At 41.8% G+C, this 57,671-nt stretch carries 48 protein-coding genes, 1 tRNA gene and 1 pseudogene (2 of these 50 running past the window's edge); 7 read left to right on the top strand and 43 right to left on the bottom strand.

Annotated elements, in window-relative coordinates:
* Both CVV21_02820 and CVV21_02815 read right to left on the bottom strand, forming a co-directional pair.
* Nucleotides 1-545, bottom strand: partial view of a LemA family protein gene (locus tag CVV21_02820; protein PKL92706.1) — the 5' portion only. Its footprint begins 25 nt before the window's first position; only the first 545 of its 570 coding nucleotides appear in the window; its start codon is at nt 543-545; its stop codon lies off the left edge, out of view.
* Between the two features lie 22 nt (nt 546-567).
* Complete coding sequence (locus CVV21_02815; protein ID PKL92705.1) at nt 568-1,269, bottom strand: hypothetical protein; 702 nt, start codon at nt 1,267-1,269, stop codon at nt 568-570.
* 46 nt (nt 1,270-1,315) lie between these two features.
* Here CVV21_02815 and CVV21_02810 point away from each other — a divergent pair.
* Nucleotides 1,316-1,393: pseudogene (locus CVV21_02810) on the top strand (energy transducer TonB).
* Between the two features lie 738 nt (nt 1,394-2,131).
* Here the strand turns inward: CVV21_02810 and CVV21_02805 are convergent.
* The 8 genes from CVV21_02805 to CVV21_02770 all read right to left on the bottom strand — a co-directional run bounded on the left by CVV21_02805 (nt 2,132) and on the right by CVV21_02770 (nt 8,048).
* The gene (locus tag CVV21_02805) at nt 2,132-2,548 is read right to left on the bottom strand and encodes a hypothetical protein (protein ID PKL92704.1); all 417 of its coding nucleotides are present in this window, start codon (nt 2,546-2,548) and stop codon (nt 2,132-2,134) included.
* Nucleotides 2,549-2,704: 156 nt separating this feature from the next.
* Entirely contained in the window at nt 2,705-2,971 is a 267-nt protein-coding gene (locus CVV21_02800; protein PKL92703.1) for a hypothetical protein, read from the bottom strand.
* 115 nt (nt 2,972-3,086) lie between these two features.
* Complete coding sequence (locus CVV21_02795) at nt 3,087-4,685, bottom strand: DUF1957 domain-containing protein (GenBank protein PKL92702.1); 1,599 nt, start codon at nt 4,683-4,685, stop codon at nt 3,087-3,089.
* 3 nt (nt 4,686-4,688) lie between these two features.
* A complete protein-coding gene (locus CVV21_02790) occupies nt 4,689-5,900 on the bottom strand; it encodes a hypothetical protein (GenBank protein ID PKL92701.1) in 1,212 nt (403 codons plus the stop codon).
* A 123-nt stretch (nt 5,901-6,023) separates the two neighbouring features.
* The gene (locus tag CVV21_02785; GenBank protein ID PKL92700.1) at nt 6,024-6,317 is read right to left on the bottom strand and encodes a hypothetical protein; all 294 of its coding nucleotides are present in this window, start codon (nt 6,315-6,317) and stop codon (nt 6,024-6,026) included.
* Between the two features lie 140 nt (nt 6,318-6,457).
* A complete protein-coding gene (locus tag CVV21_02780) occupies nt 6,458-6,943 on the bottom strand; it encodes a pantetheine-phosphate adenylyltransferase (protein ID PKL92699.1) in 486 nt (161 codons plus the stop codon).
* Nucleotides 6,944-6,948: 5 nt separating this feature from the next.
* Nucleotides 6,949-7,794 carry a bifunctional methylenetetrahydrofolate dehydrogenase/methenyltetrahydrofolate cyclohydrolase FolD gene (locus CVV21_02775; GenBank protein ID PKL92698.1) on the bottom strand — a complete coding sequence of 282 codons (846 nt, stop codon included), beginning with the start codon at nt 7,792-7,794 and terminating at the stop codon, nt 6,949-6,951.
* Between the two features lie 178 nt (nt 7,795-7,972).
* A tRNA-Gln gene (locus CVV21_02770) sits at nt 7,973-8,048 on the bottom strand.
* Between the two features lie 166 nt (nt 8,049-8,214).
* Between CVV21_02770 and CVV21_02765 the strand changes: the two genes are divergently transcribed.
* The 6 genes from CVV21_02765 to CVV21_02740 all read left to right on the top strand — a co-directional run bounded on the left by CVV21_02765 (nt 8,215) and on the right by CVV21_02740 (nt 14,207).
* Entirely contained in the window at nt 8,215-8,991 is a 777-nt protein-coding gene (locus CVV21_02765; GenBank protein PKL92697.1) for a hypothetical protein, read from the top strand.
* 133 nt (nt 8,992-9,124) lie between these two features.
* Nucleotides 9,125-9,967, top strand: a complete 843-nt coding sequence (locus CVV21_02760) for a hypothetical protein (protein ID PKL92696.1) — start codon at nt 9,125-9,127, stop codon at nt 9,965-9,967.
* A gap of 24 nt (nt 9,968-9,991) precedes the next feature.
* A complete protein-coding gene (locus CVV21_02755) occupies nt 9,992-11,662 on the top strand; it encodes a hypothetical protein (GenBank protein PKL92695.1) in 1,671 nt (556 codons plus the stop codon).
* Nucleotides 11,663-11,748: 86 nt separating this feature from the next.
* Nucleotides 11,749-12,204, top strand: coding sequence for a cyclic nucleotide-binding domain-containing protein (locus CVV21_02750; protein PKL92694.1), 456 nt, complete (start codon nt 11,749-11,751; stop codon nt 12,202-12,204).
* 69 nt (nt 12,205-12,273) lie between these two features.
* Nucleotides 12,274-13,818, top strand: a complete 1,545-nt coding sequence (locus tag CVV21_02745) for a hypothetical protein (protein ID PKL92747.1) — start codon at nt 12,274-12,276, stop codon at nt 13,816-13,818.
* Nucleotides 13,819-13,820: 2 nt separating this feature from the next.
* Nucleotides 13,821-14,207 (top strand): four helix bundle protein, encoded by a 387-nt coding sequence (locus CVV21_02740; GenBank protein PKL92693.1) that lies wholly within the window; start codon nt 13,821-13,823, stop codon nt 14,205-14,207.
* Between the two features lie 104 nt (nt 14,208-14,311).
* Here the strand turns inward: CVV21_02740 and CVV21_02735 are convergent, their stop codons facing one another.
* The 33 genes from CVV21_02735 to CVV21_02575 all read right to left on the bottom strand — a co-directional run.
* A complete protein-coding gene (locus tag CVV21_02735) occupies nt 14,312-23,077 on the bottom strand; it encodes a cyclic beta 1-2 glucan synthetase (protein PKL92692.1) in 8,766 nt (2,921 codons plus the stop codon).
* A gap of 213 nt (nt 23,078-23,290) precedes the next feature.
* On the bottom strand, nt 23,291-24,325 hold the full coding sequence (locus CVV21_02730) for a hypothetical protein (GenBank protein PKL92691.1): 1,035 nt from the start codon (nt 24,323-24,325) through the stop codon (nt 23,291-23,293).
* A gap of 5 nt (nt 24,326-24,330) precedes the next feature.
* Nucleotides 24,331-25,752, bottom strand: a complete 1,422-nt coding sequence (locus CVV21_02725) for a [FeFe] hydrogenase H-cluster radical SAM maturase HydG (protein PKL92690.1) — start codon at nt 25,750-25,752, stop codon at nt 24,331-24,333.
* A gap of 36 nt (nt 25,753-25,788) precedes the next feature.
* A complete protein-coding gene (locus CVV21_02720) occupies nt 25,789-26,058 on the bottom strand; it encodes an iron-only hydrogenase system regulator (GenBank protein PKL92689.1) in 270 nt (89 codons plus the stop codon).
* Between the two features lie 247 nt (nt 26,059-26,305).
* Nucleotides 26,306-26,950, bottom strand: coding sequence for a hypothetical protein (locus tag CVV21_02715; protein PKL92688.1), 645 nt, complete (start codon nt 26,948-26,950; stop codon nt 26,306-26,308).
* A gap of 17 nt (nt 26,951-26,967) precedes the next feature.
* Entirely contained in the window at nt 26,968-27,321 is a 354-nt protein-coding gene (locus tag CVV21_02710; protein PKL92687.1) for a hypothetical protein, read from the bottom strand.
* Nucleotides 27,312-27,863 carry a hypothetical protein gene (locus CVV21_02705; GenBank protein ID PKL92686.1) on the bottom strand — a complete coding sequence of 184 codons (552 nt, stop codon included), beginning with the start codon at nt 27,861-27,863 and terminating at the stop codon, nt 27,312-27,314. The genes CVV21_02710 and CVV21_02705 overlap by 10 nt, the downstream gene beginning before the upstream one ends.
* A gap of 14 nt (nt 27,864-27,877) precedes the next feature.
* A complete protein-coding gene (locus CVV21_02700; protein PKL92685.1) occupies nt 27,878-29,308 on the bottom strand; it encodes a hypothetical protein in 1,431 nt (476 codons plus the stop codon).
* A 17-nt stretch (nt 29,309-29,325) separates the two neighbouring features.
* Nucleotides 29,326-30,324 carry a hypothetical protein gene (locus CVV21_02695; protein PKL92684.1) on the bottom strand — a complete coding sequence of 333 codons (999 nt, stop codon included), beginning with the start codon at nt 30,322-30,324 and terminating at the stop codon, nt 29,326-29,328.
* Between the two features lie 220 nt (nt 30,325-30,544).
* Complete coding sequence (locus CVV21_02690) at nt 30,545-30,838, bottom strand: hypothetical protein (GenBank protein PKL92683.1); 294 nt, start codon at nt 30,836-30,838, stop codon at nt 30,545-30,547.
* 18 nt (nt 30,839-30,856) lie between these two features.
* A complete protein-coding gene (locus CVV21_02685) occupies nt 30,857-32,347 on the bottom strand; it encodes a hypothetical protein (GenBank protein ID PKL92682.1) in 1,491 nt (496 codons plus the stop codon).
* An 86-nt stretch (nt 32,348-32,433) separates the two neighbouring features.
* Nucleotides 32,434-35,217 carry a pyruvate, phosphate dikinase gene (locus CVV21_02680; protein ID PKL92681.1) on the bottom strand — a complete coding sequence of 928 codons (2,784 nt, stop codon included), beginning with the start codon at nt 35,215-35,217 and terminating at the stop codon, nt 32,434-32,436.
* A 258-nt stretch (nt 35,218-35,475) separates the two neighbouring features.
* Entirely contained in the window at nt 35,476-36,117 is a 642-nt protein-coding gene (locus CVV21_02675) for a methyltransferase (protein PKL92680.1), read from the bottom strand.
* A gap of 106 nt (nt 36,118-36,223) precedes the next feature.
* Nucleotides 36,224-37,105, bottom strand: coding sequence for a hypothetical protein (locus tag CVV21_02670; protein ID PKL92679.1), 882 nt, complete (start codon nt 37,103-37,105; stop codon nt 36,224-36,226).
* 110 nt (nt 37,106-37,215) lie between these two features.
* Nucleotides 37,216-39,276, bottom strand: coding sequence for a hypothetical protein (locus CVV21_02665; protein PKL92678.1), 2,061 nt, complete (start codon nt 39,274-39,276; stop codon nt 37,216-37,218).
* Between the two features lie 85 nt (nt 39,277-39,361).
* A complete protein-coding gene (locus CVV21_02660) occupies nt 39,362-40,636 on the bottom strand; it encodes an MFS transporter (GenBank protein ID PKL92677.1) in 1,275 nt (424 codons plus the stop codon).
* 106 nt (nt 40,637-40,742) lie between these two features.
* Complete coding sequence (locus tag CVV21_02655) at nt 40,743-41,621, bottom strand: hypothetical protein (protein PKL92676.1); 879 nt, start codon at nt 41,619-41,621, stop codon at nt 40,743-40,745.
* Between the two features lie 140 nt (nt 41,622-41,761).
* Complete coding sequence (locus tag CVV21_02650; protein ID PKL92675.1) at nt 41,762-44,956, bottom strand: hypothetical protein; 3,195 nt, start codon at nt 44,954-44,956, stop codon at nt 41,762-41,764.
* Nucleotides 44,907-45,965 (bottom strand): hypothetical protein, encoded by a 1,059-nt coding sequence (locus CVV21_02645; GenBank protein PKL92674.1) that lies wholly within the window; start codon nt 45,963-45,965, stop codon nt 44,907-44,909. Before CVV21_02645 ends, CVV21_02650 begins: the two co-directional genes overlap by 50 nt.
* Nucleotides 45,958-46,992, bottom strand: a complete 1,035-nt coding sequence (rlmN, locus tag CVV21_02640) for a 23S rRNA (adenine(2503)-C(2))-methyltransferase RlmN (protein PKL92673.1) — start codon at nt 46,990-46,992, stop codon at nt 45,958-45,960. The genes CVV21_02645 and rlmN overlap by 8 nt, the downstream gene beginning before the upstream one ends.
* 187 nt (nt 46,993-47,179) lie before the next feature.
* Nucleotides 47,180-48,184 (bottom strand): electron transfer flavoprotein subunit alpha, encoded by a 1,005-nt coding sequence (locus CVV21_02635; protein ID PKL92672.1) that lies wholly within the window; start codon nt 48,182-48,184, stop codon nt 47,180-47,182.
* Nucleotides 48,185-48,197: 13 nt separating this feature from the next.
* Nucleotides 48,198-48,989 carry an electron transfer flavoprotein subunit beta gene (locus tag CVV21_02630; GenBank protein ID PKL92671.1) on the bottom strand — a complete coding sequence of 264 codons (792 nt, stop codon included), beginning with the start codon at nt 48,987-48,989 and terminating at the stop codon, nt 48,198-48,200.
* Between the two features lie 71 nt (nt 48,990-49,060).
* Complete coding sequence (locus CVV21_02625; protein PKL92670.1) at nt 49,061-50,236, bottom strand: acyl-CoA dehydrogenase; 1,176 nt, start codon at nt 50,234-50,236, stop codon at nt 49,061-49,063.
* Nucleotides 50,233-50,919, bottom strand: coding sequence for a ribonuclease III (gene rnc / locus CVV21_02620; protein PKL92669.1), 687 nt, complete (start codon nt 50,917-50,919; stop codon nt 50,233-50,235). Before rnc ends, CVV21_02625 begins: the two co-directional genes overlap by 4 nt.
* A 6-nt stretch (nt 50,920-50,925) precedes the next feature.
* A complete protein-coding gene (gene fabF / locus CVV21_02615) occupies nt 50,926-52,170 on the bottom strand; it encodes a beta-ketoacyl-[acyl-carrier-protein] synthase II (GenBank protein PKL92668.1) in 1,245 nt (414 codons plus the stop codon).
* Nucleotides 52,171-52,199: 29 nt separating this feature from the next.
* Nucleotides 52,200-52,445 (bottom strand): acyl carrier protein, encoded by a 246-nt coding sequence (locus CVV21_02610; GenBank protein PKL92667.1) that lies wholly within the window; start codon nt 52,443-52,445, stop codon nt 52,200-52,202.
* A gap of 125 nt (nt 52,446-52,570) precedes the next feature.
* A complete protein-coding gene (locus CVV21_02605; protein PKL92666.1) occupies nt 52,571-53,314 on the bottom strand; it encodes a 3-oxoacyl-ACP reductase in 744 nt (247 codons plus the stop codon).
* Nucleotides 53,315-53,342: 28 nt separating this feature from the next.
* Complete coding sequence (gene fabD, locus CVV21_02600) at nt 53,343-54,266, bottom strand: [acyl-carrier-protein] S-malonyltransferase (protein ID PKL92665.1); 924 nt, start codon at nt 54,264-54,266, stop codon at nt 53,343-53,345.
* 21 nt (nt 54,267-54,287) lie between these two features.
* Nucleotides 54,288-55,274, bottom strand: coding sequence for a 3-oxoacyl-ACP synthase (locus CVV21_02595; GenBank protein ID PKL92664.1), 987 nt, complete (start codon nt 55,272-55,274; stop codon nt 54,288-54,290).
* Nucleotides 55,267-56,283 carry a phosphate--acyl-ACP acyltransferase gene (locus CVV21_02590; protein ID PKL92663.1) on the bottom strand — a complete coding sequence of 339 codons (1,017 nt, stop codon included), beginning with the start codon at nt 56,281-56,283 and terminating at the stop codon, nt 55,267-55,269. The genes CVV21_02595 and CVV21_02590 overlap by 8 nt, the downstream gene beginning before the upstream one ends.
* Before the next feature lie 39 nt (nt 56,284-56,322).
* Nucleotides 56,323-56,508 (bottom strand): 50S ribosomal protein L32, encoded by a 186-nt coding sequence (locus CVV21_02585; GenBank protein ID PKL92662.1) that lies wholly within the window; start codon nt 56,506-56,508, stop codon nt 56,323-56,325.
* Nucleotides 56,509-56,568: 60 nt separating this feature from the next.
* Nucleotides 56,569-57,060, bottom strand: a complete 492-nt coding sequence (locus CVV21_02580; protein ID PKL92661.1) for a hypothetical protein — start codon at nt 57,058-57,060, stop codon at nt 56,569-56,571.
* Between the two features lie 268 nt (nt 57,061-57,328).
* On the bottom strand, nt 57,329-57,671 hold the 3' portion of the coding sequence (locus CVV21_02575) for a hypothetical protein (GenBank protein ID PKL92746.1). The gene runs 170 nt beyond the window's last position; only the last 343 of its 513 coding nucleotides appear in the window; the start codon falls outside the window, past its right edge; its stop codon occupies nt 57,329-57,331.

Genomic DNA, 57,671 nt, shown 5'->3' with positions numbered 1-57,671 from the left:
TCTTTTTTTGCTTCTTCCGCCTTAAAATAAACTTCTTTTTTCTGGAAACCAAACATGCCGGCTATGATATTTGCCGGAAACGTCCTGACAGTTGTGTTATACGCCTGAACAACATCATTGTACTTTTTTCTTTCAACGGCTATCCTGTTTTCAGATCCTGCAAGTTCATCCATTAATTTATTAAAACTTTCATTTGCTTTAAGCTGCGGATAATTTTCCGCGATAGCCAGAAGCCTTGAAATAGCCGTATCCATAACCCCTGCCGCTTTTGCCTTTTCATCAACTGTTCTTGCGCCGGCAAGCCCCGCCCTTGCAGCTGCCACGTTTTCAAAAATTTCTTTTTCGTGCTTCGCGTAGCCTTTAACTGTATTTACAAGGTTCGGAATTAAATCACCGCGCCTCTGCAGGACATTTTCCACCTGTGCCCATGCAGCTGTTATGCCTTCGTCAAACTTAACCAGTTTGTTGTAAACAGATCCAAAAAGCATAGCCACAAGCAACACCAGGCCAAGGACTACCGCCAGTACCTTCATTCCGCTTTTCATCTTAATATTCTCCTTATGTTTTTTATTTTTTAAACCTGTCTATTATCAGGTTTACTTTCTCTATTTCCGCCATGTATGTGCTGAAAAACATATTCGCGTCCGCCACGGTTTCCCGCCCTTCTTTTAAAGCCAGCGCGTCCGCGAAAATACTGTGGTTAAGTTTAAAGTTTTTGGGCATATTCATAATAATATCCCATTTCTTGGCAGGTACTTTTTTTCCGTACAGCCTTAATATGGCTTTAAAAATAACAACAAACGTGGAAACAGAACCCCTGATAAGTTTTATTACATCCCTGCTGTTTCCGCCCGTAAGAATATATGCCTGCCTTAACCGCAGAATACTGCCTTTCATTTCGCGCTCTATTTCAAGCCTTAGATGCTGCGTCCTTATCTTCATCTTTTTGAAGATGTCATCGCCAAAAAGCATTACATGGTTTTCTTTTATATCAAGAAACTCCATCGGAAAAATATCATCCGCGTATTTTATCCTGTCATACGTAAACAGAAGCGGAGCCGGATTTCCTGTTTTTATCCATTTCTTAAAAGGCGCGGAGAGCGATTTTAAAGTCACGGTATCACATTCCTTAACAACAATAAGGGTGTTTATATCTGATGTCTTGTAACTGTCATTAGATGCCGCCGAGCCATAAAGTATGAAAGACTTCAGGTTTTCTCCCAGCGCCGTCTTTACTTCTTTAATAAACTTTTCAATTTTTTTATCCATGTATCCTCCTGTATATTTCATCCATATACGGCATATTTACTACCATCCTCCCGACGCGCCGCCGCCGCCGGAACTTCCTCCTCCAAAACCGCCAAAGCCGCCGCCAAAACCGCCCCGTCCGCTGTAGCCGCCGCCGCGCCCGCTGCTTAACAGATATAATAATATCCAGGGATTTTTTATTATAACAGGAATCATTATTATCATAAAGATAACCATAAGTATTTTCTCGCCTTTAGTCAGCTGCCTTGTTGTGCCCTGAGAGGAATATGCTGTCGGCGCCTGTACGTTTAATTCAACGCCCGCTTCAGCCGCAGCAATTGCGGCAAGCTGATACACCGCAGCGTAAATTCCGCCGGAATAATCATTCTGCCGAAAAGCCGGCGCAATTGTCTCTCTTATTATTGTGCCTGCCCTGCTGTCAGGAATGGCGCCTTCAAGGCCGTAGCCGGTTTCAATGCGGACCTGCCTTTCGTTAAACGCCACCAAAAGCATTATACCGTTGTCTTTGCCTTTTTTGCCGACTCCCCACTGTTCAAAGAGCGTGTTTGTGAAGTCATTTAAATCATTGCCTTCAAGAGAACTAAGCGTGACCACAGCTATTTCCGCCCCGGACTGTGCCTGCACCAGGTTTATAAGCGCTTCTGTCTTCTGCTTACCCGCTTCATCCATTATGCCCGCGTAATCATTAACCCACGCTGACGGCTTAAGTTCTTTTGTAGTTAAGGCAAAAACCGCAGTAAACATGGCGGTTAATATAAATACTGTAATAAATAATATTTTTTTCATGAAAAGATTATATCATATATGGAAGGTTTTTCAATAGAACTGACCTTGATAGGACCTATAAGACCAATAGGTCCTATTAAAGTTCTTGATCTGAAGACGTTATAGTCCACAGCACTGCGTCAATAATACAACTTACCAAAAGGCCAAGTCCGGCGCCTATAACCCCAAATATATATGCCCCATTACGTACATGCGGTTCCGTCTCTTTATACGCCATTGTCGCGCCAATTATCGGACCTGCAATTATTACCGCAGTCATAATAATTGTCAGAACAGTATTTTCGGGGGTGCTTTTAGTTTTCGCTCTTTCTTTCAGTCCGGCAGCAACCGCTTTTACCGGTTTAGCTGCTATTTCATTAAACCCCGACATTGGGTTCAGATAATCAAAATAATTATCTTTTTCTTCAGGAACAAAATAGGAAGCAAGCGTGGCGCATCCCGTGCAATTAAACAGCATAATCAAGGCGCAGCTTATTATTATCAACTTTTTCATTTTTTACCCCTTACATTTATTTAAACCAAGTTGATATGATATAAGCATTTTTTATGCCGTAAATTTTTTAGATATATATATGATTATATGAGGGATTTTATGGTTATACCAGCGCATAGATATGCGCACCGGTTTTAAGATGCGCATTAAGGCAGTTTACTTGCCGTTCTTTTTAAATGCGGCTTCTATTCTTTTTTCAAGTTCTTCTTCCTGTTTAACTCCCTGCAAATCCACTTTTAAATGCATTAATGCCCTGACCATGGAACGTATGATTGTTGTCTTGGCCAGCTTGAAACCGCCTTTGGACTTTGCTTCGGACCCGAACTTTTCCAGATAGTCATCAAGTTCTTTTGGAAGTGTTAATGAAACCCTGAAATAATCCGCCTTCGTTTCGGTAGAATTACCGTTCTTTTTAGCCGCCATAGTATCCACCGCCCCCTGGTACCTGTCGATTGAAGTCCTGTTCTTGCTTAAATATTACATTAATAAGATACTCTTGTCAAGTTTTTTGTTAATTATATTTAACTTACAAAATTACTTACGCAAACGAAGTCCAATCAATATTAGGAAAGATATTATCCCTTAATTCTATTTCCATAAGGTATTCCGCGTCAATATTTTCAGACAACAGCATTTCGTTTATCTTATAAAAACGCATAATGTGGTTCTTTGTGCGCTTAACAGCGTATTCAACCATAGTCTGCGTTCTCATGATAAACGCCCAGTCGCTTGACTGCGCCAGAAGCACTTCCCTTGCCGCCTGTTTTAATAACCTCTCTGTCATCGGGTCTATTGGTTTGAATTTGTATTTTACAGCCAGTTCGTGCATTTTTTCATATGTCTTATGCAGATGCCTGTATATCCAGTCGTTGGTGGAATTTAGCCAGAATTCAGCATAACCTTTGGCGCCCCAGCTTGAAAAGGCCGGCGTTACCACCTGGTTTTCAGGATATTTTTCAAGGTATTCAGAAGGCGTTATAGTGTCAACGGTGTTCTGGTCATAATGCATTTTTCTTAAAAGGTAATCTATAAAATTAGGGCCTTCATACCACCAGTGCCCAAAAAGTTCCGCGTCATAGGGCGCCACAATTACAGGCTTGCGTTTCATTACCGACCTTAAATGTTCCACCTGTTTTTCCCTGTTGAACATAAAATTGCCAGCATGCGTGGCGGCAGCTTCAAGCGCATCATAATAATTATACGGCTGTTTCCCCGAAAGGTCCACGCCCCCGGTTATCTTGTGATATTTTATTCCTGTGTTAACCCTTATTCCGCTTTCATGTATATAAGGTTTTATATAATCATAATCCAGGTCATATCCTATATCGCGGTAAAATTCTCTGTACCGAAAATCCCCTGGATACCCCGATTTGGCGCTCCAGACCTGCCTGGATGATTCCATATCGCGCCCGAAGGCCGCAACCCCCGATTTGCAATAGACCGGTGCAAAGACGCCGTACTTGGGCCGTGGATTTCCGTGCAGAATTCCGTGCGTATCCACCATAAAATATCTTATGCCGTTATTTTTTAGAATTTCATCATCGCCGGGCGTATAACCGCATTCCGGCAGCCAAATTCCCTTTGGCCGTCTTCCAAAAGTTTCCGTATAATGGTCAACCGCCACTTTTACCTGCGCGTTAGCCGCGTGTTTCTGGGGGTCAAGCGGAAGAAAACCGTGCGTGGCTCCGCAGGTTATTATTTCAAGTTTGCCGGCTTCCTGCAGTTTTGCAAAAGCCGATACAAGGTCCATTTTGCATTTCTCTTCAAAGACAAACCTGGCATTATGAAATTTTTCCCTGTAAATTTTTGCAGTCTCGTTAAAGTGTGGTTCAAATTTCGTTCTGGTAACTTCTTTTTCTATAAGTTCTATAAGCCTGTTTATGTGTTTTAAATAACGCAGCTGAAGCATTTCATCGCGCATCATTGATATTAAAGGCGGGGTAAGTGACATTGTTATCCTGAAATCAACACCGTCGTCAATAAGTTTATTGAAGGTATTAATAAGAGGTATATAGGTTTCTGTTATTGCTTCAAAAAACCAGTTTTCTTCCAGGGGGTCATTGTATTCAGGATGCCTTACAAAAGGCAGGTGTGCGTGCAATATTAGGGCTAAGTATCCCGAAGGATCCTTTTTCATAAATTACTTTTTGCTTCTTTCAACGGTAAATGTTATTTTTAAATTATCAACACCGTCATAGGATGTCGCGTCTACGGGAAGAATCATCACGCCGTCCGGCAGGTGGTATCTTGCCGAAAACGAACCGTCACTTTCAAGTTTTACAAGTTCGCCCTTTATTGTAAGCTTTGCGTCGGGTTCTGTTGCGCCGTATAATATAAGTTCTGTGTCAGCCACAAGAAAAAACTTGCGTTTCTTTTCCCCGGGCACTCCCTGATTGCTGCCGTAAATTTCTGATCCGCCCTGCGATGAAAGTGTTTCGTTAAGATTTAACCCCGCCCTTTCAGACGCGCCAATTGTGTTCTTGCCTCCGCCTGACAGTTTAAAGATTTCATCAAAATCCTCGTCAACCGACATCCATTCCTCTTCAACAATTGTGGATACAGCATCAAGCGGCGTACCAACCTGATTGGATCTTGCTATTGAAATAAAATGGCCGTCAGTGGTTTTAAAACCAAGTTCTACAAGATATGTTTTTCCGGCTTCCCATACATTTAAATACCAGTTATTGGCGTCCCCGGTTACGGAAATATCTATATATTTGTTTGAATTCGTCCCGTCAAAACTGACCCCGGTAACATCATATACCCTTAATACAAGCCAGTGCCTTCCCCATTCATCTTGAACAGCACGGGTGTTCTGTGCCATCACTTCGGGTGAAATATCCCAGTACGCATAGCACCAATAAGGGTCTCGTGCCATTAATACAAGTTTATTGTCGTAGTAACGCTCCGGAAGTTCGCCTTCATGCATGCTGCCTTTGGCGATTGAAGCTTCGTATTTTTTTAGTTCATCACTTTTTGCCTGAGGAGCGTAAAATTTTGCGGCTTCCACTTCACTTTCTTCATCTTCTAACATTGTCTTGCCGGAAAGAATATCTGCTTTTGCTTTTTTAATTTTAATGACTTTCTTTTCTGTTAACTTTTCTTTATCCGCAGGTTTTGCCAAAAGCTTTTTTCCGGCAGGTTTTATTGCTTTTTCCGGTTTTTCCTCGGCTATATTTTTTACAGCCTCTTTCTTAATTGGCTTTTCGGTTTTTTTAACGGCGGCTTTTTCCTTGGCTTTTAAAACAGGCTTATCGGATTTTTTTGAAACCGCTTTTGAAGCAGTCTTTTTAACTGGTTTTTCTTCCGATTTTTTAACAGCTGTTTTTTTTACAACCTTTTTTGCCGCCACTTTTACATCTCCTTAAATATATTATGCATTTCATAAACTAACCCAACAGCGTGCGAAAATACTTTCCCGTCAGGCAAAACAAAAATTACAGCAAAATACTGCCGCCTATATTTATTAAATTATTTATTGTGCGGCCGGAGGTTTTCCCAGCATCACTTCAACAAGTTCTTTGCCGGGTTTAAACTTAACAACTTTCTTTGCCGGAACTTCAACCTTTTCCCCGGTTTTAGGATTTCTTGCAAGCCTGCCTTTTCTTTCTTTAACAGAAAAAGAACCAAGGCCGGTTACTGAAATTTTTGTGCCTTCCTGTAATGCGTCCTGAGCAATTTTCACAAACTGATCAAGTACTTTTTCAATGTCCTTTTTTGGAAGCGCAATGTTTTCACCGATTTTGTCAACAATCTCAATTTTAGTCATGTTTATGGTACCCTCCTTTTAAGCTTTTTTAAAGTATAATTTAAAACCCCTTAAAAGTCAAGGGTTTTATCGCATCGCAAGGCAATATCCAATAAAAAGCATAATAACATTTCTATTTAAAATATAAATATTCCTTAAATTTATGCCTTTTTAGTTTTAGATTTAAGGGCTTTTGAAACATGTGCAGGCACAAACAATTCTGTTTTTCCGCCATAAACCGCTATTTCTTTTACCGCAGACGATGAAATGTAAAGATATTTCTCGTCCGGCATCAGATATATCATTTCCGCGTCCGGATTAAGTTTTTTATTTAAAAGCGCCAGCTGAAACTCGTATTCAAAGTCAGAAATTACCCTTATACCCCTTATTACCACGTTTCTGCCGGTGGTTTTTAGATAATCCGCCAAAAGGCCTGAATAGGTCTCTACAGTTATACCCTTTATTCCTTTTACCGCGCTTTTTGTCATTTTCACCCTTTCTTCAAGGCTAAAAAGCGGTTTTTTATGCTTACTTTCAGAAACAGCAATTATTACACTGTCAAACATCTTAGAAGCCCTTTTTATTATATCTATATGCCCGTTAGTTACCGGATCAAAAGTCCCTGGATATACCGCTGTTTTTTTCATATTTATTACCCTCCCGTTAACTGCATTTTATATGCTTCAAGCGTGTTTTTCATTAACATCGCCCTTGTCATTAAACCAACCCCGCCCGGAACCGGAGTAATAAACGATGCTTTATCTTTTACATTTTCAAAATCCACGTCACCGCACAGTTTTCCGTTTTCATCCCTGTTCATGCCGACGTCAATTACAACCGCCCCCTGCTTTACCATATCCGATTTTACAAACTTTGTTTTGCCGATAGCGGCAACAAGAATATCCGCTTTGGAAGTAATTGAAGCCAGATCCTGTGTCCGTGAATGGCAGATGGTAACTGTTGCGTGTTCCTGCAGCAAAAGTATCGCCATTGGTTTGCCCACAATATTACTTCTGCCTATTACAACCGCATTTTTTCCTTTAATTTCGCAGCCCGCGCTTTTTATCATCTCTATACATCCGCTTGGCGTGCACGCGACAAGGCATTTACTTCCTGTAAACAGCCTGCCGGCGCTGTTATAAGTAAAACCGTCAACATCTTTCAGCGGGTCTATAGAATTTGTAATAAGTTCTTCATTAAGGTGCTTGGGAAGCGGCAGCTGAACAAGGATGCCGTTAATCTCTTTTTTTTCATTAAGATTCTTAACCAATTCTATAACTGTTTCCTGTTTTGAATCAGCAGGAAGCCTGTGAATTTCCGAATGAAATCCGACTTCAAGCGCGTCCTTTTCCTTGCCGCCCACATATACTTTTGAAGCAGGGTCATCCCCCACCTGTATTACCGCAAGTCCGGGCTTTGAATTTAAGCCTGATACCGCCTCTTTTATTTCCGCCTTTATCTTTGCCGCAAGTGCTTTTCCGTCAATAATATTACCCATTATATTACCTCCGATAAGTGATGAATAATTCTACAACAAATATGGATTAAAAGAAAATAGTAATTTTACCTCGCGCCTGACGCCCGCCCACTGCCCGCTTTTCTGACTTTTGTCAGCGGCGTTTTTGTTTCTCGCCCGTATAAAAACAAAAAGCCCCTTTACAGGGGCTTTTTGTTTTTGGCTGCCGGGGCTGGGCTCGAACCAACAATCTTCAGATTCAGAGACTGATGCCTTACCAATTTGGCTACCCGGCAACCTGAAAAACTTTTAAAATATACCACTTAAATAAAGGCAAGTCAATATCAAACATAAAATAAAGCTTTTAAATTTAGCCGTAAAATTTTAATTTTTGATGCCACTTGACTTATAAAATTATGATTGATATATTTATTCTATACAAAATAAAAACAGGAGGATTAAATGAAAAAACTTTTTCTTGCACTATTTGTTTTTACCGTTTTTGCCGTACCTTCTTTTTCTCTTATGAACGCGGGCGTAAGCGCCGGTTACGCGTATGCCAACATGGACCAGATGAATAACGGCTGGGAAATTGCCAAAACTGATGCACAGGAACAAAATCTTCCTTCTGACGTAAAGAGGTTCGGCGATTCCATATTTGTAAATGTGGATTTTGGAATGTCGCTTTTACCCGCCCTTAACGTCGGGCCGCGAGCAGGGCTTCAATATGTACTGCCGGTAACCAATACCATCAGTTATGTCTATGACCCGGACCCTTCATATTTTGTTACACAGAAGAATACCGTTTCTTCAATACTTGTGCCTGTTGAATTTGGCGCTTCAGCCAATGTGGACCTTGGCTTTATCCCCGTGTCCATAACCATAGGCGGTTACGCAGGTTACGGTTTTGCATTCGGGCTTGACCAGACAAAAATAACCAATAGCAGCACTTCAATTCCGGAAATCAGCTATGCCGTCCCATATGACGGCGGCGGTTTTATGGCAGACGCCGCGGCTGCAATTGAATGGAACATACTGCCCATGATAAACCTTACTGTAAACGCCGGATACAGGTACGCATTAATTGAAAATGTTAACGTAACAAATGAAGTTAAAGACCCTATTTCAGGAGACGTGCTTATAAGCGCCGATGAACAGCTTACATCCCTTGCCGGCGATAAATTAAAGGTTAACTATACCGGTTTTCTTGCAGGCGTTGGATTAAATATAAGGTTTTAACAGTTACATAAATTACCCTTCATATAAAAGCGGCAGAGCGTGATAAACACCCTGCCGCTTTTATATTTTTACTTTTGATTTTCACCTGTCTTTAATGTTATAATAATATAAATAAAAATTGTGGGGGTACAACATGAAAAGATATGCAATACTTTTAGCCGCCTTATTACTTTTTTTTATTCCTGCAGCGATTTTTGCCGCAGAAACACTTCCTGTTGACGCGGATATTCAATCCGGAAAAGTAAGTGTTGAAGATACAAAACCTTCCGCAGAAGAAGCCGAAGCCGCGGAAGAAGCGGAAGAACTTGATACAAAAGGAGCAGAACAGCCGGAAACATCCCCCGCCCTTCCTGACGAAGCAAGCAAGTCTATTTATTTTGGCGATGTCCGTTTTTTCGCGGGATATACAACCCTAAATATGGCTGACTATAATAAGTTTGCATCAAATTCCAATATTCAGCAGATTAAATCAGCGCTTTTAGTGGGCGTTGATTTTGGAATCAAAATTCTTCAGTGTTTGTCAGCCGGCCCAAGAGTTGAATTTATCAAAGCTTTCGCGGAAGGCACAGGTACTTTGAATAAAATTGATGTTTCACTGCTTCCGGTAATGGCCGGTTTAACTTACAGTTATTACCTGACTGACCTTGATTTTATAATTTCAGCGGGCGCTTACGCGGGCTACGCCTGGGCAAACGGTACGTTTGAAGAAAACGTGGGCGGAACAGCCAATGTTCCGAAAAGGTCAGAAATTTATGGTTCATGCTTTGCCGCTGACTTTGACCTTAGGCTTGACTACATGATAAATACCGCTATCTCTGCAGGAATAACAGCCGGTTATAGAATAGCTAACCTGCCTACGATGAAAGCAAAAGGTACATATATTGAAACTGATACTGTCATAAATGCATCCGAAAACGATATTGCTTTTGATTTCAGCGGGCTTGTAATAGGCGCCGGCGTTTTAATGAATTACTAATGCGTAACTTACAGGGTTATTTCAATGGCGCTCTTTAAATCAGAAGAAGAAAAGAAACAGGAATTTCTGAAAAAAGGCCTTGAATATGAAAACAAAAACGAAAACGACAAAGCAATAAAAGAGTTTGAAAAGATCCTGAAAATGGATCCGGCTGATGAAGACGCCCTTTTTAACCTGGGTTTCATATTTTCTGATATGCGCCAGTATAAAAACGCCTATGCGCTTTTTAAGAAACTTATAAACACCAATCCCAAACACACAGAGGCGTATAACAGCCTTGGACTTTTATTTGCCCGCCAGGGCAAGTACAGCGATTCCCTTTTCGTATATCAGAAAGGCGTTGAAAACAACCCCGATGCCGCCCTGTTATACAACAACATGGGCAACCTGCTTTACGATATGGGCCGTTACGCGGACGCGCTTATAAATTTCAAAAAAGCCGGCGACCTTAATCCCGCTTACAGCGAACGGCTTTATCACCTTGGAATTGACGCCTTTATTAAAGGCGGCGAAATGGATGATGCCATAAAGAAGCTTGAAGAAGCCGCAAAGAAAAATATGAATAAAGCAAAAACAATGCATGACCTTGGAATGGCTTATCTTGAACAGCATATGTACGACAAAGCTGTCGCTTCTTTTAACCAGGCGCTTTCAATTGATAACAACTATATAAGCGCGTATATAAACCTTGGTTATGCCTACCAGCACAAAGAAAATTACATGCTGGCAATTAAAGCCCTTGAACGCGCCGCGTATCTTAATCCCAAAAACGCCAAACTATATAACACTATCGGGCTTCTATATGACAAAATGGAAAATCCGGATACGGCTGTAAAAGCTTACAAAAAAGCAGTGGAACTTGACCCTGCTTATTCCAACGCGCATTATATGCTTGCCCAGATTTATCAGAACAGGGGCAATACAGATAAGGCAATTGCTGAATTCACCACGCAAATACGTATTCAGGAATCCGGGGCAATTGTGGACGACTGCATTTCGCGTATTGCCGATTTAAAAAAGATACCCTATGAAGAAGTGCAGAAATTATTCAGCAGATATATAAAACCACAGGAAGAAAAACACGAAATTAAAACACCGCCGGAGGTTAAGGCAGTTGTTGTGCCGCCTGTGGCTGCCCCGGTTATTAACACCACTGCCGAATCAGAAGATGATAGAAGTGAATATATGAAAAAACTTGGCGAGAAAATAAAACAGGAACAGGCTGCCCGTATGGCCGCAGAATCAGCCGCTGCAATGCAGGTCGCGCCTGTTATCCCGCCGCCTGTTATCCCCCCCACCGTGAACACGCATGATTTTCAGGTAATTGACAGCGGCCCGCAGGTTGTAGAACTTCCCACTTTTGAAGAGTCCGCACATGTTAATAACAGCTTTATGCTGGAACCATCCATACAGGTTATATCACTTGAAGGCCCTTCATTGTTTGAAACCCCGCAGCCCCCTTCAGCATCGCCCGCACAGAATAACACTTATTTTCCGCCGGAAGCATACCGGGAAACAATAATAAAAGCTGTGGGGTCAGACGCGCCTGTACCCACTGATTCCATGCCTGAATTCAATGAAGCCGCGGTTACAAACCGGCAGATAACTGTAAAACCGGAAGAACCCATAAAACCAATGGTGCCTAAAAAAGACGACAATCCCCCGCCGCCCAAAATCACACGCAGTTTCTACTGATATTTCTTTATATTTTGCAGTTGCCATTGTTTATACCGCGTGATATTCTATAAAAATTAAAGATTAATTATAGGAGGGTACTTTATATGGGAACAGCTGACTTTCTGTCAGGATCAAAAGGTTTTAAAGATTTAACCCCGCAGGATATAGAAGCTTTAAACAGCGTATGCGCTGAAGAAAATCTTAAACCAAATGAAACCATTTTTCCGGAAGAAGGGCCCGGAGATAAAATGTACATATTAAAATCCGGTTCGGTAAAAATAACAAAAAAAATTAAAGGCCAGGAAAACACCATAGCGGTGCTTAATCCCGGGGAATTTTTCGGCGAAATGGCGCTTTTAGACGGAATGCCCCGTTCTGCCGCTGCAAAAACCGCGGGCGATTCCGTGGTAATTTCAATTTCCCGCACCAACTACCTGATTTTAAGGCAGAAATATCCGCAGACAGCGTTAAAAGTAATTGACATACTTGTGCGTGTTTTATGCAACAGGCTGCGCCAGGCAAACAAAAATCTGGAAGTAATATCTTTCTGGATAGAATAATAATTTAAGATTCAGTTATAAAAACATAGAGGGGCTGGGCCGCATGCGGCGCAGTTACAGGTGATTATTGTGTTAAGCAAAGTTAAATCCGCATCTATTTTAGGCATTGACGCTTATGAAGTGGAAGTAGAAACAGACATGACCTTTGGAATTCCGGGTTTTTCAATTGTCGGCCTTCCCGATACTTCCGTCAAAGAAAGCAAAGACAGGGTGAAGTCGGCCATTACCAATTCCATGATAGAGTTTCCCCCCAACCAGAAAATTACCCTGAATTTATCCCCTGCTGACCGCAAAAAAGAAGGGCCTTCGTTTGACCTGCCCATAGCCATAGGCATTTTAGCCGCCTGCGGCACCTTAAACACCGCTAAACTTGAAAACTACATGATAACCGGCGAGTTGTCGCTTGACGGCTCTATTAACTCTGTCAAAGGCGCATTGTCAATGTCGCTGCTTGCAAAGAACCTTGGTTATAAAGGCATTATCGTCCCCTTTGCCAACGCCGATGAATCAGCTGTGGTGGAAGGAATTGATGTATTTGCGGTAAAACACTTCAGGCAGGTATTTGACTTTTTAAACGGGGAAATTACCCTTGACGCGCACGAAATAGACATCACAGAAGTTTTTTCCAGGGCTTCAGTTTATCACATTGATTTTTCAGAGGTTAAAGGCCAGCAGCACGTTAAGCGGTCAATGGAAATAGCCGCCGCCGGCGGACATAACATAATTTTAATAGGGCCTCCCGGTTCCGGCAAGACAATGCTTGCCCGCAGGTTCCCCACTATCCTGCCGGAAATGAATTTAACCGAAGCAATTGAAACAACTAAAATACACAGCGTATCCGGATACATGCGCGAAAAAACCGCGCTTATTGCCACACGCCCATTCCGCTCACCGCACCATACAATTTCTGACGCCGGGTTAATAGGCGGCGGCGCCGTACCTCGACCCGGCGAAGTGTCGCTTTCGCATAACGGCGTTTTATTCCTTGATGAGCTGCCTGAATTTAACAGAAACGTGCTGGAAGTTTTAAGGCAGCCGTTAGAGGACGGGCATGTGACAATTTCACGCGCGGCTGTTTCTATAACTTATCCGGCAAGGTTTGTATTGTTTGCCGCAATGAACCCCTGCCCCTGCGGATATTCCACGCACCCTACCAAAAGCTGTTCCTGCACGCCGGCTCAGCGTGAAAAATATATGTCCAAAATATCCGGCCCGCTTCTGGACAGAATTGACATTCATGTGGAAGTCCCGGTAGTGGAATATAACGAACTGGCGTCAAAAGCAGAGGCGGAAACTTCAGCGTCAATACGGCAGCGCGTAAACGCAGCGCGTAAAGCCCAGGAAAAAAGGTTTGAAAAATCCGGAGTTTTCTTTAACGCCCACATGGGCCCAAGGCACACAAGAAAGTTCTGCCAGCTGGATAACGAATCGCAGGCATTATTAAAAACAGCAATAGAGAATTTAGGGCTATCCGCCCGTGCCTACGACCGTGTCTTAAAAGTATCACGGACAATAGCGGATTTAGAAGGCGCGGAGGATATTACATCCACCCACATTGCGGAAGCCATTCAGTACAGAAGCCTGGACAGAGAGCATTGGAAAGTGGGGATATAAAGTTGCAAGTAACAGGTGACAAGTTACAACTTAATGAAAAAGATCAGTTAAAAAACAGGACAAAGAAATTTGCAGTTGATGTCATAAAACTTGTAAAAAACTTTCCTTATGATCATATTTATAAATCGTTAGGCAATCAACTTTTAAGAAGCGCAACGTCGGTGTCGGCTAATTACCGTGCCGCTAAAAAAGCACGTTCTACTGCTGAATTTATCGCAAAGCTGGGCATTGTTGCCGAAGAAATTGATGAAAGCAAGCATTGGTTTGAATTATTAGTTGAATCAGCTTTAGTAATAGAGTCTAGTGTAACAGTTCTATACAAAGAAGCTGACGAAATAGCAGCCATGATACACGCATCAATTAAAACAGCTAAACATAATCGCATATAACTTTAGTCATCTATTTTTTTAAGTTATTACTGTAACTTGTAACTTGCCACTTGTAACTTGTAACTTGTAACTTGTAACTTGTAACTTGTAACTTGTAACTAAGTTCACCCTATTACCACTTCCACCGTATGTTCTATTCTGTCATCAACAAGCGGGATGGATAAATCCTGATGCGCGTTGCCGTCAACAGTTACCGATATTACTTTATCTTCTGCCCCCGACCTTTGCAGTGATATGTGATAAAAAGTTTCCCGGAAACGGTAATGAACCTTAAATGACTGCCAGTCTTTCGGAAGGCACGGTTCAAAATATAACCGGTCAACTTTAAGCTGAATTCCCAGCAGATTCTTGACAATAAGCTGATACATCCACGAAGCAGAACCCGTGTACCAGGTCCAGCCGCCGCGGCCCGTGTTAGATTCAACACCGTACACATCAGCGGCCATAACAAATGGTTCCACCTTATATAAGGCGGATTTTTCTGCCGTATCGCTGTGCCTGATGGGGTTTATTAAATTCAACAGTTCCCACGCCCGTGATCTGTCTTTTAACGCGGCAAATGCCATTACAGACCACACAGCAGCGTGTGTATACTGCCCCCCATTTTCCCTTACGCCCGGCACATAGCCTTTTATATACCCCGGATTATTTAAAGTTTTATCAAAAGGCGGGGTAAAAAGTTTTATCAGCATGCCCTGCCTGTCAACAAGCAGTTTATCCACGCTGTCCATTGCTTCTTTTGCCCTTGCCGGATCTGCCGCACCGGAAATAACGGCCCATGACTGCGGAATAGAATCTATACGGCACTCTGTATTTAACGAAGAACCCAGCGGCTCTCCATTGTCAAAATAAGCCCGCAGATACCACTTTCCATCCCACGCGTTTTTATCTATATTTTTAGAAAGCTTTGCGGCTTCTTCAAGGCATTCATCGGAAAAAGTTTCATCCCCGTGCTGCTTTGCCATTTGCGACATAGACATAAGTACCTTATGCAGAAAGAATGCCAGCCAGACACTTTCGCCTTTTCCGTCTTTACCAACCAGATTCATGCCATCATTCCAGTCTCCGCTGCCAATAAGCGGAAGCCCGTGTATTCCGTATCTTAAAGCGTGCCTGACTGCCGCAACACAATGTTCATAAAGAGTTCCCCGGTTTTCTGATATCCCCGGCATGCCGTAATATGACTCGTCATCGGGATTTACCTGCGGCCCATACAGAAAACGCACTTTTTCATTTAATACTCCCGTATCTCCGATTTCCATAACATATACAGAAGCAACCAAAGGCAGCCATAAATAGTCATCAGAACACTTTGTTCTGACGCCCCTTCCTGACGGCGGATGCCACCAGTGCTGAACATCACCTTCTGTAAACTGATGAGAGGCAAAAGTAAGCAGCTGTTCCCTTATCATTTCCGGATGAGAATGCATAAGCGCCATAACATCCTGCAGCTGATCCCTGAAACCATAAGCGCCGCCTGACTGATAATAACCGCTGCGCCCCCACAAACGGCAGCTTATTACCTGATACTGAAGCCAGCCGTTCACAAGAAAATTAACGGAATTATCCGGTGTTTCAACATAAATTACGCCAAGGCTTCTTTTCCAGTGTTCCCATACATTTTCAAGTTCTTTATGCACCAATGCTGAACCGTTATAGCTCTGAAGTATTTCACGCGCCTCGTCAGGGCTTTTGCCTGAACCAAATAGAAATACTATTTCCTTTTCTTCATTATCATTTAATTCAAATTTAACCTGCGCGCTTACACAGGGGTCATATCCCGCGCCGGTTTTACCCGACAGCCTGTCTTTATACATTGCAGCCGGCGAACCCATAGACCCGTTTCTTCCCAAAAACTCGTGCCTGTCTCCTGTTACAAAACGGGCGGTCTCGCTTGTATCAAGAAATACAACCCTGTCCGGAAATTCCTTATTGTAATGGTTGTACGCAAGCATAGCGCCGCTTTTAGGGTCAACCTCTGTAATAATATGCATGTGATATTTATCCCTGTGCGTGCCCATTACCAGTTCATTGTATGATGTGGCTGACAAACTGCGCCTGCGCCCGGAATGATTTTTTATTTTTAAAACAGAAAACTTTACAGGATGTTCAAGAGAGACAAAAACAGTCAGTTCCGATTCTATCCCGTTTTCTCTATGTTCGAAAACACTGTAACCAAAACCATGGCGCGATACATATCCTGTTTTTCCCGACGCGGGAAGCGGTGTAGGCGACCAAAAACGCCCGGATTCCTCATCCCTGATGTACATTGCTTCTCCGCAGGTATCGGTAACAGGGTCATTTTTCCATGGGGTCAGGCGGAACTCGTGTGCATTCTCGCTCCAGGTATAGGCGCTTCCGCTTTCTGATATTACCGTTCCAAAGTTTTTATTTGCCAGCACATTTGCCCATGGCGCCGGCGTTCTTCTGCCGGGCGCTGTATTAATGACATACTCTCTGCCGTCGCGGGTAAACCCGCCCAGTCCGTTAAAATATTCAAGGTCTTTACGCTCGCTGATACCTTCATCTTCTTTTTCAATACCAAACCTTTTAGTTACGTTTAACTGCGGCCGCTGCGGCCTTATGTGCGACATGCGTTCTATCTGTTCAGCCAGTGTTCCGCCCCTGTCTGTAATTATTATCCGCGCCACGGCCTGCATAAGTATTTTGTCCTCTTCGGACATCTGATCGGCGCGCCTTAAAAATATTCCTCCGGGCTGGTTTGACATGCCCGGACCGTTCTTGGATATAAGGCTGTTTATCTTCTCGCTCATATCATCCCTATAGACTGAATGATCCTCGTTCCATATAATAAGATCCACCCTTAAACCTTTCATACGCCAATATGAATGCGCCTGAATAAGCCGGTCGATTATATCAAGATTTTCCGGGTCTTCCACGCGCACCAGAACTATAGGCAGGTCGCCTGAAATACTGTACCCCCATAAATCCGGCTGCCCCCTAAGGTTCTTTTTAAGTACACTTGCGGCCGCGCGCCACGCCGGATTGGCATATACAATAGCGCCGGCAAGGCGCCCATAAAGCTGCGCTTCCGCTTCTGTCGCGTTTATCTGCTGCAGCGCCACCTGCCCGTGTGTCCAGGACAGATTAAAAACCCTGTCCGCAAGGTTACGGTCCCTGTATTTTTCAATCAGTTTTTTTGCGTCTTCCATACTGCCGCATACTGCCGTAACATAATCAATCACAGCCGATTCCTGGGAATCAAGTTCCACACAGCCTCGTATGCTTAGCACAGGGTCAATTACCGCCCCTTGAGTACCCGATAGGACTCCCTTATCGTGCATTGCCGCGGGGTCTGCCGTCGTACCGCAGCGCCCTATAAATTTACTTCGGTCAGTTTCGTATGAAGCGGGCGTTGTTGAATTGCCATGAACAGCCATAAGATGAAGTATAAAAGGATACGCTTCATTTTCAGAACGCGGCCTTCTGCCGCAGATTATAGCCTGATAAGGTTTAATAACTTCCGTTTGTATAAAGAGATTGCTGAAAGCGCTGTGTGCCTGATCCGCTTCAGGATAATTAAGCACCGCTTCCGCGTAGCTGGTAAACTCTATCCGGCGTTTATCGCGCGACCTGTTGGTTATGTTGATTCTGCGTAATTCCACGTCATCTTCCGGCGACACAACTATCTCTGTATGCGTGTCAATATTAAAATCACGCCTTTTAAATTCCGCGCGTGATTGCGAAAAAACCGCTTCGTAATTTTTTGATTTTTTCAGTGTCGGCTGGTGCGCGGCAGACCAAAAATCCCCGGTCTTAACATCCCTTAAGTACACAAATGTGCCTTCATTATCCAAAGCCGCGTCTTCACGCCATCTGGTTACCGCGATATTTTTCCATCTGCTGTACCCGGCGCCGGCGTTTGTAACCATAACGCTGTATTTTCCGTTTGATAAAAGGTGTATTTCCGGCGTAGGAGTATCCGGATTTGTAAATACACGCAGTAAAGCTTCCCTTTCTTCCACCTGCCTAAGCGGCCCTGTGACTTCTGTGTCATAAAGAAAAGGCACATCCACAGGAACCCTTTCCTGCAGCAGAAGTTCTGTGGCCTTAAACATTGGATCAGCCAAAAAACGCCTTTGCATAGGCCTGTTTAAAAGGACATAAGCGAAAGATAAAAACGACATACCATGATGATGCGCCATATATGATTTTACCACCGAGTAATTTTCATCCGTGGCAAGGCGCGCCGGCGTGTAATCTATGGCTTCATAGAAACCATAATCCCCTTCAAATCCGTTATCTTTCAAAAGTTCCAGATTTTCACATGCTTTTTCCGGTTCCACCATTAAAGCCATTGCAGACGCGTATGGGGCAATTACAAGGTCTTCTGCCAATCCCCTTTTAAAGCCAGAATCCGGCACGCCAAATGAACGGTACTGATAAGCCATGGTAACATCAACTTTATTATATCCTGATTCTGATATGCCCCATGGCACTTCATTGCGCCTTGCGTAGTCTATCTGCCTTCCCACTATGGCTTTATAAGTCCTGTTAAGAAGCGTACCTTCGTAATCCGGCATTATAAGAAGCGGCATCAGGTATTCAAACATAGAACCGCCCCACGATACCAAAACCGGATCTCCGCCGCGTTTTGACAGCAGCCTTCCAAGCATAAACCAGTGTTCCTGAGGAACGCTTCCCTGAGCAATGGCAATATAACTTGCCAGGCGAGATTCCGACGCTAAAAGGTCATAGCACGAAGCATCAGTTTTTCTTTCACCCGCGTTATATCCTATATGAAACAAATGTTTGGACTTATTATAAAGAAAATCATATTCAACATTTGACATTTCACCGCAGGAAAGCGCCAGTTCTTCAATTATAGCTATCCGTTCATACGCCCTTGTCCCCGCGCGTGATACCGCGTCTTTAAGAGCCATAAACCATGTTTTTTCATCATTACTGTATTCAGAAGAGTTAAGAATTTTATCTATTAACGGAATAAGTTTTAATTCCAGCCTTGCCGCATCGTTAAGAACAGGTATCGTTTCAAGATGCCTTAATTCTTCCCGTAAAATAGCGCGCATTTCGTTCTGCTTTTCTTCATCTTTATCCCACATGCCCGGTATTTCCGTAGGAAGCTGCAGCCATGGCGCCATATATACCATATCTTCAAGGCAGTGATAACAATGTTTTTCAAAAGCCATGCCCCATTTCTTGGTTTTTACAAGCCCCATAAAATCAAGGTCAATTATCATTTTGGAACACTCGGCTGACAAATGGCGTATCAGCATGTGCAATTCCGGAAGTGTTTCAGGCACAGATAAAAGTTTATCACCCATCCGCTTAAGCCTTGCTTCTATTCTTACAGCGGTTTCCCTGGATGCGGCAGACGTGTTTTTTACCGGCTCCTTAAAACTTTCCACGATTAAATTAAGCGTATCCAAAAGGCCGTCAATTATTTTAAAAGAAATAATCTTTTCCCCGCGCATTTCCAGAATTCCCGAACGCATAACAAGTAAATTGCCTGTAAGATTGCCGCTGTCAACTGAAGAAATATACAGCGGAAGCAGGGGTTTTAAGGTCTCTGTGCTGTACCAATTGTAAAAATGACCCCTGTATTTTTCCATCGCGTTCATGGTGCCCAGTGTTTTCTTTGTCCTGTCAAGCATTACCGCCATTGAAATGTAGCCAAAATCATATGCCGTGAGATTGGACAAAAGAGACAGCCCAATGTTTGTGGGAGAAGTCCTGCGCGCGGGCATGCCCAATGGTTCTTCCTGGAAATTATCCGGCGGCAAAAAATTGTCTCGGGCGGTCACAAATTCTTCAAAGAATCTCCACGTTTTTCTTGCGCACATCCTTAAAAAGAGTTTCTTTGACGCGGACAGTACGTCGCGGCGTAATGAAACCGGCCTGCTTATAATATAAGCAACTAAAGGAGAAGCCATCCATGAAATCAATATCATAACCGCAGGCAGGTCCGATTTTACGCATCCCGATGCGGCGCATAACAACGCCGCAAACGGAGCCGCAATCATTTTTCTGACGTAATCAAACGCGGTAATATTTCCCGCAAGTTCCGTTTCCGCGAAAGTATTCCATTCCAGCAGCTTACTGCGCGTGATAAACTTACGCCAGAAAGTGGTAACCACGGCTGCGATATTGTAATAGGCTTCATACACTATAAATACAAAAGAAAGCAAAAACTGCAGGCCTCGGTTTGTTAACGAAGCAGATAATGCCGACATATGGGATTCCATGCTTATGCCTTCCGGTTTTCTTCCCGCGTCATACATCAATTTTACCGGTATAGGCAGGCCTGAAAGCAGTATAATGTATATAGTCCATGGCCACGAAGATTTAAACATTATCCATCCGGATAAAAATATTATAAAAACAGAGACAGGAACAAGGCTGCGCCTTAAGTTATCAAGTATTTTCCACTGCGATAAAAAAGACAGCGGATTTTTTACTTTTTTACCGTTAAAACCGGGAACTGTTGAAAACAGCCATTGTGTTATCTGCCAGTCGCCGCGTATCCAGCGGCGCCTGCGGCTGACATCCTTTAAATATGCCGTAGGGTACTTTTCATGCAGTTCAACTTCGGTCACAAGGGCACAGCGGGCATAACACCCTTCAAGCATATCATGGCTAAGTATCAGATTTTCCGGCAGCCGGTCTTTTAAACATTTTTCAAAAGCATCGACTTCATAAAGGCCTTTTCCTATAAATGAACCTTCAAAAAACAGGTCCTGATAAACATCTGAAACGGCTTTTGTATACGGGTCAATGCCTGTTTCGCCGCCAAAAATTTTCACAAAAGCGGATGGATTTTCCCCCGGATAGCCGGCTTCCACCCTTGGCTGAAGAATTCCGTATCCGGATACCACGCGTTTCTTTTCTTCATCATACACGGGTTTGTTAAGCGGATGGCAGATAATAGACACCAGGTTTTTCACCGCATCTCTTGGCATTCTTGTATCTGTATCCAGCGTAATTACATATTTTACGTCCTGCAGGTGCTGTACATCACCTTTTATAACACTGAATTTATCTTTGCCATTGCCCCTAAGAAGCATGTTAAGTTCGGAAAGTTTTCCCCTTTTTCTTTCATATGCCATCCACAACTTTTCACGCGGATTCCATTTACGGTTCCTGTGAAAAAAATAGAATATTTCAGCGTCTTTGCCCGGATATTTGTTGTTTAACGTTTCTACCCCTTCGATTACAAAAGACAGAAGCGATTCATCTTCCGGCATGTTTTCCTGCAGGGCATCTTTAAAATCAGTCAGAAGTGCAAAACTTATTTGCGGATCTTTATTCGCAAGGTAGCTGACTTCCAGATTTTCTATAAGCGATTCAATCCCCTGCCTGTTATTAAGCAGCGTGGGCACAACTACAAGCGTATGCGCGCCGGCTGTTATTGCTTTAGAAAAATCCATTTTTGGCAGATTATTTGGTTTTACGATAATAGTGGATATCCAGTTAATAATGGAAACAACTGTCTGGCTTGTGACAAAAAGAAGGGGTATTGAAAGAATAGCGTAATTCAGCCAGCCGCGCAGCCCTAATATGCCCGCTAAAAACAAACCTGCCGCTAAACCGATACATGTAAATAATACAATAGACCCCGTATATAATGACATTGACAATGCCGTCTTTTTGGCCTGTAAAAGCGCGCTTATAGGAAACCTTATTTTCAGCTCGCTATAAAGCTGTTTTAACCCTTTGTCAATAAGATAATACCCTATATGCGCGGATGCATCTTTACCCTTATTATCTGCCGCCGCCAGAGACGCAATCTGCAAAGCCCGTAAAGCCACATCTTCTTCTGTAAGCCTGCTCTTGTTTGCCAACTTTTCAATGACATGACGGTATGCATCTCGGGTTTCAAAAGACATTGTGCCGTAAACACCATACGGGTCTTTTCTTAAAACCTCTTCAACAGCGCTTAGCGCTTCAACAAATTCATGCCAGTCGGTGCCTTCCAGCAGCCTTAAACTTTCTATAGTATTAGCAATAGAAACCTGATTAGCCGCCTGTTTACGGCTGGTTGATCGTATCAGCCTTTCCACTGTTTCGCCCTGCTCTGACAGTTTCTTTTCCAGCCAGTTTAAAGGAAGATCAATGTTCGCGCTCTGCCCCTGAAGCCGCCTTACAAATTCCGACACAAAAGAGTCCGACATGGGGGGATTATCTTTTGCCATTGCCGCTATCTCGTGAATATAATTATCAGTATCTTTAACCGCCACTTCCAGAATTCTGTTTGCCCAGTAATCCGCCTTATCCCTGTCCACCTGCGTAACCATCATGTAAACAGAAACACGCCTTAGATTTTCTATAAGAGCAAGCCGCAGCATAATGGGAATTGCCCATAACTCTCCAAGTTTCAATTTTTTTATTGTCTGATAAGATGAAATAAACGCGGTTAAACCCTTAACGTCAATACGGCCGTCGCCATGCGATACTATTTCCATTGCAATATCATAAACCCTTGGATAACCGGACATAGGCCCTGAAGACAAGCCGGGAAGTTCGCGGCTGTATACTTTTGGGAAGAATTTCTGCGCAAGGCGTATCTGTTCTTCTATAAGGTAATAATTATCCAGAATCCATTCTCCGGCAGGAGTAATGGTATTTTTTGCTTTATCCGCTTCATTAAGCATTTTATTTGTACGCAGCAGTATCTGTTCATTATCTTTCAGGCGGATAAGGAGTTTTTCCCGGGTTTTTTTCAGGCTTACATCATGTTTCTCTGCCAGAAATTTGGCATGCAGTTCAAACTGATCCATACTGAAAAGTTCAGCCCTTAGAGGCTGTTCATTTATTATTTTTTTTGCCGGCAGATTTATTGTAAAAATTTCCTGTATTTTTCGGGGTAAATCCGTAAAAAATCCGCGCATTACTCCTCCTTTTATTAAAACAAAAAAACAATTATTGCCCTGCCGATTATTTGTTGAACGGTCAAATTATAAGTATTATAACATACTAATACAAATCAAGCAAACCGCAGAAAAGGCTTTAAAAATAAGAGTATTATTAAACGGCCCACAACCCAAAAAACACAGAAATTTCCCGATAAAATCAAGTATGGCGTTTAGTATAAATCTTATCCGCTATATTTTGCCGTTTAAAACAAGGGATTCAGGTTCTATTACACGCCCTGTCTTTTTCAACATTTTTAATCTACGAAACTCCAGATTTCCGCTATCAAACATTACGGGATAGACCCCCGGTGATATCTGTTTTAATTCACTGCCATCCTGAGAAATAATAAATTTATCGCCATAAACCTTTACTTTAACAATAACTCCGCATGGAAAAATTTTAGATTTACTCCACTTTAAATAGTAATTATTATTTACTTTTATTACTTTCGCGTTTTCAAGAATTTTCTGAGCTTTCCAATAAGCGGCCACTTCCCCAAACGGGGCAATCCAAAGGTCTTTTTCATTTTCTTTAAGATAATCCAGAATTCCCAGGAATGTTTTTTTTGGAACCGGCTGGTACCAGTCAGACCCTTCCACCGCGTGTATCATAAACACAGTCCACGCCCCCGAATACATTGCCTGATCAATCCAGCTTTTATATTTTTCAATATCATAATCCGTCATCGTTGTCCGGCTGGATATATTAAGCCAATCCGGCTGCGATTCAGAATTATAATTATACTGCCCATATCCGCCCCTTGCGGCAATGCAGTTTTTTTCTATTCTTGCCTTAAGCCCGTCAGTTATTTCAACAAACGGATAAGCAAATGTAATAACAGGCTGTCCCGATAATTCTTTCAATATTTCTCCGGCAGAGTCAACTTCCGTAATTTCATCATCAGCTGAAAGTTCCGCTGCCCGCCTGTGGTTCATTGAATGATTTCCTATTTCCATTCCGTCCCGCGCTGCTTTTTTCCACTCTTCCTGCCTTGAAGTATTTCCGGCAATCAGAAAAAACGTTCCTTTTAATCCGCGTTTCTGCATTTCGGGTATCGCAAGGTCCAAATGAATGGGGTCTCCGTCATCAAAAGTCAGCGAAACCGCGCCTGTATATCCGTTCCATGGTAACACGCTGAACAAATCAGAGGCATAAACCGGATAAGCGGCTGACAATAACAGAAACACTGCAAGTAATAACGTATGCTTAATATTATTCTTCATGTTTTTTAGAATCTCAGATCCCTTTCGCCTTTGCGGATACGTTCAAGATAGGCAAGCGCTTTTTCCCTTCTTGTCTTATCCGGCACGTTCTGTATTTCCCTGTCCACCATTTTTCTTCCCATTTCCTTAAGTTCATCATCCGCGTAGTCTTTAAGGTATTCTTCAAATGTCAAAAGCGCGTTTGGATGGCAGAAGTTTCCAATCTGCCCGGATTTTGCCAGCGGCATAAAACGGTCGCCGGTTCTTCCCTCGCGATAGCATGCAGTACAGTAGCTTGGAATATACCCGTCTTTTACAAGCCCCTTTATAACATCCATAGGTTTTCTGTGGTCAGCAACATCAAACTGCGGCTTTTCATTGTTGCTCTCTTCCTTAACGCGCTTTGCGTATCCGCCCACCCCGACTATTGAACCCGCACTCATCTGAGAGAATCCCACATCCAGAAGTTCCTTGCGGAATTCAGCGCTTTCTCTTGTGGTAAGTATCATACCGGTATAAGGTACTGCCAGGCGGGTTACAGCTACTAATTTTTTAAAATCCCTGTCCTTTACCAGATATGGAAAACTTTTATAATCAATTCCTTCCGCAGGTAATAATCTTGGAAAAGATATTGTATGAGGCCCGACACCCGCGGCAGCTTCCATATGCTCCGCATGCATTATTAAAGCCACGGTATCGTAATGGTAGTCATAAAGCCCATAAAGCACGCCTATGCCTGCGTCATCTATACCGCCTTCTATCATTGCCCTGTCCATGGCTTCCGTGTGCCATTCATAATTCTGTTTGGGCCCTTTATGCATAGCAAGATAAGTGGGCTTATGATACGTTTCCTGAAAAAGCAGGTATGTGCCTATTCCCGCGTCCTTTAACTTTTTGTAATTTTCCGCGGTTGTGGCTGCAATGTCTATATTAACCCTTCTTATAGAACCATTTTCAAATTTTTCGGCGTAAATTGTCTTTATGCATTCAAGCACATAATCTATCGGGCATTTTTCATCATCCTCTCCCACTTCCAAAAGCAGCCGTTTATGCCCCATTCCTTCAAGCGCTATAATTTCTTCGCGCAGCTGCTGCTGTGACAGCTGAAGCCGGTCTATCTTATTGGTACATTTATAGCCGCAATATTTGCAGTTATTCACGCAGTAATTTGAAAGATAAAGGGGCGCAAACAAAACTATCCTGTTGCCGTATATTTTTTCTTTTATTTTCTTCGCGGACTTATACATTTTTTCAAGGGTTTCATCATCGTCAACTTCAAGCAAAACGGCGGCTTCCCTGTGCGTTAACCCTTTGCAGGTTTCGGCTTTTTCAAGAATCGTTTCAATTGCATTCTTATCCTTAACAAGTATTTTTGCCTGCGCAACAGACTCAAGAACTTCAGCATCATCTATAAATTCGTTTGCGTCTTTGGATTTTACGTTATACATAATTAATACCTCCGCGCGGTCATTTAACCGTTTATTTTATTTTTTAACTTCTGTATCACTTAACACCCTTGAATAAGCGGTTTTAGCCGTCACATCAGGCAGCATTCCAACCTTTCCGGAAAAAGCGCTTATAATGTCATTTGGCGCATCCATCACTATACTTATAACCGCAAGATTATGTTTCTGATATGGAATACCCATCCGGCCTATAATATAACTTCTATATTCATGAATTATGGCATTTAGTTCCTCTGACACCTTTGCTTCTTCAACAATTATGCTTACAACAGCAATTCTGGTTTCCATAACTTCCTCCTTTTTATACTAAAAAAAAATCCCCGCACCGAAAGCGCGGGGATAATATAAATAAGATTAACTATTATCTTGCCTTTGCAGTCGGGTTTTAACCCTTTCAACTCAGCACAATAAATTTAATAACCGAAGATTCACCGTCAGGCAAAAAGCCTTTTGATTCATCTTTTATTTCAATATAAGATTACTACCATTTTAGTGATATGTCAAGCCATCTGTTTTCCTTGTAATTATAATCCTGTTATAAAAAACATTTAACGCTGTTGCGGCCGTTATTCTTAGCGTCATACAGCGCGTTATCAGCCCTTACTATGAAACTTTTAATATTGTCAGTTGAAAGCAGTTCCGTCACGCCAAAACTGCACGATACTTCCCTGTGAATATTCAGATAGTGATTATGAAGTTCTTCCCGCGCCGCTTCCGCTATTTTTACCGCCTGCGCGGCATTGGTTCCCGGCAGCAGAATTGTAAATTCATCGCCGCCCCACCTGGCAAAAATAGAATTTTTCAAAAGCACTTTTTTTATTATGCTTACCGACGTCACAAGGACAAAATCACCGTAATCATGGCCGTATTTATCATTTATCTGCTTAAAATTATCTATGTCAAATATGATAAGCGCAAGAGGGGTGCTGTTTTTTAAAGCGCCTTTCACTTCAAAAAGAAGGCTGTCCGTAAATTTCCTGCGGTTAAATATATTCGTAAGGGAATCGGTCACCGACATTACCGTAATTTCACGCAGTTTTTTTTCAAGGTCGTTTTCAAGTGTCGTAGCGTGCTTTACAATAGTATCATAAAGCAGTTTAAGGTCCTCATTCTCTTTTTTTAACTCTTCCAGTTCATCGCGCAATTCATCCGGCTTTTTAATATTTTCCTCATCACCCACAATTTTACCCCTTTTGTTTACTGCGCCCTTCCGAATTTTACTTCCACTTTATCCCAGAGCAGTTTTAAATTGGCAAATGACTTCTTTTGCCATAAAATATCGTCATTTCCCGTGACAATAACAGGCATTTTGTCCTGTTTTTTTACATCCATAATAAATCTGCAAAGCATTGCAATCCCGGAACTGTTAAGAAAATCAACCGCTTTAAAATCCAGGTTTAAAAACGGAAGGTTCAATTCATGCACATCAAGAAGAAACTGCTCTATTGACTTATATTCCCCCATGTTTTCAAGGCGAAGGGAGCCGCTGAAATTAACGGTATTTAGCTTGTCATCAAATACAATTGAATAGTCTTCTCCCTTTATCTGCATGATGCCGCCCCCTCTATAGGCATTGCGGCCTGAACCGACACCCTGTATTTATTCGCTTCCTTAAGAGGCTGAAACATAAAACCCATTTTTGGATTAAAAAAACTTAATACTGTCAGCAGCCCTATTCCCGATTTCATGCTGTCATCTTCACCGAAAGACTGCAGTTTTTCCATATACATGGAATTTACGTCATCACAGTTTGCTATTTTGTCGGCAAACTTCTTAAAAATCATATATCTCTGCTCGTCAATTATGTTATCCACCTGCAAAATTGCCGAATCTCCGGAAAGTGTTATTGTAAGTTCTATACATCCCATTTCCTCATCCGAATACTTTGCGGCATTTTCCAGAAGTTCATTAATTATCATTGAAACCGAATTCATAACATCTTTCTTTTCCGGGCATGATGATGCCAGATAACTTGCCCCGTAATTGGCGGTTAACCCGCACCTTTTCCATATCTTAAGCAGGTCCGCGTGCGTCAGCTTTAGCAGAATTACTTTTTTTGTTTCCGGAATTTCCAGATAATCTCCAATTTTCATTTTTTATACCTCCCTTATTTCTGTTTTATTACCACAAGCGTTATATCGTCATATATTTCTGTCTCTCCCATAAAGTTGTACAGATCTTTCATGAACTTATCTTTAATTTTTTCCGCGGTTAAATTATGGTACTTCTTTAATGTGTCGCACAGGTTGGATATCCCAAACTGCTCTTTTCTAATGTTTTCCGCCTCTGTGACGCCGTCAGAATAAAGAAACATAACATCGTCTTTTTCAAGGACAAGTTCCATGTTTTTATATATATCCGGTACATCAAGGGTCATTCCCACATAAAAACCATTATCCATTGTGTCAATGACTTCAATTTCGCCGTTTTTCCTGCATATAATCACAGATTCATGCTGACCCGAGATATAATACCTGTTATTGACATAAGTAATTATTATCATAGTCATGCTTCTGTCTTCTTTTATCCTGCTGATATTGGCGTATAATATTTTATTCAACAAAGACAGATATAGGCTGGGTTCCTTCACCTTCATTTCTGCCAGCGTCCTTACAGCGGTCTGCGCCATAAGCATAATCAGCCCGCTTGACAGCCCGTGTCCGGTTACATCCCCAATACCTATTGTAATTGTTCCGTCAATTTTTATAATGTCGTAATAGTCGCCGCCGACTTCTGTCGCCGTCCTCATTATGCAGGCAATATCAAGTTCTTTTATCTCTTTTATTTCCTCTAACGAAGGCAGAACCATTGTCTGTATCTTTTTCGCAATACTGACTTCCGCTTTAAGTTTCTGGGTTTCATCTTTTAACTGTGTCGCGTAAATTTCAAGCTGCCTGTTAACATCTGATATTTCCACAAGCATTTCCTTCTGTTTTTTTCTTGCCAGAATATTTTCCTTAAATATTATGGTTATTATTACAGCCGCCATGATTGGTGTATAAGTGACAGCCATCAGGCTTAACACAAACACCGCATCCGGTCCGATATTACTTTTATAAACAAGATAAGCATCCAGCCCCGGGATAAACCTATAAATTATAAACAATACAGCCGCCTGCCCAAGGCCTATGAATAAATGCCGTTTTATGGGCACTTCCAGCAGTGCTGCCATAAGCGGATATAGTATAATCAGCGTTATTGCGGCGCTGTTCCATCCATTAGTAAGCAGCATCACTCCAAAAATATGCACTTCAAATACATACATCGTCATATTTGAAGCAAGTTTAAGGTTTCCTTTTGAATTTATGTACAAGCTGGCGGCGTATAATATGGTGGCTAAACCCTGAATTATTTTAAGTTCAGGTGAAGATGTGATAATTGTAAATATAATCGTCACGCTTGAGGCAATAAATATAAAAAAAAGGTTTAAACCATTCACCTGGCGGATCAGGCGTATTCTTTGTATATCATCCCCATGCCTGATTCCGGAGCTTAAAATATTATCCACAACCGGAAACAAAATTTTCCTCTGCTTCATAAACGCTTCCTTTTATGTTATTTAATAAATGTCATAAGATACGTGGAATTCTGAAGAATCAGATGTTTTACCGCTTTTACTTCCGGATGCCCTGCAATTAATTTATTGTTAATATTATCCACATCCTCTTCCCTGAAAAAGCCCGTATAATCATTCCATAACAGCGCCATTAAAGGGTCTGCCGCAATTGCCAGCTTGGATTTTTCAATTACTGTTTCCGTAAAGAAAACCCCTTTATTTGCTATTCTTATCATATTTTCCATAAGTTTTAATCTGTGCTGCACGGGAAAAAAATGAAAAAGGTTTACCGCTATAACCCAGTCAAATGATTTGTCCGCAAATTCACCTATATCATCAACCGCGTCGCCAACGACCATCTTAAGTTTTTCTCCCAGTCCTTTTTCCCTGTTTTCTTTGCGCCCCCATTCAATAGCAAAAAGATTTGGATCAAGCCCGGTTATTCTAAGTGTCGGTATGTTTTTAAGGACAGTCCTCGCAAAGGCCCCAATCCCGCACCCCACATCAAGCACTGTGTCATCGCCGCCCATATTATACTGCTTAAAATACTCAATTAATTCAAGTGATAAATTATCGCTGACGCTTGGCTGATAATTCCTTGTTATTTTGCCCTCAGTCAGTTTATCAAGGCTGTTTCCCTTTTTAAAACTGTGCTGCGCTTCAACAACTGACCGCATGAAGAAGTCATTTAACCTCATAAATCCTACAATATCCTTAAACGGGGAATCCGGCATAAAAGTATGACATTTAGGCGATAAAATATATCCGCCATCCATTCTGCTTACAAGCCCGGCGCTTGAACAAAAATAAAACCATTTATCAAGTTTTTCCCTGTCATAGTTCATTTTTTCAGCCAGGAAATCAATAGTTACTGGATTATTATAATTCATAGACGCGAAAATACCGGAATTTAGCCCCGCCGTGATTAAAGAACCTTTCCAGGATTCATACAGAGTGGTCACCATTTCATTGATGTGTTCTTTTGATACATTCTCCATAACTGCCCCCTTTTATAACTTTTAATAAAGGAGTTTTAGCAGATGTTTTTAGATTATTTCCCCTTGACTGATTTATACATTATAAAATATTAAAAGTCAATTTTAACAAAATAATTATTTATAATTTTCGCGGAGCCATGAAAATATCAATTATCCGCTTACCCGGCAGGCTTTTATATGGTTTTTCACTATAACAACTTTGCTTTTTCCCGCTTAAAAATTATTTCCCTATCTGCTTTTTTAACAATTCAAAATCTTCCTGCTGATACTTTTTTACCGCAAACTTAAGCTCATCTCCCGAAATAAGTTCAAATTTAACTTCCCCGTCGTATAATGTCCCTGCCGGTTTAATAAGTATACTTTTTACCTCTTTAAACATAACTTTCCCAAGAGGGGCCGCGTCAATATCCCTGCTTCTTATCATAATAAAAGTATCCGCTATTTCAAATTCCTCATTAACGCTTCTTATTTTAGTAAGTTTTTCATCACCTGTATTTTTGCGTTCAATATCCATTTTGCCCTCCTTAATTATTTACAGCATAAACCTGCTGCCCAAAAGCTTTTTATTGCTGTCGCGCCATTTTTCTATAACAGATGAATAAATGTTTTCCATATTGTTTTTGTCATCAGTTAAAACAGCATGTTTACCCTGCAGTTTAACAGTATCACCATAATTAATACCGCTGTCCGACGCGTAAAAAACATAGTTGGCAAAATTGCCTTCAGTCATCACCGATATTTTAACATCTTTAAAGACACTTTTCATTGTTGAATATACCAAATTTACGGTGTTTCCATGAATACCTGACGGCCCCGGAGCTTCGGCCACTATGTTCATCGACAGAACGCCGCCCTGATTCAGTATATTTTTTGCTTCCTGAAAACTCTCTTTTGTTGCCATGTACGGGCAGATGGAATACCCCTTAAATACATCAAAAAATATCATGTCATAGGTTTTGCCGCAGCGGCGTATGTATCTTCTGCCGTCTTCAATAATAAATTCAGATGTGCTGCCAAAATATTCTTTTGCCGCAAAAGCAATATCTTTATCTATTTCAACGTTATCTGTATGAATACCCCTTTTTTCAAGTTTTCCGGTAAGCGCGCCTGCGCCCGCGCCTATTACAAGCGCCGTATTTTTTTGCCCCGCCAAATCAGCGCCTTTTTCAAGTAAATCAACGTATTCTGCCCCTGATTCTTTTTTATTAAGGTCATAATACATCTGAATTGTACCGTCCACCATAAGAATCCTTATATTTTGCGGCGAATCGATTATAAGAATCCTTCCAAAATGATTCTCTTTTTCATATACAACTTTAATATTTTTACCGTAATTTTTTCCGGATACCGCATAACCTGTCAGCCCTGCCAAAAGTACCGCGCATAAAGTTACAATCCCGGGTTTTATATCTGTTTTTAATACCGCTATACCGGCTAACCCCGTTAAAACAGGCAATACCGAACAGATAATAAATACAGTTCTTATTCCAAAATGCGGTATAAGCCAGTATCCCGCAAGGATGGCTCCTAAAAAACTGCCTGCAGTGGACACCGCAAATATCATACCGGCTGATTTTCCGGCGCCTAACTTTGAAGATGCAAACTTAACCGACAATGGCGATATTGCCCCAAGTATGAACAGCGCCGGAGAGAAAAGCAAAATAGAAGCTGTAATCACCCCGGCTTTTGCACCCATCAAATCAGAAAGTTTCAGCACCGGATCTTTGTACAGCATTATTATTGCAGTCACCGCGCCTGCCGCTAAAGACGCGGCAAAAACCGCCCACTGCCTGTTATTTTTTTCGGCAAAAATACCGCCGGCGTAATACCCCACCGCCAGTGATAACAGCGTGACTCCAATCAACGCCGACCATGTAAATACGGTTGTTCCAAAAAAAGGCGCCATTATCCTTGTACCGGCAATTTCAATAATAAGTGTAACCAGACCGGCTATGAATGAATTCAAATACAGTAATTTGATACCAATGCTGTCCTTTGACATCTTTACCTCCGTAATTTGCATTTAAGGCCATGCGTACCATAAAACCGTTACTAAAAAAAAAGGCGGAGCCTTACGGCCCCGCCTTTTTCTATTACATATTATTTATCTTATTTCTTCTTTGCAGTTTTCTTTGCCGCAGCTTTCTTAACAGGAAAATTGATACCTGCCTGTGCAGCCGCAAGCCTTGCAATTGGAACCCTGTAAGGCGAGCAGGAAACATAGTTTAATCCGATTCTGTGGCAGAATTCAACAGATGCCGGGTCTCCGCCGTGTTCGCCGCAGATGCCAAGCTTAATGCCGGGCCTTGTGGCTTTTCCTTTGTTAACCGCGTCTATCATAAGAAGGCCTACGCCGTCCTGATCAAGAGTCTGGAAGGGGTCCTTTTCAAAGATAAACTTGTCAATATAAGCTTTGGTGAACTTACCCGCGTCATCGCGGCTGAAGCCAAGCGCTGTCTGGGTAAGGTCGTTTGTTCCGAATGAGAAGAATTCCGCTTCTGCGGCAATCTTATCAGCTGTAACAGCAGCCCTTGGAACTTCAATCATTGTTCCGACCATGTACTGCATCTTTACGCCTTTTTCCTTTATTACTTTCTTTGCCATGTTGTCAATGATAACCTTCTGGTCCTTGAATTCCTTTACATTTCCAACAAGCGGTACCATTACTTCAGGGACAACCTTTTTGCCGGCTTTGATAAGTTCCGCTGCCGCTTCAAATATGGCTGTTGCCTGCATTTCTGTTATTTCAGGGTATGTGATTCCAAGACGGCATCCCCTGTGTCCAAGCATCGGGTTGAATTCATGAAGTTCTTCAACGCGGGAAAGAAGCATTTTTGCTTTTTCAAGCTCTGTGCCGTTTGTCTTGATAAGTTCCAGCGCTTTCTTTAATCCTTCTGTTTCAATGGTGGTTTTGCCGGAAGCTTCTGCTTTGGCGATATCAACCATTAATTCTTCCCTTTTTGGCAGGAATTCGTGAAGAGGAGGGTCAAGAAGCCTTACAGTTACGCTGTACCCATCCATAGATTCAAAAAGGCCCTTAAAGTCGCTGCGCTGCATAGGAAGAAGCTTTTCAAGCGCTTTTCTGCGTCCTGCTTCATCTGTTGCAAGAATCATAGCCTGCATGTGAGGCAGCCTGTCAGCGTCAAAGAACATATGTTCAGTACGGCAAAGGCCTATGCCTTCCGCTCCAAATTCCCTTGCTACTTTTCCGTCCCTTGGAACGTCTGCGTTGGCGCGTACTGTTAATGTCCTGTATGCGTCAGCCCATTTCATAAACGTGCCAAATTCACCTTCAAGTTTAGGTTCAACTGTAGGCACTTTTCCCTTAATAACTTTTCCTGTGGAACCGTCAATTGAAATCCAGTCCCCTTCTTTAATTACAAGGCCTGACTTTGTGGTCATGGTCTTGGAATGTTCGTCAACCTTAATGTCTTCGCATCCTGCTACGCAGCATTTACCCATAGAGCGCGCTACAACCGCAGCGTGCGATGTCATTCCGCCGCGTGCTGTCAGAATTCCGTTTGCGGCGTCCATTCCGTGGATGTCATCCGGGCATGTTTCCTGCCTTACAAGGATGGTGTGTTCGCCCTTTTCGTCCCATTCAACAGCTTCATTAGCCGTAAATACAGCTTTGCCTGTAGCAGCGCCCGGTGATGCCGGAAGCCCTTTGGCTATTACCTGAAGTTCCGCTTTGGGGTCAAATACAGGGTGTAAAAGCTGGTCAAGCGATGCCGGGGATACCCTTAAAACCGCTTCTTCTTTTGAAATAAGCTTTTCTCCGACCATTTCTACCGCTATTCTTACAGCTGCTTTAGCCGTTCTTTTTCCTGAACGGGTCTGAAGCATGAAAAGTTTTCCCTTTTCAATTGTGAATTCAAAATCCTGAATGTCCCTGTAATGTTTTTCAAGTTTTGAAGTAATCTGCCTTAACTGTTTGTAAACTTCCGGCATGTCTTTTTCAAGCGAAGCAATAGGCTGCGGTGTCCTTACGCCTGCAACCACGTCTTCACCCTGCGCGTTGATAAGGTATTCGCCGTAGAATACGTTTTCTCCGGTTGCGGGGTTCCTTGTGAAACCAACGCCTGTTCCTGAATCATTTCCCATGTTTCCAAATACCATGGACTGTATGTTAACAGCTGTTCCAAGGTCGTGAGGAATGTCATTCTGCTTTCTGTAATATATCGCCCTGTCATTCATCCAGGAATTAAAAACCGCGTTCCTTGCAAGCTTAAGCTGTTCAAGCGGATTCTGCGGGAAGTCCATTCCTTTTTCTTTCTTGAAAAGTTCTTTAAACCTTTCGCAGATTTCCCTTAAGTCTTTCGCGTCAAGTTCGGTGTCAAGCTTAACGTTCTTTTTATGTTTTGCCTCTTCAAATAAGTGCTCGAATTTGTTTTTTGGAACATCCATAGCAACGTCAGAAAACATCATTATGAACCTTCTGTAGCTGTCATAAGCAAACCTTTCATTCTTTGTCTGCTTGATAAGGGATAATACAGAATTGTCATTTAATCCCAGATTTAAAATAGTATCCATCATTCCCGGCATGGAAAACTTTGCGCCTGAACGTACGGAAACTAAAAGCGGATTGTCCCCGCCAAATTTTTTGCCGGTTGACTTTTCAAGTTTGTCAACGTGCATAAGCATTTCTTTTTCAACAGCTTCAGGGATTTTCCTTCCCACTTCATAATATAGGTTGCAGACTTCTGTTGTAACCGTGAATCCCGGGGGTACAGGCACGCCTGCTTTTGTCATTTCCGCAAGACCTGCTCCTTTTCCTCCAAGTAACGCCTTCTGGTGCCCTTCGCCGTCAGCCTTTCCATTGCCAAAAAAATAAACATACTTTTTGGCTTTTCCGGCCGGCTTCTTTGCTGCAGATTTCTTCGCTTTGGCCATTTCTACTTCCTCCTTTTGATTTCCTGAAACGCTTGAAAAAGCTTAATCAGGTAATGTAATTGTGTAATACAAAACGGTATAATCATATCACAACGGGTTTTTTGTTTCAATAGTTTTAGAATGTATTTTTAACTGTTTTTACCATAAAAACGGCGTTTTCTGACTGTTGCTGCGTAAATTTCCTTATTCGGGCGGCCGCGAGCTAAAAATTACCAATAGCCGTATCGGTCTTAATTATTTCATAAAAAAAGGCGTGTTTTATTTCAGCAGCGTTATCAGGCGGCCGTCAAATATAACTTCAGCAAAACCAAATTTTTTCTTTATTACCTCAAAAGCTTTTCGCGTGTAAAAAAACACATGCGTAGCGTCATTTTTATAGTGCCATTGACTAAAATTTAAAGTATCTTCATACATCTCTGTCATTAAAAAAACAGCGCCGCCCGGTTTTAACAGCCCAAAAAGAAGGGCAAATTCCGCTGCCGGTTTTTTAAAATGCTCCGCCGTCTCGCAGCACACAATATAATCGTATTTATGTTCAAGTTTCTTTAAATCGTTATCAAAAAATATATCGTAAGTTTCAATGTTATAATTTTTTTCTTTTAACACAGTTGTAATAACGGGGCCCGAGCCGGACCCAAAATCAAGCCCGGCGCTGTCTTTACTGTATTTGCCTGTAACAGCCTTTACAACAGGCGCCGTGAAAGCCCTGTAACCGCTGTCATTTATGTCGTTGTTATGCTTTTCATAACGTTTTTTTTCCTTATCAATCGGCATAAATGCGTTTTCATGCGTCATGACAGAACCGCATACAGAACACTTATAAAAATCCGCATGCCTGTAAGATGTAAAAAAACAGGCATTTTCACCGCACAGCCTGCATTCAATTATTTTTTCTGCCATAAATCCCCATGTTATTATTTTAGGTTTAAAATGAATATTTAAAAATCAGCAAATACTTTTTTAATACGCCGGGCACTCTAGCGTTTTTAATAATGAATCTGAATTCTTAAACAGTGCCGCCTTCAGATAATTCCGTGTCAATACCAAGGTGCTTTTCCCCGTCAATTAAGCCTTTTAAACAGCCATTAATAATTTCCACCGCTTCCATTCCCATTCTTTCAATGGGCTGCTTAATTGTGGTAAGAACCGGGAAAACCGCTTTAGCCGCTTCAATCCCGTCATAACCCATTATTGCTATATCTTCAGGAAACTTCATCCCGCCGGCCTTTGCTTCCATCATAAAACCTATCGCTACAAGGTCGCCGGCCACAGAAAATACAGAATCAATCCCTTTTATTTTATCTTCAAACTCTTCAAAAACATCCCTGCCGCACTCTATGCTATGCCTGGCTGCCATAACGCTTGCGCCTTTTAACTGTTTTATGCCATAAAAATCAAGCGCTTTATTAAAACCCAAAAGCCTTTCATAAGAAGCGGATTTTTCATCCGCGCACTGCGGGTCAATTATTAAACCGGTTTTCTTATAACCCTTTCTTGCAAGATATTCACCCGCTGTGTATCCCCCTTTATAATTATCCACTTTCACGGAATGAAGCCCTTTTATTTTTCTTTCAACAAATACCGCGGGCATTCCGCTTTTTATGATTTTCTGCACGGCGCTTTCCGTCGGGGTAAAACTAAGGCAGATTAAACCGTCAGCCTCGCCTTGTTTTATAACATCATTAATTTCCGCGCTGCAGGCTTCTGCCGAACCGTCCCTTGGCAGGTGATAAAGGATTGTTTTCTTGCCGCCGCCCAGCAGTGCAACATGATTTTCAATGCCTTTTGCCACAGTTGAATTAAAAACAGAACCCATCCTGCCGCTGATAAAGGCAATTGAATTAAATGCCGCTTTTAATTTTACCTTCGTGCCCGTTTTCTTTTTCATATTCCCCTCTTTTCATCCTTAATTAATAATATACCGAAATACGAGAAATAATACAAGCAGGCAGTTGTTACTGTTTAAACAAGATACACCTGCTGTTTAGCAGCAGATTTTTAATCCGATTCGGGAAGTACAAAAAAGAAAGACGCCCCTTTACCCGGTTCAGATTCCACCCAGATTCTGCCCCCGTGATGTTCCACTATTTTTTTACAGATAGAAAGGCCTATACCAGTGCCTTCGTATTCATCCTTTGAATGCAGCCTTTCAAACACTACAAAAATTTTGTTAAAATACTGCGGTGATATGCCGATCCCGTTATCTTTCACGCAGAAAATCCATTCTTTACCCTTATGTTCGGCAGTAATATTAATTTGTGGTATTTGCCCTTTCTTTACAAATTTAAGCGCGTTTGTAAGCAGGTTCTGAAAAACCTGAAAAATCTGCATCTGATCGCATTTTAATTCCGGCATTTGTCCGGCAGTAATTACGGCGTTAACGCCGTCTGCCTGCAGTTGAAGAGCATCAGTGACCTGTTTTAGCAGCGTATTGATGTCAACACTTTCTAAGTTTCTGCCTTTACTCCCGATACGGGAGAATTCCAGCATGTCTTTAATAAGAGCGCTCATCCTGAAGGCTCCGGATATAATGTATCCAAGATAATCATCCGCGTCACCGTCAAGCCTGCCCTTATACTTTCTTTCCATAAGCTGCGCGTAACTTGACATCATCCTTAAGGGTTCCTGCATGTCATGAGATGCCACATAGGCAAACCGTTCAAGTTCTTCATTTGTCTTTTCAAGCGTATCTATTGTATTTATTAATTTCTCCGTAGTATTCATTAAGTTTTGTTCCATATTTTTTCTTTCCGTAATATCTTTTGTAACCGACAATATATGAGGTTCACCGTATATAGTAATTATACTTGCGGACATCAGGCCTGTCTTAACGCTTCCGTCTTTACACCTGAATTTTGCTTCCAGATTATCAAAAAAACCGTATTTTTCCAGCCCGGAAATAAGTTTTGCCCTGTCAGCAGCATCAACCCATATTTTTATTTCAGCGGAGGTCTTTCCATTCACGTCATCTTTTGAAAAACCCATAACTCTGGAAAACCCTTCATTAACTTCAACAAATATCCCGTCACTTAATCTGTTTAAATTGATTGAATCAGGGCTTGTATTAAATGCCACCCTGAACTTTTCCTCGCTTGCGGCAAGCTTCATTTCCATTTCTTTCCTGTCAGAAATATCCTTAATTGAGGTAAATACTCTTGCCGCTCCGTTAAGATTAATCAACCTGGACGAATATAAACAGGTAATGACACATCCATCTTTTCTTCTGAATTTTATCTCCTTATTCTTGACAATTCCATCTTTTTTTAAAAGCATAACAATTTCCTGCCTTTCGTCTTCGCTGTACCATAACTTCAGTTCTGTCGTGGTTTTTCCTGTTGCTTCTTCTCTTGAAAAACCGCTGGCACGGATAAAACCTTCATTCACATCAAAAATTTTTCCGTCAGAAACGTTTACAAAAATCATGGCGTCAGGGTTTAAATCAAAGGACGCCCTGAACATCTCTTCCGACCGCCTGCGTTCTATGGTAAGGGCTATGATATTTGCCGCGTCAGTTATAACGTCCTTTACATTTTTTGTGTACATCTCAATTTTCGAATTAAAGAAACGCATTGTTATAAACCCCATAAGGCTTCCATTAACCTTTACCGGCGTTGACAAAGAAGGCGCATCTCCGATAGCGGCAACCATGGCGTGGATAACAGGCTTAAGAAAGTCCGTTTTGGCGCCGCTTATCGCGTCCATCATTTCTTCAAGAGTGACTGTGCGCTGTTGATCAGCTTTAAGTTTTTCTATAAGGTCCAGCGGAACCGAAAGCCCCGCGGAAACACCTTTAACCCTGTTGTTCTTCCATTCTGTCTGTGCATAAATATTGTTTCCTTTTATCCTGCTGAAAACACACCTTTCAGCATCAAAAAAACCGCCTATTTTTGAAATAAGCTCTTCTGTAAGCTGTTCTTCGGATAGATGATAATTATTTGACATTTTCCAGATATCGCCGCGGAATTGACTTAAAAGAAGTGTCTCTTCGCCGTTAAGTTTTTCATTTTTTGAACTATTATAAAAAGTCTTATTCGCCCTTTTTTTTAACAGTTCAAACATAAACCCTCCTGAATACTTTTACCCCTTAAATAATCTTATAAATTTATTTTAACCCCGCGGGTAAAATAAGTCAATTTTAAATGCCTTATTTTATTTCTACCACCGTTTCAGCAGGAATTATGCCTTTCTTAATATATACTGACCTAAGATGGCTGCGTATCCGCGGCAAAAAAAATACAAAAATACCAGCCGCAATAAGCGTCAAAACCCCGCCCGCGGCAATTACATGCCTTACTCCGAATATTTTCGCGGCCCAGCCCGAAATTAAACTTCCAAGAGGCATAAATCCCGAAAAAGAAAGGATATAAAAACTTATCACCCTGCCGCGTTTATCGTCATCCGCCACGGTCTGAATGATTGTATTTGAAGCGGCCATATGCAGCATTGTGCCGGCGCCCACAAACATAAGCAGCGCCATCGCGATATATAAGTTTCCGGAAAATGACGCCGCAATAAGGCCGGCTCCAAAAAGCGCGGCAGCCGACGCCATAAGGGCGGCTAACCCCCTTAAGGTCTTTTTAACAGCCATGCTTAAAGCGCCCAACAGGGCGCCTAATCCAACCGCCCCCGTTAAAAAACCGTAAGTCATTGAATCTCCGTGAAGTATGTCGCGCGCAAAAACAGGAAGCAATATTGTAACACCGGAACCAAAAAGGCTTACAAAAGCCATAAGGATAATTATACTTTTAAGCGGTACAGATTCAGTAACATATTTAAAACCTTCTTTAAGTTCTTTCAAGGGGCTTTTGTGCCGGGTATATACATGTTTTTTAATATTCATCATTAAAAGGGCGGATATTACCGCCATAAAACTTATTCCATTTATCAAAAAACAGATACCTTCGCCGGCAAATGCCACAACCACACCCGCAAGCGCGGGGCCAAGCAGGCGCGCCGAATTAAACATAACAGAATTAAGGGCAATGGCGTTCCCAAGGTCGTTCTTATCTTCCACCATCTGCGGGACAAAAGAGTGCCTTGTGGTCATTTCAAAAGCCGCTGCAGACCCTGCCGCAATGCTTAAAATTACTATGTGCCACGCGCGGATAAGGCCGGAAAATACAAGCGCGGCAAAAATAAAAGCAACTGCCATCTGGGCAATATCCGCAATAAGTATTATAAACCGCCTGTCATGCCTGTCGCTTACAATACCTGCTGCCGGAGTAAGCAAAAATGCGGGAACCTGCCCCGCAAATGCCACAATACCAAGCATAAGCGGAGAGTCGGTAATACGGTAAACAAGCCAGCTTTGCGCCATCTGCTGCATCATTCCGCCCAAAGCAGACAAGCCCTGCCCCGCGAAAAACAACCGGTAATTTCTATATTTGAATGCTCTGAATATTACCTTTAATCTGTTCATATTATTCCTTGGATTAATTATAATGATTTTTTTTACAGGTAATTACAAATTTGAACACCTTACAGGATGTATCTATATGGATTATGTAATATATTAAAAACCAATGCTATAAATTATAAATATCTTTTATAGTTCTTTCTTTATTTGACTCAAGATCAAGCAGAACACTGTCTTTTATCCCCGCCAATTCATCCCTGCCGTACTTTTCAGAAGCGGTCAGATTTTCAAATACTCCTGCCGGAGTTATTTCATTTATATTCACGGCAAGATCTTTACGTACAAAAAAAGCATTAACACCCCATGATTCAGAACCGGCAAGCACATAGCCATTTTCTTTCATAAGCGAATTAATTGCCGCAAGCGATGCGCCAAAATATATACCCGAATTGTACCTATTAAGCCCTTTCATAAATGGAAGCGTTACCTGCTTTTCAGGTCCAAAAGCCCTGTTATACTCTGTTATAAAAATTGCAGGTTTATATGCCTTAATTGCTTTTAGTATAAAATAATCATTATAGTCAATATCTACAGAGATTATTCCAGGTTCGTACGGGGCGCCTGCCTGTTTAAAAAGCAGTTCAACATTTTCCGGAGTAATTATTGCCTGGACAGCTTTAATGTCATGATTGATGCCAAGAAAAGATTCCTTTGAAATATAGTTGATGTGGTCGCAGCCGCCGTCTATAATCAGCCCCTGCCACCTGTCATTCATAAGAAGAAAACGGGTGTTTGATTCCCTGTAAGATTCCACTCCGAATTCAATAAAATACTTATTTTCTACAGCCACTTTTGAAAGCAGATACTGAATTATTCCGTCTTCCCCGTGCTGCGAAAAAACCTGAAATTCAGCCTGCGCCAGTTTTTCAACTTTTGAACTTAGCACCTGCCTTTTTTCAATCCTGCCCTGCGCAAGACGGGCACGCTCCATCTCATCTGCAATCGGCCTGTTTATAAACTGACGTATCTTTCTTAATATTTTTTTCATTTGTAACCGCCTGTTAAGATTTAATAGTTTTAATTATACCATTTTTAAACATTATTTTAAGCCTGCTTTTCCCCTGCAAGCTGCCCGCATGCGGCTGATCCGGAATTATATTTAACCTGATAAAAACTTCAAAATATATATTACAGCTTAAATTTCAGTACAAATCTCCCGTTAGAAGCATAAGCTAAAGCATATAAATATCCATCCCTGTCAACTGCCAGCTGGTCAATGGAATTAATATACTCAAAAACGCCGTCGCGTGTACCTATGTTTTGCCATCCAATAATATATTTGCCTTTAGATGAATATTTCGCTATGTACTTGTCAGTTTCCACAAGATATATGTTTTCATTCCGGTCAACAGCAATTCTAAGATACCAAAAAGCGCCTTTAATCTTTTTTTCAACATTTAAATCCAATATTTTGCCGTTATTACGTATTTTATGAATCGTATTTGATTTTTCGTCATGAAGATACAAATTATCTTTTGAGTCAACTGCAATTCCGTTTATCACATAATCAAAAACCATTACATCCGCAGGAGTTATTTCAATTATATCTTTATCCGGTTTTACCTTTAAAACTTTGTTTCCGTACCACAAATATACAAAGCCCTTACTGTCCATGCATACCTGGCGGATATTCGACAGAAAATATGTATCCTCCGTATAATTAAGCTTAAATCTCTTAATAAATTCACCTTTCGATGAAAATTTAGAAATATACTTCAACTCATTATCGTATATATAAATATCGTTTTGGCTGTCAGCTGCTATTCCTGCAGCTTTAATAAACTGTCCTTCATCCGCCCCTACAGATCCCATAATATTCAGCAACGCTCCTGAAGCAGAATATTTCTGAATATTATGCAGTTTATTATCAACAACTATAATGTTGTTTTGGCTGTCAATTGTCATGCTCTTAGGATCTCCTGTTTCCCCGTTTTTATCCCTCTGAGTCTCCCATTTTGTCACAAAAATTGCCGTCATCGTGGCGGTTTCACGCGCATGTACCGCTGCTGTCTGTTGTGCAATTACAGTGGCGGTGACATTCGGCGTATTTGTGGCAGTTGGTATAACAGTTACCCTGCCATCTGCGGCAGACGCAAACCAGGAGCAGGAGTTTACAAAATTTTTAACTGTTTCAGTTTCAAGGTAATTATTAATTAATTCCTTATATTCCGGAAGGCTTTTTAAATATCCTATATGATCTTTGGTATATTTCGTCTTCACTTTTGTCTGTGCGGTATAAATAAGACAGTTTGCGCTAAGTTCTTTATTGCCTGATTTCATATTTTCCTTTTCCGCCTTAATGAAATATTCCCGCGCGGATTTCAACCTGTTATATTTATCCTCATAAAACGATGAAATAATACCGCTCATCTTTTTATTATCTATTATCCCTCTTGTTATCCAGCAATCAGGTTCACAATAGTACCTGATACCGTACCACATCCCGCCATTCCATAAAATATCAGAATATCCTATGTAAGGGCAGCTGTAATATGCCAGCCCCATTTTAAAGTAGTTCTCCGCGGCATCTTTCCCATTTTTAGCACTTTTCTCAAGGGCTTCAAGGTATTCTGCTATTTCCTTTTTATTCTTTACTTCAGACTTGTCTTCGGCAGATTTAAAATATACTGTTTTATTTAACAGCTTAACACCCCTATTATCTCTATAATTATAATCGTAATAATAATACTTTTTTTCATCCGGAGCAAAGAACATGTCCCGGTCTGCGGCATTCAAGTATTTGGAAGCCGACACAAAATCTTTTTCCCGCAGTTTCCGTACCCCCAGCAGGTAATTCCATTCCTTTAAATCATTTATATAGAAACCCTCTTTAAGAAAACCGTCAAATTCGTTATCAGGCGCAGCGGTTATAAAGATGGCGGTTTTTTCAAACTCTTTGTCCGTCATCTCCATATCAAGAAGAAATTTTCCTATATCATCAACACACGTTTTATTAAAACATGCGGCGCTTCGCGTTTTATCGCCTTCAAGATAAAATTTTTGGGCAAGCATTATCATAAGGTTATCCGCGGGGTACCCATTATCCATCCATCCCATACCGTAGCAGCCTTCACTATTGTTGACCATGCAGTTCTTCTTCGCAAAAATATTAAAATCTTCGGCATTGGATTTTAAAAATTTTTTTGTATCCGTTGCCGCTGCAAGTTCATTAAAATACATGAATATTTCTACCTGGTTTTTCAATATCTCCGGAACTTCCTCGTACTTCTTTGCTTTTTTAATATATTTTGAAGCATTTTTCCAGTCACCCTCCAAGCTGCAAATATATCCAAGGCAAGCATTACAATACGCAGATACAACCTGCGACTGAGATCCTGCAAGTATCTTTTCAAAATACCCTTTATATAACGCAAGTTCGTTATTCATGGCTTTTGTAGAAAGTTTCTTTATTGAATCTCCGAAACTCCCTGGATTTTTATTACCTATAATATTCTTCCAGTTATTTGCCAGATATGATCTTTGAAACGCCTTAAACCTGCGGTGCAGTGTTGACAGGGTTTCCCAGTATTGCGGGCCGATATCAGTCATAATATCCAGATTTCCTGAAATATATGCAACGGTATACTTTTTTGCCGTATCAGTTGTACTTTTAGCATAACCGTCAATTTCACTGCTTATGGAGTTTTTTATTATATCCTCTTTGATTGTACCCCTGTAGTTTGGGTATTCATTGTATAAGGTTATATATTCATCAATAGCCTTCGTCTTATCACCCAGCTTTAAAAGCGAACCCGCATAATATCCACGCGACCTATAATAAGGGATATCCTGCGATTTATCACTCAGAAATACAGATTCATACATTTCCTTAACCTTATTATATTTCTTCATGCTAAAGCAAACCCGTATGAATAAATACGCATATCTTTTTTTTATAAAAAGCTGTTCAGCGGCTTCAAATTTAACTTTGATTCTGTCATCAAATCCTTCCTGATATGGACTTTCCCCGTAAGGCGATTCACGATTCATAATAAAAACTTCATGCAAATCTTTTATATATTGCTTTGTTTCATCATTATAATAACTTTCTTCAAAGTAATCTGCATTGCCGTAAATATACGGAATTAAATTATTAACCGCTGTGGTATTACCTGTAAAATCCTCCCACTCCTGAGCAATTCCGGGGTAATCATTAGTCCTGCCATACATCGAAGCCGTGGCGGTCACGCCTTCAAATAAAACGGAGTCATCATATTCATAAAAACTTGGCTTTAACCCGCCCAACGACGGCCCCATAGGACATGCAAGTATGTTAATCGTTGCTGTGTACAGCAGAAATAACATTCCTATAAACCGTTTCATTCCCCACCTCGTCAATTTTATTTTTATCCCACCCAAAGTAAATCAACTCTCCAGACAGATTCATATTTTTCTTTATATGGCTTAAAGTTCTGTTTAAATCCTTCTCCGTTACACACTCTTTTTTTAAAATATCCCCTGCTGATATCTCATGCCCTTTTATCATAACTCTTTTTTGGGCAATGAAAATATTTTTTTTATATCTTTTAAAATAACCGCCTTCTGATATCTGTTCCCGGGGAATATCAGTAAATATCCCCGCTATTTTCCCTCCGTTATACTGTATATACCATGAATATACGGGCAGTACTACATCCACTTTTTCCGGATATTTCACATTCCCCCTGATATAACTCTTCATATCCTTAATATTAAGGATTGTATTTAACTCCCCAAAAGTCTGCGGATCTCTCATATTATATACCATGACTTTTTTCCTGTCAGACGGTGGAACCCCAAGTTTTTTCCAGTATTTATACTGGTGCAGCCTTACAGTAACACTGATTTTAATACCTGTTTTTACATATATTTCTCCAGCTGCTTTTAGAAATTCAAAATAGGCCTCTTTAGTCCCCTGCGACCAGTCGTAATCAAACTGTACTTCGCTGTATTTTACAAGCTGGCTCTTCCATAATTTATCCAGCTCTTTTATTATTACTGCTGCAGCTTTTTTCGGATCATTACCCTTGCCGCGCGCAAACGTATCAGGCAATAAGAATATGACGGGAAAAAGCACTACCCCTTCAACGGGTTTTAAATTCATCACCGGCTGCCTGAAGGTATGTTTTCCCGATACATTGTCATATGATACATCAAACATCCTTACATAAAGACTGCTTACCCTGAATTTTTTCATAAGTTCCGTATCAGCAGAGGTTAAGTTAAAAACAGTTTTCCAGTAATAAAAACCAACCTTATTAAACACCTGTTTTTCGCCGCATCCGCAAAGCAGCATAATGACAAAGACAATCACAATTATTATTGAAACTTTAACCGCTGTCTTGTTACCCATTATCTGCTTCCCCTGCAAGCTGCCCGCATGCGGCTGAGATGTCCGCGCCTTTTTCCCTGCGCTGATAAGTCCTTATGCCCTTATCTACAAGTATCTTCTGGAATGCTTTTGTTTTTTCATCACGAGCGGACGAAAACTCCCCGCCTTTAACGGTGTTATAAATTATCAGGTTTACCTTGCAGTCTGTATCTTTAATTATTTCATAAAGTTTTTCGGCATCTTCAGGATTATCATTAATACCGTCAAACATTATATATTCAAAAAAGACCTGCCTTTTAGCCTTTTGATTGTAATATTTGACAGCTTTTATTACTTCCGCAAGCGGATATTTCTTATTAACCGGCATTAATCTGCTTCTTTGCTTTGCGTCCGCTGTAACAATTGAAACCGCAAGATTCACCCTTAACCCTGAATCCGCAAGGGCTTTTATTTTTGGCACAATACCGCAGGTGGATACGGTTATCTTTGTCTGCGGAAAGGCAAACCCTTTATGGTCAGTTAAAATATTTATGCTTTTTATCAGATTTTCATAATTTAAAAACGGCTCTCCCATCCCCATAAAAATTATATTATTAATTTTACCGCCGGCTGCATGTTCTGCTGCCATATACTGCCCTGTTATTTCAGATACCGTTAAATCTCTTTTAAAACCAATTTTGCCTGTGGCGCAGAAAGCGCACCCGCAGGCGCATCCTGCCTGTGATGAAATGCAGGCGGAGTATCCATGCCCGCTTGGAATGACAACACTTTCTGTTTTTTTGCCGTCGGGAAGCGCAAGCAGCATTTTTATGGTCTTATCTTTTTTGGATTCCTGTCTGGCGCATACCTTTAAAGGACTTAATGAATAATCTGATTCTATAAGTTTTAGAACTTTTAAATTTACCCCTTTTATGTCACTAAAATCTGTTGCTTTTAATCTGTATAAACATTCAAATAATGACGCAGAGTCAATTTTGTTTCCGCCACGGGATTTGACGATTACTTCAAGTTCATCTCTGGTGTAATTGCGCAGGTCTGTTTTTTCCATTTTTACCCCTGAAACATTTTAAAAGATTCTATAATCGAATAACAAATAAGTCTAAACAACGCACCCTAAAGGGTGCGGCTACCAAGACTATACACAAGAATTAAATAAGCAAAGACACAAAATCCAAACAACGACATAAATGCAAAAGGCCGTGGATTTCTCCACGGCCTTTGCTTATAACAGGCTTTTAACAGCCTTTTTTGATTCTTTCCGTCAGTGCCGGTATTATCTGGAATACATCGCCTACCACGCCCACTTTTGCCACTGAAAATATGGGGGCTTCGGGGTCTTTATTTACCGCAACTATAATATCAGAACTCTGCATTCCTGCAAGGTGCTGAACAGCGCCGGATATGCCAAGCGCCATGTAAAGCTTGGGTGAAACTGTTTTTCCTGTCTGGCCGACCTGGTGGCTGTAAGGAATCCATCCTGAATCTACCGCCGCCCTTGAAGCGCCGACGGCGCATCCCATTGCAGCTGCAAATTCTTTTACAATCTTAAAGTTATCGGCTCCGCCGATACCGCGCCCGCCTGACACAATCATGTCGGCTTCCGCAATATTTATAGTGGTTTCAACTTCAGGGATAAATTCCATAAACTGTGATTTTGCCTGAAACGAATCCACGTTTACGCCCGCATCCACTATTTCGCCTTTTCTGCTTTCATCTTTTGCAAGGGCTTTAAACACTTTATACCTTGCGGTGGACATCTGAGGCCTTTTTTCAGGCGTCATAATCTTTGCCATAAGGCTTCCGCCAAAAGCGGGCCTTACCTGCAGAAGGTTTCTGTTTTCCATATCAAGTTCAAAATCCGTGCAGTCAGCTGTTAAGCCCGCGTTAAGCTTTATGGAAACGCGCGGAAAAAACGCCCTTCCTATCGCTGTTGCGCCGGTAATAATAATTTCCGGTTTGTGTTTGTTCGCAAGCTCTGTTACAACTTCCGTGTAAAGCTCGTCATTGAAATGAGCAAGTTTGGGGTTATCAGCCACATATACCGTATCCGCGCCGTATGCCACAAGCTCTTTTGCAAGCTCCTGTACTTTATCGCCCATTATCACAGCTGATAATTTTACTCCAAGTTTATCAGCCAGTTCACGGCCTTTGCCAAGAAGTTCAAAACTTACTTTATGCAGCTGATTATTGCGCTGCTCCGCTACTATCCATACTCCCCTAAAATCATCTTTGTTGGCCATTTTCATCAGCTCCTTATTTAATGAAGCCAAGCTCTTTTAACCTAACATAGAGCTTGTCTGCAGTCTCGGCTGCGTCAGCGCCGGTAATTAATTCCGCCTTGCCAAATTCCCTGACAGGCGTCCAGGATTTGTTGACCCTGGTCGGCGAATTCTTTACGCCTACCATTGCCTCGTCTCCATTGATATCATCAAGAGTCCACGTGGGCACTTCATACTTCTTTGCCCTCATTTTCCCCTTAAGGGATTCAAGCCTTGGTTCATTAATTTCTTTTACAACAGTAAGCACAACAGGAAGCGATGCTTTAACCACGTCTGTGCCGTCTTCCATAAGCCTTTCTGCAATTATCTCTTTTTCGTTTATTTCCCTTATCTTTTTAACCCATGTAATCTGCGGTACATTCAGATAAGCTGCTGTTGAAGGCCCAACCTGAGCTGTATCGCCGTCAACTGCCTGTTTGCCAAAAAGAATTACATCATATCCAAGTTTTTCGCATACCTTTGCAAGCGCGTAAGAAGTGGCCCATGTGTCCGAGCCGGCAAGCCTTCTGTCTGACAGCAGCACTGCTTCATCAGCGCCCATTCCTATTGCTATCTTTAACATATCTTTTGCCATCGGAAGCCCCATAGAAACAACAGTAACCGTGCCGCCAAGTTTTTCTTTAAGCCTTAAACCTTCTTCAATAGCATACATGTCAAAAGGATTCATTACAGTCCCGGCAGTTTCCCTTTTTAATGTGCCTGTTTCCGGATCAACTTTTATATTTGTGGTATCCGGTACCTGTTTAACGCATACAACAATTTTCATATTTTCCTCCTGGTAAATTATCCCGGCCGCCTGTCAGGCGCAATTTTACGGCTGACAAGAACCGGACTGTTTTATTTTTTCTTCATCGCGTGTTCTTTAATAAGCTTTGCGGCTATTTCGTTTAACTGTATCTGGCTGGTGCCTTCATATATCTGTGTGATTTTTGCGTCCCTCATCATTTTTTCAACGGGGTATTCTTTCATATATCCGTATCCGCCGAATACCTGAACCGCATTTGTCGTGACCCTCATTGCCACTTCTGACGCGTAATATTTGCACATAGCCGAATCTTTAGCAAAATCTACCGCTCCTTTATCAACCCCGCGGGCTACATTATAGATAAGCCCTCTTGCCGCTTCAACTTCAACCGCCATATTGGCAAGCATATGCTGAACAGCCTGGAAAGAGGATATTTTTGTGCCAAACTGCTCCCTTTGCCTGGAATAAGCCAGAGCTTCATCAAGAGCGCCCGCTGCAATACCAAGCGCCTGTGCCGCAACTCCCGGCCTTGAATGGTTAAGCGTGCCTACCGCGTGTATAAAGCCCATTCCTTCTTTTCCGCCCACAAGGTTTTCCTCCGGAACTTCGCAGTCCTGAAAAATAAGTTCTGTGGTGGCCGAAGCCCTGATGCCCATCTTATTTTCTTTCTTTCCAAATGTGAATCCCGGTGTCCCTTTTTCAACAATAAAACAGGAACAGCCCCTGGTGCCTTTGGATTTATCTGTTATTGCAAAAACTGTATAAGTCTCGGCTTCGCTGCCGTTTGTAATCCACTGTTTTGTACCGTTTATTACATATTTATTTCCTTTTTTAACCGCTGTTGTCCTCATCGCACCTGCGTCTGATCCTGCACCGGCTTCTGTAAGGCCGAATGCTGCAAGTTTTTTACCGGAAGCGATATCCGGAAGATATTTCTTTTTCTGTTCGGCCGTGGCTCCCAGAAGTATAGGGAAAGTTCCCAGCGCGGATGCCGCCATTGCAAGCGATATACCGCCGCAAATTTTTGACATTTCTTCAACGCACAGTACAAGCTGCATTATTCCCTTACTGCCTTCGCCTGACATTCCGCCGTACTCTTCCGGAATATAAAGGCCGCAAAGTCCAAGGTTTGCCATTTCTTTTACTATGTCCCACGGGAAAATCCCGGCTTCGTCATAGTGTTCCCTTACCGGCTTTACCTTTTTAACCGCAAGTTCACGGCTTGTTTCCACAATCATCTGTTCTTCATCCGAGAGAAAATAATTCACTTCTTTGCCTCCTTGATTTTTGGGGAGCCCAGCGCCTTTTTAGCGGCAGCTTGTTCAGCTTCCTTTATTGTTTTTCCTTTTCCTTTTCCTATAACCCCGGAATTCAGGGAAACTTCCACATAAAAAGTTTTTTTATGCTCCTGGCCTTCCGCGTTTACCACCGCGTATTCAGGAAGCCTTGTGCCTTTTGAAAGAATCTTCATCTGAAGTTCCGACTTATAATCGCCAAGGTCTTTTTTTGTGCCTATATTCTTAAACTCTTCCTTATAAATATTCATTATGAATTCATTTACTTCTTCAAAACCTTTTAACAGGTATATGGCGCCTATAAGCGATTCAATGACATCGCTCATTATTTTTCTGTTATTCTTAATATCTTTCTTTGTCAGCGCGCTGCCAAATACAATGTGCTTGATAAGGTTGTTATCCACCGCAATCCTGTAAAGAACATCCTTGCTTACCAGATAACCTTTAATTTTTGAAATGGAGCCTACATCCGTGTCGTACATTTCGCTGTAAAGAAAATCAGAAACACACAAACCAAGCACCGAATCACCCAAAAATTCAAGCCTTTCGTAATGCGGGCCTTCGGCTGACTTATGTGTTAAAGCTTCAAGAACGGGCTTTTGATTTAAAAGCCCGTTCTTGTCAAGATAATCTTCAATGAAGCTTTCTTTAAGCATAATATTTTATTCTTTATATTTTTTTACTATTATTGTTGCGTTGTGCCCGCCAAAACCCAGCGAATTTGATGCGGCATAATTAATAACCGCTTCCCTTTTTACATTGGGAACGTAATCAAGGCCGCATTCAGGGTCCGTGGTGAACTGATTAATGGTGGGATGAACCACATCGTATTTGCAGGATAAAGCACACATAACGGTTTCCACCGCTCCTGTGGCTCCAAGCATATGCCCTGTCATTGATTTGGTGGAACTTATCATAACCTTATTGGCATGCGCTCCAAAAACTTCCCTGATAATTCTTGATTCTGTTTTATCATTCAGGTTAGTTGAAGTACCGTGCGCGTTGATGTAATCCACCTGTTCCGGTTTTATTCCGGCATCAGCCAGCGCGTTTTTCATGCAAAGAACGCCGCCTGCTCCGTCTTCCGGAGGCGCTACCATATGGTAAGCGTCATCAGAAGCGCCGTAGCCTGCGTATTCCGCAATGATATTCGCGCCGCGCGCCTTGGCGTGCTCCAGTGATTCAAGCACAAGAATTCCGGCGCCGTCCGCCATTACAAAACCGTCGCGGTCCTTGTCAAACGGCCTTGAGGCCGTCGTAGGATCGCCGTTGCGCTGCGACAGTGATTTTGCCGAGCAGAAACCGGCAAGGCCCAAAGGCCCGACCGCACTTTCAACTCCGCCTACCACTGCTACATCCGCATCGCCGCGGATAATCATTTTTGCGCCTTCTCCAAAAGCATGCGTTCCTGACGCGCACGCGGTCACAATTCCGTAATTAGGCCCGCGATAACCGTAACGCATAGATATATAGGCTCCCGCCATGTTAATAATCATCATCGGGATAAAGAAAGGAGAAACTCTGGATGGGCCTTTTTCGGTAAGAATCTTGTACTGCTCTTCCATTACGGAAATGCCGCCAATACCCGAACCTACAATTACAGCCACCCTGTCCTTATTAATTGATGCATTTTCAAGGCCCGACATTTCCACGGCTTCTTTAGCTGCTTTTAAAGCATACTGAATGAACCCGGGCGTCCTTCTGATTTCTTTTTTTTCCATGACCTCTGAAGCATCAAAATTTTTTATTTCTCCGGCAATCTTAGTGGGATACGCCGTAACATCAAACTGGGTAATAAGGCCAATGCCGCTTTTACCGGCAAGCACCGCATCCCAGGTATCTTTTACGTTATTCCCAACCGGGGTAAGTACACCCATACCGGTAATGACAACTCTTTTCTTTTCCATTATTGACCTCTTTTTTTATTACTTGAAGTTTAGCCCAGCTTTGACTTAATGCTGTCTGTGGCTTCGCCTACTGTTTTGATCTTTTCCGCGTCTTCATCCGGGATCTCTACGCCGAATTCTTCTTCAAGCGCCATTACAAGTTCCACGGTATCAAGTGAATCCGCACCAAGGTCATCAATAAACGATGCTTCCGGTTTAACTTCTGCTGCGTCAACACCAAGCTGTGCTACGATAACGTCCTTCACTCTTTCTTCAATTGTCTTTTCGTCTGCCATTTCTGTTTCCTCCTTGAATTTGTTTTACTTTCTTTTTTATTTGAAAATCTTTTTTATTTTAACTTGTATAAATGGCTGCTAATCTTCGGCTGCGTCCTTACGGACTTGCCTTGGATTGCATCCATTTACATTGCCATTCCGCCGTCGACTCTAATTGTTTCTCCCGTCACATACGAAGACAGGTCTGATGCAAGGAACAATACCGCGTTTGCCACATCCTGGGTTTCACCCATTTTCTTTGCAGGAATTATCTGTATCATGGCATTCTTAACTTCTTCTGTCAGTTTATCAGTCATTGCCGTGTTAATGTATCCGGGACAAACCGCGTTTACCCTGACATTCCTTGAACCAAGTTCTTTGGCAACACTTTTTGTTATTCCTATAACGCCGGCTTTTGTGGCGGCATAGTTTGTCTGCCCTGCATTTCCCATAAGCCCGATAACAGATGAAATATTAATTATTGCGCCTGCCCTCTGCTTCATCATTATCTTTCCTACAGCTTTGGTGAAATTAAAAGTACCTTTCAGGTTGATTGCTATTACAAGGTCCCATTCCTGTTCCGTCATCCTTATTAAAAGATTGTCCCTTGTAACACCCGCATTGTTGACAAGTATATCAATGCGCTTAAATTTGTCAATTACTTTGTTCACAGTTTCTTCAACTTCCGCCACATTTGAAACATCACATTTATAAGCTTCTGAATCCACACCGAATTCCTTTAACTTTGCAGCCGTGGCTGACGCCTTTTCAAGATTTACGTCAAGAACAGCCACTGACGCGCCTTCACGCGCAAGTGTTGCCGCAATGGTTTCGCCTATTCCCTGGGCTCCGCCTGTTACAAGTGCTATCTTTCCGTTCAGTAATCCCATTTTTGCCTCCGTTAACTTTTTTTAGCTCTTAAATTCCCTGCAGTTTTACAAGGTCTTCAGGTTTTTCAATATTTATTGTTTTTAAATTTTTATCTATTTTTTTAATAAGTCCGGACAATACAGCGCCCGGCCCGCATTCTATAAAAGTATCCACTCCCTGCGCTTTCATGTATTCAACCGATTCAATCCACCGGACCGGCGACACAATCTGCCTGACAAGAAGTTTTTTTATTTCTTCAGCCGATGTCACAGCCTGCGCTGTCACATTTGAAATAACAGGAACCGCAGTATCTTTCATTTTAAAAACAGCCATGCTTTGTTCCATGCCGTCAGCCGCACTCTGCATAAACTGCGAATGAAACGCGCCTGCCACAGCCAGTTTAATATACCTTTTTGCGCCAAGTTCCTTTGCGGCTGCTTCTCCCGCGTCTATTGCGGCGGAATCACCTGACACCACTATCTGCCCCGGGCAGTTTATATTAGCAAGCGACATAAGGCCTGCCGGTTTTACTTTTTCGCACAGTAATCTAATATTTTCAACATCAAGCCCAAGCACCGCTGCCATACCGCTTGCGGCTTTGCCGGAAGCTTCCTGCATAAGCGAGCCCCTTAACTTTACCATTTCAACCGCTGTCTTAAAATCCATTGCGCCCGCGCAGCATAAAGCTGAATATTCGCCAAGGCTGTGTCCCGCGAAAAAAGCAGGTTTAACACTGTCTTTTATCGCTTCGTATATGGCCGCGCTTACTGTCAATATCGCCGGCTGTGTAAAATCTGTTTTTTTAAGTGTTTCTTCCGGCCCTAAAAACATTGCGTCTAAAAGTTCACGTCCGCATGCTTCCCTTGCCATGGCAAATATGGCGTTAGCCCTTTCATTATGTTCGCTGAACGCGAAACCCATACCTACATACTGTGAACCCTGACCCGGAAAAACCAATGCTGTTGACATTATCTGGCACCTTTTTCCATTAAATTATAACCTGACAACTGCGCCGCCCCATGTGAATCCCGCGCCAAGCGCCGAGAAACCCAGAAGGTCGCCTTTTTTTATTTTGCCTTCTTCCACCGCTTCGGCAAGCGCTATCGGAATTGTGGCCGCGGAAGTGTTGGCATATTTATGAATATTAACAATTATTTTTTCTTCAGGCGCGCTAAACCTCTGCGCGATTGAATCAATTATCCTCTTGTTAGCCTGATGAAATATAAAATAATCAACCTGCTCCGGCGTTACAGCCGCCCTTTCCATCGCAATCTCAATTGATGAAGTCATTTTAATCACGGCCTGCTTAAATACTTCTTTGCCTTCCATATATACATACTGCATTTTTTTATCAAGTACTTCCTGGCTGAAAGGATTTGCAGTGCCGCCGCCGGGCTGCATTAAATAAGATACCTTGGACCCGTCTGACCCAAGATATGTTGAAAGAATTCCCTGATTTTCATTTTCTGCCTGACCTACAACCACCGCTCCCGCGCCGTCGCCAAACAGTACGCATGTCTTTCTGTCTGTCCAGTCAGATACCTTTGCAAATTCATCTGCTGCTATAAGCAGTATTTTTTTATAAAGCCCTGATTCAATAAATGACCTTGCTGTTGTAAGCGCATAAATAAAACCGCAGCACGCCGCAGATACATCCATTGACGGTACTCCGTTAATTCCAAGTTTATTAATAACAATATTAGCTGTTGAAGGCCAGATATAATCCCCGGTAACCGTTGCCACAATCACAAAATCAATTTCTTCTTTTTTTACGCCCGCGTTTAGAAGGGCTTTTTCAGCCGCTTTCATCGCAAGTTCGGAAGTAGGCTCGTCTTTGCCGGATATGCGCCTTTCTTTCATTCCTGTCATTGTGGTAATCCACTCGTCATTTGTGTCCAAAAACTTTTCAATATCTTTATTTGTCAATATTTTTTCGGGAACATAATACCCCGTACCAAGTATGGCTGCCCTTTTACTCACTTTTTGCCTCCATTTTTTTCACTTCACTTTCTATTTCTTCATTTATATGGCCGTCCACAAATTCATAGGCCACTATCAGCGCGTTCTTAATGCCTTCCGCGCTTGCACTGCCGTGGCATATTATTACCGGTTTTTGTATTCCAAGAAGCGGCGCCCCGCCGTAAGCATCAGGGTTAATTCTGTCTTTGACCTGTATAAAAACTTTTTTCATTAAAAGGCCGCCGATTATGGTAAGCAGGCTCTTTTTTGCGCCTTTTTTTATTTCGCTTACCAGAAGCACTCCCGCGCCTTCGCCCACTTTAAGGATTATATTTCCTACAAATCCGTCACAGACTACAACGTCGGCATTTCCGTTAAATACATCCCTGCCTTCAACATTGCCTTTAAAATTAAGGTTAAGTTTTTTTATAATTTCTTTTGCTTCAATTGTAAGTTCGTTTCCCTTGCCTTCTTCTTCGCCTACGCTCATAACACCCACGCGCGGCTTGTTTATCTTAAATATATGAGATGCATAAATACTGCCCATAATCGCAAACTGCGCAAGATGAATTGGTTTGCAGTCCACATTGGCACCGGCATCAAGTACAGCTGTGGTTCCGCTTTTAGAAGGCATAGGAACAAGAATAGCAGGCCTTATGACGCCCGGTATTCTGCCTATGGTAAGAAGCGATGTAACAAGCATTGCTCCGGTATTTCCGGCAGAAACAAAAGCATCTGCCCTGCCTTCTTTTACCAGTTTTGCTCCGACTATCATTGATGAATCCTGCTTCTGCTTGAAAGCTTTTGCCGGTTCGTCAGACATGGTAATTACTTCATTTGCGTTGACAACTTCCAGACGGGCGCGTTCTTTTTCGCTAAGCTTATATGTATTAAGGTATTTTTCTATTTCTTCCTTTTTACCTACAAGAATAACATTAAGATCACGGTTCTTTTTTATCGCATCAACAGTGCCTTTAACTTCTACCTGCGGGGCGTTGTCCCCGCCCATTGCATCCAAAACAATGCGCACGTTTTGCCTCACCTCATGACTGAATTTTGAGTATCAGGACTATTCTTCAGAGCTAATGACTTCTTTGCCATTGTAATGGCCGCAGCTCTTGCATACCCTGTGCTGCTCTTTTTTTGCATGGCAGTTGGGGCATTCAGTGAGGTTGATATTCTGGCTTAATTTCATGTTAGCCGCTTTTCTTGACCTTGTTTTTGACTTTGAAGTTCTCCACGTTAAATTTGCCACTTTCTGTTCCTCCTGTAAAATTATTTCTTTTTATAAATCCGCAGGCTTATGCCGCGGGTTTTACTTTATATCAATTCCGCCAAACGGGTTGAATTTAATTTCCTGTTTATGCCCGCAGTCGCCTTCATTGCGGTTTTTACCGCACACCGGGCATAAGCCAAGGCATTTTTCATCACATACCGGCTTTGTTGGCGCTTCAATAAGCACTGTCTGCCTTATAAAATCCGTTAAATCAAGCTCGTTATCCTTATATTCAACCACATCACTTTCCCTGTCTTCATCATTCATTCGGCTTTGTTCTTTAAATATTGTAACAAAATCACCTTCAACATCCTGCATTATTTCCTTTAAGCACCGTGAGCAAGCCATTGCAAGCGTACCTTTCAGCCTGCCTTCCACTATAACGGATGTGTCACTGTCTTTTGTAAGTACAAGGTCAAGATGTAAAGGGCCTTCAAGGACTGCAGTGTCATCTAAAGAAATATCATCTTTAGTAAGATCAAAACTTAATTCCTGCCTTACTTTAAACGATGACAGATTTATTTTTAACATTATAAATTAACCTCTTTTTAAATAGCTTCTGAAAATAACAGTAAAAATAGAAAATACCATTCCTGTAACACAAAAATGCTTTTTGTGCCTTTCAAATCACGCTGTCATCTTTTAACTTTAAACACTTATAAAATACAGCGCGTAATTATAAAACTATGCCTTTGTGTTGTCAACAGTTTTTATCAATAAAAGAGAGTCCTTAGTGAAAAATTTCTCATTATGAAACAAAAAGGTATTTGACTTATTTGCTAATAAAAATCCGCCGTGTTTAGATGTGTTCAATCAGAATCTTTATTCCGATACCAACCAGTATAAGCCCTCCGAATAATTCCGCTTTATCTCCCAGCATTTCGCCTGTTTTTCTTCCGATAAATCCGCCGGCTATTGAAAACAAAAACGACACCACCCCAATAACCATAACCGGCAGCACCAGGCCCGCTTTAAGAATTGAAAAACTTATACCCACCGCAAGCGCGTCAATGCTTGTGGCAACCGAAAGCAGCAGAATTATTCGGTTGCTGCAATAATTTATTGCTGTTTTATCTTCCTCTTTTTTTAAAGCTTCCAGTATCATTTTGCCCCCCACTGCCAGAAGAAGGCCAAAAGCTATC

The sequence above is a fragment of the Candidatus Goldiibacteriota bacterium HGW-Goldbacteria-1 genome (genome assembly GCA_002839855.1).
Lineage (GTDB): Bacteria > Oederibacteriota > PGYV01 > PGYV01 > PGYV01 > PGYV01.
The sequence above is the reverse complement of the archived record's forward strand: the minus strand, read 5'-3'. Positions and strand labels throughout refer to the sequence as shown.

What these genes read in the sequence shown, in the direction of transcription:
- CVV21_02815 (PKL92705.1), bottom strand. Translation starts at nt 1,269, where the DNA reads ATGGATAAAAAAATTGAAAAGTTTATTAAAGAAGTAAAGACGGCGCTG.
- CVV21_02805 (PKL92704.1), bottom strand. Translation starts at nt 2,548, where the DNA reads ATGAAAAAGTTGATAATAATAAGCTGCGCCTTGATTATGCTGTTTAAT.
- CVV21_02800 (PKL92703.1), bottom strand. Translation starts at nt 2,971, where the DNA reads ATGGCGGCTAAAAAGAACGGTAATTCTACCGAAACGAAGGCGGATTAT.
- CVV21_02795 (PKL92702.1), bottom strand. Translation starts at nt 4,685, where the DNA reads ATGAAAAAGGATCCTTCGGGATACTTAGCCCTAATATTGCACGCACAC.
- CVV21_02785 (PKL92700.1), bottom strand. Translation starts at nt 6,317, where the DNA reads ATGACTAAAATTGAGATTGTTGACAAAATCGGTGAAAACATTGCGCTT.
- CVV21_02780 (PKL92699.1), bottom strand. Translation starts at nt 6,943, where the DNA reads ATGAAAAAAACAGCGGTATATCCAGGGACTTTTGATCCGGTAACTAAC.
- CVV21_02775 (PKL92698.1), bottom strand. Translation starts at nt 7,794, where the DNA reads ATGGGTAATATTATTGACGGAAAAGCACTTGCGGCAAAGATAAAGGCG.
- CVV21_02765 (PKL92697.1), top strand. Translation starts at nt 8,215, where the DNA reads ATGAAAAAACTTTTTCTTGCACTATTTGTTTTTACCGTTTTTGCCGTA.
- CVV21_02760 (PKL92696.1), top strand. Translation starts at nt 9,125, where the DNA reads ATGAAAAGATATGCAATACTTTTAGCCGCCTTATTACTTTTTTTTATT.
- CVV21_02755 (PKL92695.1), top strand. Translation starts at nt 9,992, where the DNA reads ATGGCGCTCTTTAAATCAGAAGAAGAAAAGAAACAGGAATTTCTGAAA.
- CVV21_02750 (PKL92694.1), top strand. Translation starts at nt 11,749, where the DNA reads ATGGGAACAGCTGACTTTCTGTCAGGATCAAAAGGTTTTAAAGATTTA.
- CVV21_02735 (PKL92692.1), bottom strand. Translation starts at nt 23,077, where the DNA reads ATGCGCGGATTTTTTACGGATTTACCCCGAAAAATACAGGAAATTTTT.
- CVV21_02730 (PKL92691.1), bottom strand. Translation starts at nt 24,325, where the DNA reads ATGAAGAATAATATTAAGCATACGTTATTACTTGCAGTGTTTCTGTTA.
- CVV21_02725 (PKL92690.1), bottom strand. Translation starts at nt 25,752, where the DNA reads ATGTATAACGTAAAATCCAAAGACGCAAACGAATTTATAGATGATGCT.
- CVV21_02720 (PKL92689.1), bottom strand. Translation starts at nt 26,058, where the DNA reads ATGGAAACCAGAATTGCTGTTGTAAGCATAATTGTTGAAGAAGCAAAG.
- CVV21_02710 (PKL92687.1), bottom strand. Translation starts at nt 27,321, where the DNA reads ATGCAGATAAAGGGAGAAGACTATTCAATTGTATTTGATGACAAGCTA.
- CVV21_02705 (PKL92686.1), bottom strand. Translation starts at nt 27,863, where the DNA reads ATGAAAATTGGAGATTATCTGGAAATTCCGGAAACAAAAAAAGTAATT.
- CVV21_02700 (PKL92685.1), bottom strand. Translation starts at nt 29,308, where the DNA reads ATGAAGCAGAGGAAAATTTTGTTTCCGGTTGTGGATAATATTTTAAGC.
- CVV21_02695 (PKL92684.1), bottom strand. Translation starts at nt 30,324, where the DNA reads ATGGAGAATGTATCAAAAGAACACATCAATGAAATGGTGACCACTCTG.
- CVV21_02690 (PKL92683.1), bottom strand. Translation starts at nt 30,838, where the DNA reads ATGGATATTGAACGCAAAAATACAGGTGATGAAAAACTTACTAAAATA.
- CVV21_02685 (PKL92682.1), bottom strand. Translation starts at nt 32,347, where the DNA reads ATGCAAATTACGGAGGTAAAGATGTCAAAGGACAGCATTGGTATCAAA.
- CVV21_02680 (PKL92681.1), bottom strand. Translation starts at nt 35,217, where the DNA reads ATGGCCAAAGCGAAGAAATCTGCAGCAAAGAAGCCGGCCGGAAAAGCC.
- CVV21_02675 (PKL92680.1), bottom strand. Translation starts at nt 36,117, where the DNA reads ATGGCAGAAAAAATAATTGAATGCAGGCTGTGCGGTGAAAATGCCTGT.
- CVV21_02670 (PKL92679.1), bottom strand. Translation starts at nt 37,105, where the DNA reads ATGAAAAAGAAAACGGGCACGAAGGTAAAATTAAAAGCGGCATTTAAT.
- CVV21_02665 (PKL92678.1), bottom strand. Translation starts at nt 39,276, where the DNA reads ATGTTTGAACTGTTAAAAAAAAGGGCGAATAAGACTTTTTATAATAGT.
- CVV21_02660 (PKL92677.1), bottom strand. Translation starts at nt 40,636, where the DNA reads ATGAACAGATTAAAGGTAATATTCAGAGCATTCAAATATAGAAATTAC.
- CVV21_02655 (PKL92676.1), bottom strand. Translation starts at nt 41,621, where the DNA reads ATGAAAAAAATATTAAGAAAGATACGTCAGTTTATAAACAGGCCGATT.
- CVV21_02650 (PKL92675.1), bottom strand. Translation starts at nt 44,956, where the DNA reads ATGAAACGGTTTATAGGAATGTTATTTCTGCTGTACACAGCAACGATT.
- CVV21_02645 (PKL92674.1), bottom strand. Translation starts at nt 45,965, where the DNA reads ATGGGTAACAAGACAGCGGTTAAAGTTTCAATAATAATTGTGATTGTC.
- rlmN (PKL92673.1), bottom strand. Translation starts at nt 46,992, where the DNA reads ATGGAAAAAACAGACCTGCGCAATTACACCAGAGATGAACTTGAAGTA.
- CVV21_02635 (PKL92672.1), bottom strand. Translation starts at nt 48,184, where the DNA reads ATGGCCAACAAAGATGATTTTAGGGGAGTATGGATAGTAGCGGAGCAG.
- CVV21_02630 (PKL92671.1), bottom strand. Translation starts at nt 48,989, where the DNA reads ATGAAAATTGTTGTATGCGTTAAACAGGTACCGGATACCACAAATATA.
- rnc (PKL92669.1), bottom strand. Translation starts at nt 50,919, where the DNA reads ATGCTTAAAGAAAGCTTCATTGAAGATTATCTTGACAAGAACGGGCTT.
- fabF (PKL92668.1), bottom strand. Translation starts at nt 52,170, where the DNA reads ATGGAAAAGAAAAGAGTTGTCATTACCGGTATGGGTGTACTTACCCCG.
- CVV21_02610 (PKL92667.1), bottom strand. Translation starts at nt 52,445, where the DNA reads ATGGCAGACGAAAAGACAATTGAAGAAAGAGTGAAGGACGTTATCGTA.
- CVV21_02605 (PKL92666.1), bottom strand. Translation starts at nt 53,314, where the DNA reads ATGGGATTACTGAACGGAAAGATAGCACTTGTAACAGGCGGAGCCCAG.
- CVV21_02580 (PKL92661.1), bottom strand. Translation starts at nt 57,060, where the DNA reads ATGTTAAAAATAAATCTGTCATCGTTTAAAGTAAGGCAGGAATTAAGT.